The organism is Streptomyces sp. NPDC007971 (assembly GCF_042958635.1).
In the GTDB taxonomy this organism is placed as follows: domain Bacteria; phylum Actinomycetota; class Actinomycetes; order Streptomycetales; family Streptomycetaceae; genus Streptomyces.
In genome coordinates this window covers 1-55,833 of the sequence record NZ_JBIBJK010000024.1, presented here as the reverse complement: position 1 = coordinate 55,833, position 55,833 = coordinate 1, and the positions used below count along the sequence as shown (strand labels likewise).

Genomic DNA, 55,833 nt, shown 5'->3' with positions numbered 1-55,833 from the left:
CAGTCCCTCGGCGGTCTTCCTTGCTCCCCCACGCTCGAATCCGCTCGCGAGGGCGGTACCCCCATCGCTCATGATCGCTCCCTTGCCCTTGCGCTCCTGATTCCTATGTATCACCGTAGGAATGAGTGGGGGAGGGCGCAAGAGGGGGCCGGGTCCTCCCTCCCCGGCAGGGCGGGAACCAGACTCCAGGGGGATCCGGGCGCCGCAGCGGTGTTCTAGTCTCCCCGGCATGTCGTGGACGCGCAGAACTCTCACCGCGCTCGCGGTCTGCGCCCTGCTGCCGCTCGGAGCGGCGGGCTGCGGGACCGGCGGCGCGCACGGGAACGGCACCTCCGTCTCGCCCTCGCCGGTGGGCAAGGTCCTCGACGACACCGACGACACCGGCCGCCACCTGAGGGAGGTCGGCAAGAAGAACGCGCCCGACGTCGGCGTGGAGGTGACCCCGGACCCGGCCGGCGGCTGGGACGTCCTGCTGACGCTGCACCACTTCCGTTTCTCGCCGGCGGCCGGGAAACCGAGGGCGCTGCCCGCGCGCGGGCTCGTCTGCCTCCTCGTCGACGGCCGGCCGGTGACCCGGCTGCGGGCGCGCGGGTACCACCTGGCCGACCGCCTCGTCCCGCACGGCACCCACCACGTCACCGCCCGCCTCTACGCCGACGACGGCACCGTGTGGGCCGTGCACGGCAAGGCCGTCGAGAGCACCGCCGACGTCACCGCCTCCGGCGCGGACCCGGACGCGTCCGCACCCCCCTCCGGGCCGACAGGGCAGGGCGCGGAGCCGGCCGGCCCCTCGGTGGGCACCACGACCGTCACCGTCGGCCCATGAGTGCACCGGCCACCCGTCCTCGTACTGTGGGGCGAGGTTCACCGGATTCCGGCGGAAAGGCATCATGAAGCCCGTGCCCCACGCGACATCGCTGCGCCGTGCGCCCGTCCAGCGGCGCAGCGCCGAACGGCTGACCAGGATCCTCGACGCCTGCGCCGACCTCCTCGACGAGGTCGGCTACGACGCCCTGAGCACCCGGGCGGTCGCCCTGCGCGCCGAGGTCCCCATCGGCTCGGTCTACCGCTTCTTCGGCAACAAGCGGCAGATGTGCGACGCCCTCGCCCAGCGCAACCTGGAGCGGTACACCGAACGCGTCAGGGAGCGGCTGAACCGGGCGCGCGGCGCGGACCCCTCCGGCTCGGGGGCGGCCGGGAGCGGGAGGGACTGGCGGGCCGCGATGGACGCCGTGCTGGACGAGTACCTGAGCATGAAGCGCACCGCGCCCGGCTTCTCCCTGGTGGACTTCGGGAACCAGATCCCGGTCGGCGCCCGGCAGTCCGGCCCCAACACCCGGGTCGCCGATCGCCTCACCGGCCTGCTCTCCGGCTATCTCGGCCGCACCCCCGACGAGGACCTGGCCCGGGTCTTCCTCGTCGCCGTGGAGAGCGCGGACACCCTGGTGCAGCTGGCCTTCCGGGTCGACCCCCGGGGGGACGAGGCGATCATCCGGGAGACGCGGGAGCTGCTGCGGGCATACCTGGGGCGCGTCCTCGACTGACCTGTGCGGAGGGCTTCGGAAGCCCGCAGAGGGCTCCCCTCCATGCCTACCGGTCGGTATGCTCGGTCGAAGCCCGCCTGTGTCTGCCAGGCACCGCCGCCGACCCTCGGGGAGGACCCGTGTCCCGCACCGCTCTGCGCATCTGCCCCCTGTGCGAGGCCACCTGCGGGCTGACCCTCACCCTGGAGGGCACCCGCGTCACCGGCGCCCGCGGCGACCGCGAGGACGTCTTCAGCAAGGGCTTCATCTGCCCCAAGGGCGCCTCCTTCGGTGCCGTCGACGGCGATCCCGACCGGTTGCGCACCCCGCTCGTCCGCGAGAACGGCGCCCTGCGCGAGGCCACCTGGGAGGAGGCCTTCGACGCCGTCGCCGCGGGCCTGCGCCCGGTCGTGGAGCGCTCGGGCCCCGACGCCGTCGGCGTCGTCCTCGGCAACCCCAACGTGCACACCGTGGCCGGCGGCCTCTACCCGCCCGTGCTGCTCGGCGCGCTGCGCACCCGCAGCGTGTTCACCGCCTCCACGGTCGACCAGATGCCCAAGCACGTCTCCAGCGGGCTGCTCTTCGGCGACGCCAACGCCATTCCGGTGCCGGACCTCGACCGCACCGGCCATCTGCTGCTCATCGGCGCCAACCCCCTGGAGTCCAACGGGAGTCTGTGCACCGCCCCCGACTTCCCCGGCAGGCTCAAGGCCCTCAAGGCCCGCGGCGGCCGGCTCACCGTCGTGGACCCGCGCCGCACCCGGACCGCGAAGCTCGCCGACCGCCACCTGGCGATCCGCCCCGGCACCGATGCCCTGCTGCTCGCCGCGATGGTCACCGTGCTGTTCGAGGAGGGCCTGACCGACCTCAAGGACCTCGCCCCGCACGTCCAGGGTGTCCAGGAAGTGCGCGAGGCCCTGCGGGAGTTCACCCCCGAGGCCGTCGCCGGGGCCTGTGACGTCGACGCGCCCCTCATCCGCACCCTCGCCCGGGACCTCGCCGCCGCCCCCACCGCCGCCGTCTACGCCCGCATCGGCAGCTGTACCGTCCCGCACGGCACCCTGGCGAGCTGGCTGGTCGACGTCCTCAACGTCCTCACCGGCAACCTGGACCGGCCGGGCGGCGCCCTGTTCCCGCAGGCCGCCACCGACAGGACGCCCCGCCCGGCTGGTCCCGGCCGCGGCTTCGCGCTCGGCCGCTGGCGCTCCCGGGTCGGACAACACCCGGAGGCCAAGGGAGAGTTGCCGCTCTCCGTGCTCGCCGAGGAGATCGACACCGCGACCGAGGAGGGCGAGCCGATCCGCGCGCTGGTCGTGGTCGCGGCCAACCCGGTGCTGTCCGCCCCCGACGGCGACCGCCTCGACAAGGCCCTGGGCGCGCTGGACTTCATGGTCAGCGTCGACCCCTACCTCAACGAGACGTCCCGCCACGCCGACGTCGTGCTGCCCCCGCCCCCGCCCTCGCAGAGCCCGCACCACGACTTCGCCTTCAACACCCTGGCCGTCCGCAACCAGGTCCGCTACAGCCGTCCCGCCGTTCCCCTCGAACCCGGCCTCATGGCCGAGACCGAGATCCTCGCCCGGCTGATCCTGGCCGCCACCGGCATGCACGGCTCCGACCCGGCCGCCGTGGACGCGATGGTGATCGACCAGACCCTGGCCAAGGCCGTCCAGGAGCCCCACTCCCCGGTGCACGGCCGTGACCCGGAGGAGCTCGCCGGCCGGCTCACCGGGGACACCGGCCCCGAGCGCCGGCTCGACCTCATGCTGCGCCTCGGCCCCTACGGCGACGGCTTCGGCGTCCGGCCCGACGGGCTGACCCTCCAGCGGCTGCTCGCCCACCCGCACGGCATCGACCTCGGCCCGCTGCGCTCCCGCCTGCCGCAGCCGCTGAAGACCGTGAGCGGCAAGGTCGAGCTGCTGCCCGGGCCGATCGCCGGTGACCTGCCCCGGCTGCGCGAGGCACTGCACGAGCGCCCGGCCGGGCTCGTCCTGGTCGGCCGCCGCCATCTGCGCTCCAACAACAGCTGGATGCACAACGTGCCCGCCCTCACCGGCGGTTCCAACCGCTGCACCCTGCACCTGAACCCCGAGGATGCCGAACGCCTCGGGGTACGCGACGGACAGCCGGTGCGTGTGAAGGGCGCCGGGGGAGAGGTGACCGCGCCCGCCGAGGTCACCGACGGCGTCCGCCCGGGGGTGGTGAGCCTTCCGCACGGCTGGGGCCACGACCGCCCCGGCACCCGGCTGAGCCACGCCGCCACCGACCCCGGCGTCAACGTCAATCAGCTCCTCGACGGCAGCCTGCTCGACCCGCTCTCCGGCAACGCGGTCCTCAACGGGATCCCCGTCGAGGTCGCCGCACTGCCCGAGGTGTCCGAAAAGCTCGCTCCTGTGACCTGAGCAAGGCTGTGACCTGGAGTTTTGCGCTTATTGCTCGCGCGTCAACGTCTTGTTAACGCCGTTTGAACGGACCTAACGTCATCGCACCGCCGGCCCCTGGTGGGATGTTCAAGGGCGAACGTTAGGTATCCACTCATGCTGACCCTCCTCGGCTTCGCCATGATCGCGACCTTCCTGGTCCTGATCATGCTGAAGAAGATGTCGCCGATCGCGGCGCTCGTGCTGATCCCCGCGCTGTTCTGCGTGGCCGTCGGAAAGGGCGCCAGGCTCGGCGACTACGTCCTCGACGGTGTCACCGGCCTCGCCCCCACGGCGGCGATGCTCATGTTCGCGATCGTCTACTTCGGTGTGATGATCGACGTCGGCCTCTTCGACCCGGTCGTCCGGGCGATCCTGAGGTTCTGCAGGGCCGACCCGCTGCGCATCGTCGTGGGCACCGCCGTCCTCGCCGCGATCGTCTCGCTCGACGGCGACGGCTCGACCACCTTCATGATCACCGTCTCGGCGATGTACCCGCTGTACAAGCGCCTGAAGATGAGCATGGTCGTGATGACCGGTGTGGCCGCGATGGCCAACGGCGTGATGAACACGCTCCCTTGGGGCGGTCCCACCGCCCGGGCCGCGACCGCGCTGAAGCTCGATGCCAGTGACATCTTCGTGCCGATGATCCCCGCGCTCGCCGCGGGCCTGCTGTTCGTCCTCGTCCTCGCCTACGTGCTCGGCCGCCGGGAGCGCAGGCGGCTCGGCGTGCTGACGCTGGACGAGGTGCTGTCCAAGGAGCCCGCCGGGCAGGAGACGGTCCTGGCCGGCGCGGGCACCGGCGGGGGCGGGAAGGCCACTGCCGGGAAGACCACCGGCGTGAGCACCACCGGCGTGAGCACCACCGGCGGTTCCGGCGGCGGTGCGGATCCGGCCGGAGGGCCCGCGGACGAGGGCTTCCAGGGGCTCGACCCGCACCGGGCCACGCTGCGCCCGAGGCTCTACTGGTTCAACGCACTGCTCACCGTCGCCCTGGTGACCGCCATGATCATGGAGTGGCTGCCGATCCCGGTGCTGTTCCTGCTCGGCGCCGCGCTCGCGCTGACCGTCAACTTCCCGCACATGCCCGACCAGAGGGCACGCCTGGCCGCGCACGCCGAGAACGTCCTCAACGTCTCCGGCATGGTCTTCGCCGCCGCCGTCTTCACCGGCGTCCTGCAGGGCACCGGCATGGTCGACCACATGGCGAAGTGGCTGGTGGGCAACATCCCCGACGGCATGGGCCCGCACATGGCCCTCGTCACCGGCGTGCTGAGCATCCCGCTCACGTACTTCATGTCCAACGACGGCTTCTACTTCGGCATCCTGCCGGTGCTCGCCGAGGCGGGCCAGGCGCACGGGGTGTCCTCGCTGGAGATCGCCCGCGCCTCGCTCGTCGGCCAGCCGCTGCACATGTCCAGCCCGCTCGTCCCGGCCGTGTACGTCCTCGTCGGCATGGCCAGGGTGGAGTTCGGCGACCACACCAGGTTCGTGGTGAAGTGGGCCGCCCTGACCTCCCTGGTCGTGCTCGGCGCGGGGATCCTCTTCGGCATCGTCTGATCGCCCGGGGGCTGCTGCCGTCGGGGTGGCGCTCGCGGTCGCCGGGCGGCGGGGCGCTGCCCGAGGGGGCCGGACGGGTGACGCGGGAGAGGCGGACGGGGTCGGCGTTGGGCCGCACGAGCGATATCTGACGGCGCGTCCGGCGTTGGTACCACGGGCCGTGGAGTGCATGGGTGAGAGTCCCCAACGAAAGGTCGATTTGTATGAAAATCGTCTAACCGGAGGAGTCTGCATGCCCACCCTGACACTTCCACGAACCTTCTCCCGTGCGGGTGCCACCGTCGGCCTCACCGCGCTCGTCGCGGCGGGCGCGACATGGGTGGCGGCACCCCCGGCGGCTGCCCAAGGGGAAAACGGAGACATCAGGATCCACCGCGCCGGCGTGCCCTTCGGTGTCTCCAAGGACGACCCGGTGGCCTGCAAGTTCTACCTGGACGCCGTCAACTTCGACATCCTGCCCAACATCGCCTACATCATCCAGGCGCAGCCCCCGCTGCCCACCACCGCCACCATCACCGGCATCATCCAGCTCACCGGCGGCGCCGGACACACCGACGTGCTGGGCCTGGCCGACGGGCAGTACAAGCTCACCTGGGTCACGGGGGGCGCCCCCAGGGAGAAGCTCTTCCGCATCAACTGCCACGACGGCAAGCAGGACGGGGCGCAGGGCCCCGGGCAGATCGAGGACCACCAGCAGGGCAACCAGCACGACGACCAGCACGGGGACCAGCGCGACGACCAGCGCGACGACCAGCGCAACGAGTCGGGCTGGGGGCAGGGCGGCGACCGGGGCGACGGCCCGAAGGGCGGAGTGCACGCGGGCGGCGGCGGCATGGTCGACACCACCGCCGGGTTCTCGCCGGTGGCCGCCGCCGCGGCGGTCGGGCTCGTCTCGGTCTGCTGCGCCGTGTACGTCCGGCTGATCCGCCGGCGGCCCCATGGCGCCGCGTAGGCGCAGACGCAGGCCGTGGCACCGGACCCGCGCCTACCGGCTCGTCCGGTCGGCCCTGCTGATCACCGTCCTGGTGACGGTGGGTGTGAGGTGCGGGGGAGACGACGGGCCGGCCGACCCGGCCCGGGCGGGCCTTCAGGGGCCCGGCCGGGCGGGCCAGGGCCCCCCGCCGCGTCCGCTGCCCCGGTCCCGGCCGACGTCCCTGCGCATCCCGTCCCTGGGGGTCGACGCGCCCGTGACCGGCGTGGGGCTCGACCGGGACCGGCAGCTGGAGACACCGCCGATCGACCGGGCGAAGCTGGTCGGCTGGTACCGGGGCGGACCCACGCCGGGGGAGTCCGGCACCGCCGTCGCCGTCGGCCACCGCGACACCAGCACCGGACCCGCCGTCTTCGCCGCGCTCGCCCAGGTGAAGCCGGGGAAACTGATCGAGGCCAGGCGCGCCGACGGCCGCAGCGCCGTCTACACCGTGGACCGGGTGAAGGTCTACGACAAGGTCGGCTTCCCCGACGAAGAGGTGTACGGGGCCACGGGGCGCCCGGAGTTGCGCGTGCTGACCTGCGGCGGCCTGTTCAGCCGGCGCACCGGCTACACGAGCAACGTGGTGGTCTTCGCCCACCTGACCGCGACGAAGTGACCGCAGCGCGCGCGTGCACTCTCTTCCCCGGCCGGGCACATTCCGTTAACTTCCGTGACTCACAGGCTCCGTGAGACCGCACGGGACCTTCGGACCCACGGAGCGGCGGTGCTCCGGACAGCCCCCGGGGGCAGCAGTCATGACACGCGCCATCACTCTGCACGACGTGAGCAAGTCCTACACACGGGGCACCCGCGTGGTGGAGCGGCTCTCGCTGGACATCGCGCCCGGCGAGTTCCTGGTGCTGCTCGGCCCCTCCGGCTGCGGGAAGTCGACCGTGCTCCGCATGATCGCGGGACTGGAGGACATCGACGAGGGCGCACTGCTCCTCGACGGGGAGTACGCCAACGACTGGCAGCCCGCCGAACGGCGCCTCGCGATGGTCTTCCAGAACTTCGCCCTCTATCCCAGGATGACCAGCCGCGACAACATCGGCTTTCCGCTGCGCATCGAGGCCCCGGGCGCCGACCCCGGTCCGCGCGTGGACGCGACCGCCCGCATGCTCGGCATCGAGGACCTGCTCGACCGCTTCCCCGGCCAGCTCTCCGGCGGCGAACGCCAGCGGGTCGCGATGGGCCGGGCCATCGCCCGCCACCCCTCCGCCTTCCTGATGGACGAGCCGCTGTCCAACCTCGACGCCAAGCTCCGCAACCGCCTGCGGGCCGAAATATCCCGGCTCATCCGCGAGTTGGGCGTCACCACGGTGTACGTCACCCACGACCAGGCCGAGGCCATGTCGCTGGGCGACCGGGTCGCCGTGCTGCGCGGCGGGGCGCTCCAGCAGGTGGGCCGCCCGCGCGAGGTGTACGCGCTGCCCCGCAACGTCTTCGTCGCCGCCTTCATCGGCACCCCGCGCATCAACCTGCTGCGCGGCCTGGTCCGCGCCCCGCTGGACGGCGCGATGACGATCAGCCTCGGCAAGCAGTACCTTCGGCTGCCCGAACCCCTCTGCCCCGACCACCGGCTGCTGCGCGTGCAGCAGGGGCGCGAGGTCATCGTCGGACTGCGCTCGGAGGCGGTGCGCATCGCCAGGCGCAGCGCCGCCCGGCCCGGCGAGGTGCCGCTCACCGGGCTGGTGGAGCACATGGAGTTCCAGGGGCACGAGACGCTCGTCCACTTCGACACCGGCTCCCGCCCCGCCGTCGTACCGGAGCTGGAGGCGCCCCGTCCGGCCGCCCGGCCCGGGCGGCGCCGCCGGCAGGCCCCGGGCGTGCTGGACCGCCTGCGGGAGCGGGCCGGATCGCTGCGCGCCGGGCCGGTGGTGGTCCTCGACCGTCCCCCGGAGCGGGAAGGGGGCGCCGACCCCGTGCCCCCGGAGGGCCGCCTGCCCGGAGACCTGGTCGTGCGCACCACGCCCGACATCGCGCTGCGCCACGGCATGCAGGTCCCGCTCCTCGTCGACCTCGCCCATCTCTTCGTCTTCGACCAGCACGGCGACCGCATCTGCCCCTCTCCGGCGCGGCTGCCCGACCTGGAGGAGTGAACCGCCGCCGGCCTGGCGATGATGGCCCGGTACGTCTGGTGCACGAGTGTCTCTGGCGCGCGAAAACTAACGCCGCTAGTTTGTGTGCCGGACGACGGAGACCCGCCGGGAGGAAGCACCATGAAGGCACACGACGGCCTGTACATCGACGGCGCCTGGCGCCCCGCCGAGAGCCAGGACGTGATCGACGTCGTGAACCCGGCCGACGAGCAGGTCATCGGCCGGGTCCCGGCCGGCGGGGCCCTCGACGTCGACACCGCCGTACGCGCCGCGCGCGCCGCCCTCGCGGGCTGGGCCGCCACGCCGCCGGCCGTGCGGGCCGCCCGCCTCGCCGCCCTGCGGGACGTCCTGGTGGCCCGCAAGGACGAGATCGCCGAAACGGTCACCGCCGAACTGGGCGCCCCGCTGCAGTTCTCGCAGACCGTGCACGCGGGCGTGCCCATCGCCGTCGCGGGCTCGTACGCCGAACTGGCCGCCACCCACCCCTTCGAGGAGAGGGTCGGCAACTCGACCGTCCTGCACGAGCCGGTCGGCGTCGTCGGCGCGATCACCCCCTGGAACTACCCGCTCCACCAGATCGTCGCGAAGGTCGCCCCGGCGCTCGCCGCGGGCTGCACCATCGTCCTCAAGCCCGCCGAGGACACCCCGCTCACCGCCCAGCTCTTCGCCGAGGCGGTCCACGAGGCGGGCGTCCCGGCCGGTGTGTTCAACCTCGTCACCGGCCTCGGCCCGGTCGCCGGGCAGGCGCTGGCCGAACACCCGGGCGTGGACCTGGTCTCCTTCACCGGCTCCACGGCGGTCGGCCGCCAGATCGGCGCGGTGGCCGGCGCGGCCGTCAAGAAGGTGGCGCTGGAGCTGGGCGGCAAGTCCGCCAACGTCGTCCTGCCGGGCGCCGACCTCGCCAAGGCGGTCGGCGTCGGCGTCGCCAACGTCATGTCCAACTCCGGTCAGACGTGCAGCGCCTGGACCCGCATGCTGGTCCACCGCGACCGGTACGAGGAGGCCGTCGAACTGGCCGCCGCGGCCGCCGCCAAGTACGGCGACCGCATCGGCCCCGTCGTCAGCGCCAAGCAGCGCGGCCGGGTGCGCGGCTACATCGAGAAGGGCGTCGCCGAGGGCGCCCGCCTGGTCGCCGGCGGCCCCGAATCCCCCCGGGAGCAGGGCTACTTCGTCAGCCCGACCGTCTTCGCCGACGTCACCCCGGAGATGACGATCGCCCAGGAGGAGATCTTCGGGCCGGTCCTCACCATCCTGCGCTACGAGGACGAGGAGGACGCCCTGCGCATCGCCAACGGCACGGTGTACGGCCTCGCGGGCGCCGTCTGGGCCGCCGACGCGGCCGAGGCCGTCGCCTTCGCCCGCCGCATGGACACCGGCCAGGTCGACATCAACGGCGGCCGGTTCAACCCCCTCGCCCCCTTCGGCGGCTACAAGCAGTCCGGGGTCGGCCGGGAACTCGGCAGCCACGGGCTCGCCGAGTACCTCCAGACCAAGTCCCTCCAGTTCTAAGGAAGTCCGCGAGTCATGGCCGTACGAGCCGCCGTTCTGCCCGCCATCGGCGCACCCCTGGAGATCACCGGTATCGAGCTGCCGGACCCGGGCCCCGGACAGGTCCGCGTCCGCCTCGCCGCCGCCGGTGTCTGCCACTCCGATCTGTCCCTGTCCGACGGCACCATGCGGGTGCCGGTCCCGGCGGTCCTCGGCCACGAGGGCGCCGGCACGGTCGTCGCCGTGGGCGAGGGAGTCACCCAGGTCTCCGCCGGCGACCGGGTGGTCCTCAACTGGGCCCCTTCCTGCGGCACCTGCCACGCCTGCGCCCTCGGCGAGGTCTGGCTGTGCGCCAACGCGCTCAACGGTGCCGCCGACGTCTACGCCCGCACCACCGACGGCACCGACCTGCACCCCGGCCTCAACGTCGCCGCGTTCGCCGAGGAGACGGTGGTCTCCGCCTCCTGTGTGCTGCCCCTCCCGGAGGGCATCCCGCTCACCGAGGCCGCGCTCCTCGGCTGCGCCGTGCTCACCGGCTACGGCGCCGTCCACCACTCGGCACGGGTCCGGGCGGGCGAGACGGTCGCGGTGTTCGGCGTCGGCGGAGTGGGCCTGGCCACCCTCCAGTCGGCCCGCATCGCGGGCGCGTCCCGCATCGTCGCGGTCGACGTGTCCCCCGAGAAGGAGGAACTGGCCCGGGCGGCCGGCGCCACCGACTACGTCCTCGCCTCCGACACCACCGCGCGCGAGATCCGCGCCCTGACCGGCAAGCAGGGCGTCGACGTCTCCGTGGAGTGCGTGGGCCGCGCGGTCAGCATCCGCGCCGCCTGGGAGTCCACCCGCCGCGGCGGCCGCACGACGGTCGTCGGCATCGGCGGCAAGGACCAGGAGGTCACCTTCAACGCCCTGGAGATCTTCCACTGGGGCCGCACCCTGTCCGGCTGCGTCTACGGCAACACCGACCCGGCCCGCGATCTGCCGGTGCTCGCCGAGCACGTACGGCAGGGCCGGCTGGACCTCTCGGCACTGGTCACCGAACGCATCGCGCTGGAGGGCATCCCGGCGGCCTTCGAGAACATGCTCGCGGGCAAGGGCGGCCGGGCCCTCGTGGTGTTCTGAGGCTCAGCCGACCTTCTCGGGTCGCGGCTGTCCGGCCGCGACCCGCCGCGACCGCCCGCGCGCCCGGGACCGTGACACCGCCACGCCCGCGAGGCACAGCGCCCCGCCGCCCAGCGTCAGCGGCCCCGGCACCTCCCCGAGCGCCAGCCACGACATCAGCACGACCAGCGCGGGAACGGCGTACGTCGTCGCGCCCATCCGGCTGGCGGTGGTCCGGGAGAGCGCGTAGGCCCAGGTGGTGAAGGCCAGTGCGGTCGGGAAGACGCCGAGGTACACCATGTCGAGGGTGGCCGTGACCGGCGCCCGGGCCGCCTCGCCCACCAGCTGCCCGGCGAACGGCAGGCAGACCACCGCTCCGGCGGCACACCCGAACGTCGTCACCTGCAGGGCGCTCGCCCGCCCGAGCGCGGGCTTCTGCGCGACCACCCCGAAGGCGTACCCCACGGCCGCGAACAGACACAGCCCCACACCGAGCACCGAGGACCCGCCTCCGGCCGACATCGACAGGCCCACGGTCACCGCACCGGCGAACGACACGGCCATCCCCGCCAGCAGCCGGGGCGGCATCGGATCGCCGAGCAACCGGGCGCCCAGCAGGGCTATCAGCAGCGGGCCGACGTTCACGACGAGGGCCGCGGTGCCCGCGTCCACCTGCTGCTCGCCCCAGTTCAGGGCGACCATGTAGAACCCGAACCACAGCACCCCGGACAGGCCGATGCCCCGCCACGCGGACCTCGGCGGCCACCCCTCGCGCCGTACGACGCACACGACCCCGAGGACCACCGTCCCCGCGAGCAGACGCCCGAGCGCCAGCGCGCCGGGGGAGTAGTCGGCTCCCGCACTACGGACCGCCACGAAGGCGGAGGCCCACAGCACGACGGTGACGACCGCCGCGGCAGCGGCGAGCAGCTGAGGGTGTGGCCTGGTGTTCATCATGCTCCAGAGGCTAGGCAGCGGCTGGGAAGCGGGCTGGCGGAAAACGGACGGGGCGACCGGTTGGCCGGTGCCGTCGCCGGTCGAGGCGGGGCGAGCGCCCCGAAGGGGCGCGGGGAACTGCGGGACCGGCCACGAAGGGCCCGCACTCGGCACGTCGCGGAACCGCCCGCCCCCCTGGCCGGACTCAGCACAACTGCGCCGCCCCGATGCCGAGCAGATCCGACAGCGCCCGCGACCCCGACGGCGTCACCTTCACCGCCCGCTCGGAACCGATCCGCACGCACCATCCGGCATCCAGGGCGTACCGGCACAGCGCCGCCCCCGCCGCCCCCGCCAGATGGGGCCGCCGCTCGGTCCAGTCGAGGCAGGCACGGGCCAGCGGGCGGCGCCCCCGGCGGTCGAGGGGAATGCCCACCGCGCCGAACCACTCAAGGCCCGCGTCCGTGAGCGCGAACCCGGTGTCCTGCCGGAGCAGACCCCGCTCGGTGAACGCGTCGGTGACCGCGGTTCCGAGCCGGCCGGCGAGATGGTCGTAGCAGGTACGGCCGCGGGCCATGGCGGACCCGGCGCTCGCCTCCCGCAGAGTCCGTGCCGGCCGCCGCAGCGCCGCCGCGGGCACCTGCGCGGCGAGTTCCTCGACGAGCTGCGCCACCCGCGCGTCGGCCAGCCGCACATACCGGTGCCTGCCCTGCCGCTCCTCCGCGAGCAGCCCGCCGGCCACCAGCTTGCCCAGGTGCTCGCTCAGCGTGGACGCGGCGACCCCGGCATGCCGGGCCAGCTCACCCGCCGTCCAGGCCCGCCCGTCCAGCAGGGCCAGCAGGCACGTGGCCCGGGTCTCGTCGGCGACCAGCGAGGCGAGCGAGGCGAGGCCGGCGGCCTGGGGGTCCTTCGCGGTCCTGGGGTCCTTCGTGGTCATGCACCCAGCATGGGGCACCGGCACTTCGGCCTCGGCCGAAGTGTCCTCACACGCTCTGCCGCGCCTGCTCGTACTGCTGCGCCAGTCCGTCCAGCAGCGCCGCGAGCCCCGCCTCGAAGGCCCGCTCGTCGATCTTCTCCTGCTGCTCGGCGAGCAGGTGGGCCTGGCCGAGGTGGGGATAGTCGGCGGGGTCGTACGCGCTCGCGTCGTCCACGAAGCCCCCGGCGAAGGAGCCGAGCGCGGAGCCCATGATGAAGTACCGCATCAGCGCGCCGATGGAGGTCGCCTGGGCCGGCGGCCAGCCCGCGCGGACCATCGCGCCGTAGACGGCGTCGGCGAGGCGGAGTGCGGCGGGGCGGCGCCCCGGACCCCGGGCGAGGACCGGGACGATGTTGGGGTGGTCGCGCAGGGCCGCCCGGTAGGAGACGGCCCAGTCGTGCAGTGCGGTCCGCCAGTTGCGCCCGTCCTCGAACATCGACAGGTCCACCAGCGCGCTCACCGAGTCCGCGACCGCCTCCAGGATCTCGTCCTTGGTGCTGAAGTGGTTGTAGAGCGAGGGACCGCTCACCCCCAGTTCGGAGGCGAGCCGCCGGGTGGAGACGGCCGCCAGGCCCTCCGCGTCCACGAGTTCCCGGGCCGTCTCGACGATCCGGTCGGTGCTGAGGAGGGGCTTGCGCGGTCGGGCCATGGCGCACATAGTAGGGCTGTTCCCTGGAAACTAGCAGTGCTAATTTAAATGTATAGTTTTCAAGATTCCGTCTGTTGGGGTGATCACGTGGTGAACCTGGAGCTGAGCGAGGAGCAGGCCGCCGTACGGCAGCTCGCCCGGGACTTCGTGGAGCGCGAGATCGCTCCGCACGTGGTCGCCTGGGACCGGGCCGAGGAGGTCGACCGGGCGATCGTGAAGAAGCTCGGCGACGTGGGCTTCCTCGGCCTGACCCTCGACGAGGAGTACGGCGGCTCGGGTGGTGATCACCTGGCGTACTGCCTGGTCACCGAGGAGCTGGGCCGGGGCGACTCCTCGGTCCGCGGCATCGTCTCCGTCTCGTTGGGCCTGGTCGCCAAGTCGATCGCCGCATGGGGGAGCGAGGAGCAGAAGCGGCGCTGGCTGCCGGGGCTGACCGCCGGCGAGTACGTCGGCTGCTTCGGCCTCACCGAACCCGGCACCGGTTCCGACGCGGGCAACCTCACCACGCGCGCGGTGCGCGAGGGCGGGGGAGACTACGTCCTCAACGGCACCAAGATGTTCATCACCAACGGCACCTGGGCCGATGTCGTCCTCCTCTTCGCCCGCTCCACCGACGCCCCCGGCCACCAGGGCGTCTCCGCCTTCCTCGTCCCCGCCGACGCGCCCGGGCTGACCCGCCGCACCATCCACGGCAAGCTCGGCCTGCGCGGCCAGGCCACCGCCGAGCTGGTGCTGCAGGACGTCCGGGTGCCCGCCTCGGCGATGATCGGGGAGGAGGGCAAGGGCTTCTCGGTCGCCATGTCGGCGTTGGCCAAGGGGCGGATGTCGGTGGCCGCGGGCTGCGTCGGCCTGGCCCAGGCGGCGCTCGACGCCGCCGTGCGGTACGCGGGAGAGCGTGAGCAGTTCGGCAAGCCCATCGCCCGCCATCAGCTGGTGCAGGAGCTGATCAGCGACATCGCCGTCGACGTGGACGCGGCCCGGCTGCTCACCTGGCGGGTGGCCGACCTGATCGACCGCGGCCGGCCGTTCGCCGTCGAGTCCTCCAAGGCCAAGCTGTTCGCCTCCGAGGCCGCCGTGCGCGCCGCCAACAACGCCCTGCAGGTCTTCGGCGGCTACGGCTACATCGACGAGTACCCGGTCGGCAAACTCCTGCGCGACGCCCGTGTGATGACCCTCTACGAGGGCACCAGCCAGATCCAGAAGCTGCTCATAGGGCGGGCGCTGACCGGGGTCTCCGCCTTCTGAGTACCCGTCTGAGTATCCCGGCGGATGTGGCGTGCGCCACGTCCGCCGATGCTGGCTGCCATGAGTGACGCACCGGTCAAGCAGCAGAGCACGGCCGCCTTCTACGGTCAGGCCGTCGCATCCTTCTCGGTCGCCATGGCGGCCACCGCCATCGGCATCCTCCGCCTGGCAGCCGACGCCTGGGTGCGGGGCTTCCTGGCGATCGCCGTCCTGTACCTCGTCACCTCGGCCTTCACCCTCGCCAAGGTGATCCGGGACCGTCAGGAGGCCGGGCAGATCGTCAGCCGGGTCGATCAGGCCCGTCTGGACAGGCTGCTCGCCGAGCACGATCCCTTCGAGAAGCTCTGAGGTGCTGTGAGAAGCTCATGGAGCCTGCGGGCGGCACACTAAGCGAGCGCTCACTTTCGGCGGTATGGTGTTACCTCCTGTCACCGAAAGGGGCGAGCGAGCGATGAGTACGGCGCAGGAAACGGCCGGCGGCGAGGTCGAGCCGTGGGAAGAGGTCACCCCTGACGCGGCCCGGCGGCTCCTCATCGCCGCCGTGGAGGCATTCGCGGAGCGCGGCTACCACGCGACGACGACACGCGACATCGCGGGTCGCGCCGGCATGAGCCCGGCCGCTCTCTACATCCACTACAAGACCAAGGAAGAGCTGCTCCACCGGATCAGCCGGATCGGCCACGACAGGGCCCTGGACATCCTGCGGACGGCGGCCGGGCGGGAGGGCAGTGCCGCGGAGCGGCTGGCCGACGCCGTCAGCTCCTTCGTCCGCTGGCACGCCGGGCGGCGCACCACCGCCCGGGTCGTGCAGTACGAACTCGACGCACTCGGCCCCGAGGCCCGCGCCGAGATCGTCGCACTGCGCCGCCAGGTCGACGCCGAGGTGCGCGGGATCATCGAGGACGGCGTGGCCTCGGGCGAGTTCGACGTGCTTGACGTGCAGGGCACCACGCTCGCCGTGCTGTCGCTGTGCATCGACGTGGCCCGCTGGTTCACCGTGGACGGGCCGCGCACCCCCGAGGAGGTCGGCGCACTCTACGCCGACCTCGTGCTGCGGATGGTGGGCGCCCGCTAGGGCGCCTCGGGCTCAGAGGTAGTAGCGGGAGACCGACTCCGCCACGCAGACCGGCTTGTCGCCGCCCTCGCGCTCGACGCTGAAGGCGACGGTCACCTGGACGCCGCCCTTGACGTCCTCGACGCCGGTGATCGTCGCGGTGGCGCGCAGCCGCGAGCCGACCGGTACCGGAGCGGGGAAACGGACCTTGTTCGTCCCGTAGTTGACGCCCATCGTCACGCCCTCGACCCTGATCAGCTGCGGCCCGAAGAGTGGCAGCAGCGAGAGGGTCAGGTAGCCGTGGGCGATGGTGGTCCCGAACGGTCCCGTGGCGGCCCGCTCCGGATCCACGTGGATCCACTGGTGGTCACCGGTGGCCTCCGCGAACAGATCGATCCGCTTCTGGTCGATCTCCAGCCAGTCCGTGTGGCCCAGCTGCTCGCCCACGGCGGCCTTCAGCTCGTCGGGGGAGGTGAAGGTCCTCGGTTCTGCCATGTTCCCGGCCTCTCGCTCGCGTGTCTAAGCAACTGCTTAGCATGCTCGGGTGAGGGGCGCCTGTCAACGGACCGCGGCCTGCGCCGGGTCGGTAGTCTCTGAGGAGTGCCCCAGATTCCCGAGAAGATCCACGAGCTGACCGTCGGACAGCTGTCCGCGCGCAGCGGTGCGGCCGTCTCCGCCCTGCACTTCTACGAGTCCAAGGGCCTGATCACCAGCCGCCGCACCTCGGGCAACCAGCGGCGCTACACCCGTGACACCCTGCGCCGGGTCGCCTTCGTCCGCGCCGCCCAGCGGGTCGGCATCCCCCTGGCCACGATCCGCGAGGCCCTCGCGCAGCTGCCCGAGGAGCGTACGCCGACGCGCGACGACTGGGCCCGTCTGTCCGAGGCGTGGCGCTCCGAACTGGACGAACGCATCAAGCAGCTGAACCGTCTGCGGGATCACCTCACCGACTGCATCGGCTGCGGGTGCCTGTCCCTGAGCACGTGCGTGCTGTCCAACCCGGACGATGTGTTCGGCGAGCGGAGGGCGGGGTCGCGCCTGATGCCCGAGGGGCGCTGAGCGCGGGGTCGGCCGCCGCGGTCGGGGGCGTTGTGGGTGCGGCCCGTCTGCGTCTGCGGGCGCGCTGTGGCTGTTTGCGCAGTTCCCTGCGCCCCTAGGGGGTTGCGGCACTGGTCGGCTGTGTGGCCATGTAGTTCCCCGAGCCCCTTCGGGGGGTGTAGTCCTCGTCGGTTGTGTGGCTACGCAGTTTCCCGCGGGGCCAGGGAGTTGCAGCCCCCGTCGGCTTTGTGGCCGGCGGAGGCTGCGGGCAGTCGTGGTGCCTACTCGTACTCCGTGCCGCCCTTGCGCGTCAGGTACGCCGGGCTGACCGCCTTGGCGATCGCCCGGCCCCCGGTCACCGGGCTGTACCGTTCCTCGGCGGGCCGTATCACCACGCCCTCCCGCAGATGCAGCTCCCGCCCGGACACGGTCTCCCGCCCGCTCGCGACCTCCAGCACCCGCTCGATGTCGTACGGGCCCGAGAACAGCCTGGGCACCAGGGGCAGTTCTCCTTCCAGCACCTCTGCCGCGTCCAGCCACCGCACGGCCCCGTCGATCTCCGCCGACACGTCGAACGCCGCGTACCCGAGCGTCTCCCGGCGGCCGTCGGCCCCGTACGTCAGGTCCTGCACCCCGGCGCCGAACACCTCCCCGAAGATGCCGACCCGGCGTGCCCCCAGCCGCTCGCAGAGCCTCGCCGCGGCCTCGGCGACGCCGTGTCCCCGTATCGCCCGCCAGTAGAGGTTGCGCGGGTCCTCCTTCAGGGCCAGGGACTTCGCCCCGAAGCCCTTGGAGGACACGTACACCCGGTCCTCGTCGGCGAGATAGGTCAGCAGGCACGCCGAGCCGTGCAGCTTCTCCGTCAGGACGACCGGCTCGCCCGGCGTGAAGATGTCCGGGTAGCGCTGGATGTTCTCGATGTCGACCCACGGCAGCAGGCCGGGAGCGGACTCCACCTCTCCGTTCATGGTCGGAGGGATCGGCGGCACCCACTTGGTGATGCCCAGCCGCTCGGCGAAGTCGGTCCCCTCGGCCGCCGCCCGCACCAGATCGACGTCCGTGAGCGCCTTCGGCCGGCACACGATGCCCTGGGACAGCTCGCCGCGCAGCCGCACCGCCTTGACCCGGTTGGCCTCGCCGCCCGCCAGCCGCCCGGTCAGTCCCAGCTCCTCGATCAGCCCGGACGGAAGCACGGACTGCTCGGGGATGTAGAGGGCGGCCTCGCCGGTGCGGTAGGCGCCCTTGGCGACGACGGCCCGGTACAGGCCGACCTGGGCCAGTTCGAGCGCATCGGCATTCGGATGCTCGTGGACGGTCAGCACTTCGGCGGTGACGCGCAGCGTCGACATCTGGGGACTCCTCGGTTCCTCAGTCCGTTTTCATCGGCACCCACTCTCCGCACGGGAAACGGCTGGAGCGACCGGATTTGACCCTGCTAGGGTCGCGCTCTTCGGCCGGCGGGCGAGCGCTGATGACCGACAGCCCGGCGCGAGGTCCCGGACGGGACCGAACTCCCCTGCCTGCGGCCGTACTTGACGCCGTCCACGCGGCCGCCGGCGCCGTCCTCGACGGACCCGCCGGCCCCGCACAGAACGGCTGCGCGCCCCGGGGGGCGGACCCGGCGATGCGGGCGCGGCCGGTCGGGCTGCCCTACGAGGGACGCTGGAGCGACCCGTACTGGACCAGCCCCTCGGTCACCAACTGGGCGTTGGACAGCGCCCGTTCGCCGTCGGGCAGGAGAAGCGTGTCCGCCAGTCCCGTGCGGGTGGCCAGGCCCAGTCGTCCGGCGAGCCGCAGCACCGGCCAGGCACCGCCCTCCTCGCCGTGCAGCAGGACCGGACGGCCGTGTGCGTCACCGAGGGCGGCCAGCAGGGCGTGCGCCGTGGTCCGCGCGGTCGCCGGGTCGGGGTCGGTCACCTCCGCCAGCACCCGCAGCACCCGCGGTCCGAGCGGCGAGGCCGCGAACCGGGCCGCTCCGTCCGTGCCCGACCGGATGCCGGCCTCCACGCCGATGCCCATGGTGAGGAGCTGCTCGGCGACCTTCTCGGCGCCCGGCTCGTGCCAGTCGACCGAGGCGAAGTCGGGCAGCACCGACCAGGAACGGACGCGTTCGAACCGGATCTCGGGGTCGGGTGCGGCCCAGGCCCCCGTCGTCACGCCGACCGGCACACGCACCCGTTCGCGCAGCGCGCCGAGGGTCGGCCCGACCACACGCGGGGACAGACTGCCGCGCCCGCACGGCGTCCTGGGACGGACGTGGACCTCAGTGGCCCCGGCCGCGACGGCCTCGGCCGCGGACCGCGCCAACTCCTGCGGGGACAACGGCACCGCCGCACCGTCGGCGGCCGAGCGGCGCCCGTTGAGACAGACCTGAACCATGTTTCGATGGTGCCCGCAGGCACCGGCAACGGACCCACCCGTGCGAGCCGTGCCCGACGGCCGCTCGCGGCAAGGGGTGCGGCATCCCCCGGCGCACCCCCCGGTTCCACCCCCCACCTCGCTGGTCAGGCCGACATCAGCAGCATCCCCCGCCTGGCGTGGGCCAGGGCCTGGGACGTGAGCACGGGACGGGGCACGAGGATCCCGCAGTCCGTGCAGACCGGACCGGACGAAGGCTCGTGGTCCAGGCCGTACTTCCACACAAGGCGCTCGCCGCCGCACACCGGGCAGGACGAGCCCGGTTCACGGTTCAGCGCGGCTATGAGCCGGCGCAGCACCTCGGCCAGGGGCGCGTCGGGGTGGACCCGCGGGTCGTCGCACCAGGCGACGCCGAACCCGCCCCAGGTCAGCCGGTGCCAGTCGTCCACGCTGCCCGGCCGGCGCAGCCCGCCGTGCTTCTCCTTCTTGCGGCGCTCGGCGAACTCGGCCTCATAGCCGAGCCAGACCGCCCGCGCCGCCTCCAGCTCCTCCAGCGCGGCCACGAGCCGCACCGGGTCGGGGGACCGGTCCTCCGGACCGAACCCGGCCCGGGAGCACAGATGGTCCCAGGTCGCGCGGTGCCCGTAGGGAGCGAACCGCTCCAGGCACTTGCGCAGTGAGTAGCGTCGCAGTGCCAGATCGCACCGCGGATCGCGCACCTGTCTCGCCAGACTTCGGAATCCGGCCATCGCCCTGCACCTCCGTCGCACCTGCGCCTGTACTTCGGTCACTTCGGCGTCGCCGTACGTGTTCCTCGCGACGCCGCCGAGTAGACGTATCGACACACGATTCGGCTCCATCCGATTTCCGATGCCCTCCCATAAGGCGCCCCGGGTTGACCGCCGGGCATCGACTCCAATGACTCCAAAAGTTGACGCATGTTCATCTTCAATCCCGGGGATACCGGCGGTAACGTCCGGCCCACCCCCGTCGGGAGGAGCTGCCATGCCACGGCGCGCCCCACGCAACGTGCTGTTCGACAAACTGAGAACTCCCCGCAAGCGCACTGGGTTCCTGAAAGCCGCATCCGTCTGTGTCCTGATCGCCGGCCTGCTCTCCCCGCTGACCCAGGCAGCGGCGGCGGAACATGCCACGGCCTCGAACGACTACTGCGGCGGCCAGTGTTCCGACATCCTGCCGCCCGGCGAGAACGGCAATGCCACCCTCGCCCAGATCCTGCTCAACCAGGCCTTCGGCACCCAGCCCGCACACGCCGAGGACCAGCTCGGCCCCTATGCCAACCTGGCCACCGGCTACTCGGGCCTCACCGATACGAAGATCAACACCTTCTTCAACGACGCGTCGTTCGGGGTCCCCTCCGACCAGGTGGCCTCCACCGAGAAGCCGGCCGGCCGCAGTGACGTCACCATCGTCCGGGACAAGAAGGCCGGTGTGCCGCACATCACAGGCACCACCCGCTACGGCACCGAGTTCGGCGCGGGATACGCGGCCGCCGAGGACCGGCTGTGGCTGATGGACGTCTTCCGGCACGTGGGCCGCGGCCAGCTGACCGGCTTCGCCGGCGGCGCGCCCTCCAACCAGGGCCTGGAGCAGGAGTTCTACCGCAACGCCCCGTACACCGAGGCCGACCTGCAGGCGCAGATCGACAACGCCGTGTCGAAGAACGGCGCGCGCGGCCAGCAGGCGATCGCCGACGTGAACGCCTACCTCGACGGCGTCAACTCCTACATCGACGCCTCCGACAGCGGCCGCTACTTCCCCGGTGAGTACGACCTCACCGGTCACAAGGACGCGATCACCAACGCCGGCACCATCGACCACTTCAAGGTCACCGACCTCGTTGCGCTGGCCTCGGTCATCGGCTCGCTGTTCGGCTCCGGCGGGGGCGGCGAGGTCAACAACGCCCTCTCCCTGATGGCCGCCCAGTCCAAGTACGGCGTGGAGCAGGGCACCAAGGTCTGGGAGTCCTTCCGCGAGCGCAACGACGCCGAGGCCGCCCTCACCGTCCACAACGGCGAGAGCTTCCCGTACGCCTCCAGGCCCGACGATCCCAAGGGCGAGGCCCTGCCCGACCCCGGCTCGGTGACCCAGGAGCCGCTGGTCTACGACCGCACCGGCAGCGCCGCCACCGCGAAGGCCAAGAACACCTCGACGTCGGCCGCGAAGAGCACGCTCAGCTCCGCCAGACGCGGGATGTCCAACGCCCTCGTGGTCAGCGGCAAGTACACCGCCAGCGGTCACCCCATCGCCGTCTTCGGGCCGCAGACCGGCTACTTCGCCCCGCAGCTGCTCATGCTCCAGGAGATCCAGGGGCCCGGCATCAGCGCCCGGGGCGCCTCCTTCGCCGGTCTGAGCATGTACGTCGAGCTCGGCCGCGGCCAGGACTACTCCTGGAGTGCGACCACCTCCGGCCAGGACATCATCGACACCTATGCCGTCGAGCTGTGCCAGGACGACTACCACTACCTGTACCACGGCACCTGCACGGCCATGGACAAGGTCGAGCAGAAGAACGCCTGGAAGCCGACCCTGGCCGACGGCACGGCGGCGGGGTCGTACACGATGCGTGTGTGGCGGACGAAGTACGGGCCGGTCGAGTACCGGGCCACCGTCGGCGGCAAGAAGGTCGCCTACACCAGCCTGCGCTCCTCCTATCTGCACGAAGCCGACTCGATCATCGGCTTCCAGATGCTGAACGACCCCGACTACGTCAAGGGCCCCAAGGACTTCCAGAGCGCGGCCCAGCACATCAACTACACCTTCAACTGGTTCTACGCCGACTCGCAGCACACCGCTTACTACAACAGCGGTGACAACCCGGTGCGGGCCTTTGGCGTCGACGCCGAGTTCCCGGTGTGGGGGCAGCCCGCGTACGAGTGGCGGAACTGGGACCCGGCCACCAACACGGCCGACTACACCCCGGCCTCCGCCCACCCCAACTCGGTCGACCAGGACTACTACATCTCCTGGAACAACAAGCAGGCCAAGGACTACACGACCGCGTCGTGGGGCGACGGATCGGTGCACCGCGGCAACCTGCTGGAGGACCGGGTGAAGAAGCTGGTCACGGCCGGCGGGGTGACCCGGACCAAGCTGGTGCAGGCCATGGCGGACGCGGCCCTCGCGGACCTGCGCGCCGAGGACGTGCTGCCGAAGCTGCTGAAGGTGATCAACTCCTCCGCGGTGACCGACCCGACGGCCGCCGACGCCGTGAACAAGCTCCAGGCGTGGGTGAGCGCGGGTGCCAGGCGCACGGAGACCTCGGCGGGTTCGAAGACGTACGCGAACGCCGACGCGATCCGCATCCTGGACGGCTGGTGGCCGCTGCTGGTGAAGGGCGAGTTCGAACCCGGCCTGGGCAGTGACCTGTACACCGCGTTCACCGGCAACCTGCCCGTGGACGAGGCGCCGTCCGCCGGACACGGCCCGACCGGCTCGCACGCCGGAAGCTCCTTCCAGTACGGCTGGTGGAGCTATGTCGACAAGGACATCCGGGCGGTGCTCGGGGAGTCCGTGCAGGGCGGACTCGCCCAGAAGTACTGCGGCGACGGCAGCCTCGGCGCCTGCCGGGACATGCTGATCAGCACCCTGAAGCAGGCCGCCGGCCTGACCGCCGCCCAGGTCTACCCGGGCGACGACCTGTGCTCCGCCGGCGACCAGTGGTGTGCCGACTCGATCAACCAGCGCACCCTGGGCGGCATCAAGCACGGCAAGATCAGCTGGCAGAACCGGCCGACCTTCCAGCAGGTCGTGGAGTACACCTCGCATCGCTGAGGAACCGTACGAGGAACCGCTGAGGAACCGCATGAGGACCGTATGAGGGACCGCTGAGGAACCGTACGAGGACCGCATGAGGGGCCGCTGAGGGATCGAGGAACCGCTGAGGCGCTGCCGACGCGTTCCTGGAGCACTGCCGGGGCGCCGCCGAGGCGCCCGTGGGACGGCGCCGGCGGCGGGTCAGGTGATACGGCCCGCCGCCAGCACCACCCGTGCCAGCTCGGGGTGCAGGATGTCGCTGTGCGCCCCGGCCGGCGGGCCCCCGCGCCGCACGACCGCGGCCGCGTCGACGTTCACACAGCCCGAGGCGGGCAGCGCCCCGTTCAGCGCCGCGGCGAGGTCCAGCGCGGCGGTGCCCGCAACCGCCTGCACCCCGTCATGGCCCATGGCGCCCCACTCGGCGCCCAGCACCGCCGCGAGGTCGAGGCCCAGCAACGAGCTGCTGTCGCCCGCGAGACGCGAGGCGAGCGGGTAGAAGGTTCCCAGTGCCGCGTCGAAGTGCGAGTGACAGCACACCAGCGGGCCGTCGATGAGGTGCTGCCGGTCCTTGAGCGCGCCCGCGGTGTCCCGGTCCTGGGGCAGCCGGGTCGCGAACGCGTAGTGCGAGAACGCCCCTTGGAGCAGCGTCACGGACTTCACCGTGCGTACCCCCGCGGGCAGCCCGCGCAGCGCGAACGACACCAGCCGGCCGCCGAAGCTGTGTCCGACCAGATGCACCCGCACACCGGACGCCGCACGGGCCAACTGCCCGACGACGGGCCCCAGTCCGTGCTCGCCGACCGTCCCGGCCCGCCGCTTCATCGCGTAGTACGCCGCCTGCCGCAGCAGTTCCTTGGCGCCCTCCCAGGGGTTCGGCAGGGTGAAACCCTCGGGTGCCCCGGGCGAGGTGAGCCCGCCCAGGGCCGCGGCGAACTCCGCGCAGGCGGCCGCGGTGTCCGCGCCGAACACCGAGGGCTCGCCCGGCTGCGAGGTGTCCGCCGCGGACGGCTGCGGCACCCCGGCCAGCTGCCGGGCCAGCCGCCCGAACTCCGCAAGCCCCTCGTCGCCGCCCGGCCGTTCGTCCAGCAGCCCGGCCAGCCGGCCGACCGCGGCGGCCTGGTCGGGGAAGGCCGCGAGCAGAGCCCGGCGGGTGTCCTCGTCCAGTGCCGGGCCCGGTGCCGCCGTGGCCGTCACGGACCTGGGGAAGTCCGGGATCGGCTCGTCGCAGAACCGCATCGACGGCCAGATCACGCCCACGTACCCGATCCGCGCCTTCGGGGCGAGCTTCGGGACAGGGGCGAAGAAGTGCCGGTACAGCGCGGTCGCGCCCGAACGGTCGTTGTTCCAGCCGTGCGCGAAGACGATCAGGTCACGGACACCGTGGTCCGTGACCTGCTCCAGCAGCCGGTCGCGTTCGGGGCCGTCCACGTCCCCGTCCGCGTCGAAGGTCAGCTCCCAGTAGGGAGTCACACTCATTCCAGGCTCCGCCATGTCAGGCTCCCTCGTCCCCCCGAAACGATGCGATATGGGCGCATCGTCCTGCGACGGGGCGGAGTTGGCCATACACGGCGGGTCACTTGTAGAGCAGATATTTCCTTCGGACGCTCCGGAACGCCGTCAGCTCCTCCTGCCAGGCGCCGGCCACCTCGTCGGTGTCCGCGCCCGCGTCGATCATCGTCCGCACCCGGGCCGAGCCGGTGAGCTTGTCGATCCAGTCGTCGGGGCGCCAGGCGAAGCCGCTCCAGGCCTTCCTGGCGGTCACCAGCAGGGCGATCCCGGTGCGGACGGGGTCGTAGGAGGTGCGGTCGTGCACATGGACCTGCACGCCTCCCACGGTCTTGCCCGCGAACTTGGAGAAGGTGGGCGCGAAGTACGCCTCCCGGAACCGCACGCCCGGCAGCCCGAGTTCGTTGACCGCGGCGGCCCACCGGCCGTCGATCCCGTCGGCGCCGAGCAGCTCGAAGGGCCGGGTCGTGCCGCGCCCCTCGGAGAGGTTGGTGCCCTCGAACAGGCAGGTGCCCGAGTACACCAGCGCGGTGTCCGGGGTCGGCATGTTCGGGCTCGGCGGCACCCAGGGCAGGCTCCAGGCGTCGTAGAACCGCGTACGGCTCCAGCCGGTCATCAGGACGGTCTCCAGCGGGACGGGCGCGCTCAGGAACTCCCCGTTGAACAGCCGGGCCAGCTCGGCCACGGTCATGCCGTGCGCCTGCGCGATCGGCTGCCGGCCGACGAAGGTGGCGAACTCCTTGTGCAGGACGGGGCCCTGGGCCGAGCGTCCGGTGACCGGATTCGGACGGTCGAGGACGACGAACCGCTTGCCCGCGAGCCCGGCCGCCTCCATGCAGTCGTACAGCGTCCAGATGTACGTGTAGAAGCGCGCGCCCACGTCCTGGATGTCGAAGACGACCGTGTCGACGCCGGAGGCGGTGAAGATGTCGGCGAGGGGGCGGCCGCTCTTCAGGTAGGTGTCGTAGACCGGCAGGCCGGTCGCCGGGTCGTCGTAGCGGCCCTCGGAGCCGCCCGCCTGGGCCGTGCCGCGGAAGCCGTGCTCGGGACCGAAGACGGCGGTCAGCCTCACCCGGTGGTCGGCGTGCATGACGTCGACGATGTGGCGGGTGTCCCGGGTGATGCCCGTCGGATTGGTGACGATGCCGACCCTGCGGCCGGCGAGGAGGGCGTAACCGTCGGCCGACAGGCGCTCGAAGCCGGTCCTCAGCCCGCCGTCGGCCGTGGTCGCCGGTGTGCCGAGCGAGGCGGTGGCCGTGGCCGCCGCGAGTAAGGCCCTTCTGGACAGGTGCATGGCGTGACCTCCGTGGGTGGGAAGGTGCAGACCGAGTCTGGCCGGTCCCGCACCTCCCCGCGCCCCCTGAGTTGGGCCGGATGCTCTTTCCTTCCTACATACCGACTGGTTAGTCTGGGCCGCCGGAGTCGATGTGTGCCGCGCGAAGTCGTGTCGAAGGAGACCGATGGTGGAAGCCGTTCAGGATGCGGGAGTGGTCGTCACCGGAGCGGGTGGCGGGATCGGGGCCGCGCTGGCCCGCAGGTTCGCCGCCGAGGGTGCCCGCGTGGTGGTGAACGACCTCGACGCCGGCAAGGCCGAGGCGGTGGCGCGGGAGATAGGCGGGACCGCCGTGCCCGGTGACGCCTCGGCGATCGTCGGCGACGCCCGTGACGCGCTCGGCGGGACCGTGGACGTCTTCTGCGCCAACGCCGGCGTCGCCTTCGAGGACACGGCGGCCGGCGGGAGCCTCGACGAGAACTCCTGGGCACTGTCCTGGGACGTCAACGTGATGGCGCACGTCCGCGCGGCCCACGCGCTGCTGCCGCAGTGGCTGGAGCGCGGGCGCGGCCGGTTCGTCTCCACGGTCTCGGCCGCCGGACTCCTCACCATGATCGGCGCCCCCTCCTACAGCGTCACCAAGCACGGCGCACTGGCCTTCGCGGAGTGGCTGTCCCTCACCTACCGCCACCGGGGCCTCAAGGTCCACGCCATCTGCCCCCAGGGCGTCCGCACCGACATGCTGGCCGCCACCGGCCGCGCGGGCGACCTGGTCCTGCAGCCCACCGCGATCGAGCCGGAGGCGGTCGCCGACGCCCTCTTCCGCGGCATCGAGGAGGACCGCTTCCTGATCCTGCCGCACCCCGAGGTCGCCGAGTACTATCAGGCGCGGGCCGCCACCCCCGACCGCTGGCTGGCCGGCATGAGCCACATCCAGCAGAAGTGGGAGGCCGCCCGGTGAGCGCCTCCCGCTACGCGGCCCGGCCCTGGCTCGCCCTGCTCAGCGAGGCCCAGCGCGAGCCGGTCCGGCCCGCCGACTCCCTCGTGCACGCCCTGCGCCACGCCGTCGCCGAGGCCCCCGACCGCACCTTCCTCGCCTACTTCGACGCCCGTCTGAGCTACCGCGAGGTCGACGAGCTGTCCGACGCGGTGGCCGCCCACCTCGCCGGGCGCGGACTGGAGCGCGGGGACCGGGTCGCCGTCCTGCTCCAGAACTCCCCGCACTTCGTGCTGGCCGTCCTCGGCGCCTGGAAGGCGGGCGCGACCGTCGTGCCCGTCAACCCCATGTACAAGTCGGCCGAGGTCGGCCACGTCCTGCGGGACGGCGAGGTCGCCGCGCTGATCTGCTCCGACCGCGCCTGGGAGGCGTACCTGCGGGAGACAGCCGCCGACTCGCCGGTGCGGATCGTGCTCACCGGGTGCGAGCTGGACTTCCAGACGCGTGACGACGCCCGCGTGCTCGGCTTCGAGCGGCTGCCCCAGGCACCCGACGCCGACGACCTGGCCACCGTCGCCCGGCAGGGCGGCACGGCACCCGGGGGCCGCACCCCGGGCCCCGGGGACGTCGCCCTGATCAGCTACACCTCGGGGACCAGCGGCACCCCGAAGGGCGCCACCAACACGCACGGCAACATCATGCACAACGCCGAGCGCCAGCGGACGGGGCTCGGCCTGCCCGAGGGGCCCGTCTACTACGCGCTCGCCCCGCTGTTCCACATCACCGGCATGGTCTGCCAGTTCGGCGCCTGCCTGAACAGCACGGGCACCCTGGTGCTCGGATACCGCTTCGAGCCCGGTGTAGTCCTGGAGGCGTTCGCCGAGCACCGCCCGCACTACACGGTCGGCCCCTCCACCGCCTATCTGGCCCTCGCCGCCCACCCCGGCGTCACCCGCGAGCACTTCGCCTCCTTCGTGAACCTCTCCTCGGGCGGCGCCCCCGTGCCGCCCGCCCTGGTGGAGAGGTTCCGCGAGCGCTTCGGGCCGTACATCCGCGTCGGCTACGGCCTCACCGAGTGCAGCGGCCCGTGCGCCGCCGTCCCGCCCGGCCTGGAGGCGCCCGTCGACCCGGTCTCCGGGACGCTGGCGGTCGGCGTGCCCGGCGCGGACACCGTCGTGCGCATCGTGGACGAGCGGGGCGAGGAGGTCCCCTTCGGCGAGCAGGGCGAGATCGTCGTCCGGGGGCCCCAGGTGGTCCCCGGCTACCGGCGGCGCCCCGAGGCCACCGCGGAGACCTTCCCGGACGGCGAGCTGCGCACCGGTGACATCGGCTTCATGGACGCACAGGGCTGGCTGTACGTCGTGGACCGCAAGAAGGACATGATCAACGCGTCCGGGTTCAAGGTGTGGCCGCGCGAGGTCGAGGACGTCCTCTACACCCATCCGGCGGTGCGCGAGGCGGCCGTCGTGGGCGTGCCGGACGGCTACCGGGGGGAGACCGTCCGGGCCTACGTCAGCCTGCGTCCGGGCGTGCAGGCGGACCCGGATGAACTTGCGATGTACTGCAAGGAGAGACTGGCCGCCTACAAATATCCGCGCCAGGTGGAGATCCTGCCCGACTTGCCCAAGACGGCGAGTGGGAAGATCCTCCGTCGGGAGCTGCGTTCCCAGGCGCAGGGCAGTGGCAGCGACAGTCGGTAGTACGACGGAAAGGCAGGTGGCGGCAGTGCCCAGGACGACGGACGGAGACGGCACGCCCGTCCCGCAGCGGCTGCTGAACGCTGCCACCCGCCTCTTCGCCGAGCAGGGCTACGACCGCACCTCGGTGCAGGAGATCGTGGAGGCGGCCGGCGTCACCAAGGGTGCGCTCTACCACTACTTCGGCTCCAAGGACGACCTTCTGCACGAGGTGTACGCGCGGGTGCTCCGCGTCCAGCAGGAGCGGTTGGACGCGTTCGCGGACGCGGACGAGCCGGTGGAGAAGCGGGTGCGGGACGCGGCGGCGGACGTCGTGGTCACGACGATCGAGAACCTCGACGACGCGATGATCTTCTTCCGCTCAATGCACCACCTGAGCCCGGAGAAGAACAAGCAGGTGCGCGCGGAGCGCAGGCGCTACCACGAACGCTTCCGTGCGCTCATCGAGGAGGGCCAGCGCGAGGGCGTCTTCTCCATGGCGACCCCCGCCGACCTGGTCGTGGACTACCACTTCGGCTCGGTCCACCACCTGTCGACCTGGTACCGCCCCGGCGGCCCGCTCACCCCCCAGCAGGTCGCCGACCACCTGGCCGACCTGCTGCTGCGGGCCCTGCGCCCGTAGCCCCGCGGGCATGTCGGAAGTTTCCGTCGTACAGGTACGCCCCGCGGTCACACCGGCAAGCCCCGCTGTACCGGTAGGCCCGCGGACACGCCGGTACGCCGCGTTGTACCGATGGACCCCGTGGACACACGGAAAGGGGCGGTCGCCCGTGGCGACCGCCCCTTTCCGTGTGTCTGCTAGAGGTACTTCTTCAACTCCCGCCGCGCCAGCGAGCGCTGGTGCACCTCGTCCGGGCCGTCGGCGATCATCAGGGTGCGCGCCCCCGCATACAGCTCGGCCAGCGGGAAGTCCTGGCTCACACCGCCCGCGCCGTACAGCTGGATGGCGCGGTCGAGGATCCCCACCACCGCGCGGGGCGTGGCGATCTTGATGGACTGGATCTCGGTGTGCGCGCCCCGGTTGCCGACGGTGTCCATCAGCCAGGCCGTCTTCAGCACCAGCAGCCGCAGCTGCTCGACCGTCACCCGGGCGTCGGCGATCCAGTTGTGGACCACGCCCTGCTGGGCCAGCGCCTTGCCGAACGCCGTACGGGACACGGCCCGCCGGCACATCAGCTCGATCGCCCGCTCGGCCATGCCGATCAGCCGCATGCAGTGGTGGATCCGGCCGGGGCCGAGCCGCGCCTGGGCGATGGCGAAGCCGCCGCCCTCTTCGCCGATCAGGTGGGTGACGGGCACGCGCGCGTGGTCGAAGACCACCTCGGCGTGGCCGCCGTGGGAGTGGTCCTCGTAGCCGAAGACCTGCATCGCGCGCTTCACGGTGACGCCCGGGGTGTCCCGCGGCACCAGGATCATCGACTGCTGACGGCGGATGTCCGGGCCGTCCGGGTCGGTCTTGCCCATCACGATGAAGATCTTGCAGTCGGGGTTCATCGCCCCGGAGATGTACCACTTGCGGCCGGTGACGACGTACTCGTCGCCGTCGCGCTCGATGTGCGTGGTGATGTTGGTGGCGTCGGAGGAGGCGACCTCCGGCTCGGTCATCGCGAACGCCGAGCGGATCTCACCGGCCAGCAGCGGCTCCAGCCACTGCTTCTTCTGCCGCTCGTCGCCGAACTGGGCGAGCACCTCCATGTTGCCGGTGTCCGGCGCCGCGCAGTTGAGGGCCGTCGGCGCGAGGTGCGGGGAGCGGCCGGTGATCTCGGCGAGCGGCGCGTACTGGAGGTTCGTCAGCCCGGCGCCGTACTCGGCGTCGGGGAGGAACAGATTCCACAGACCCTGCCTGCGGGCCTGTGCCTTCAGCTCCTCGACCACGGCCGGGGTGTCCCAGGGGGAGGCCAGCGCTGCCCGCTGCTCCTCGGCCACCGCCTCGGCCGGATAGACGTACTCGTCCATGAAGGCGAGCAGCCTGCCGCGCAGCTCCTCCGTACGCGCGTCGAACGCGAAGTCCATGTCCGGTCAGCCTTCCTGAAGAGTGGTCAGTCCGTGGTCGATGAAGACGGGCACGAGGTCGCCGATCCGGTCGAAGCCGCGCCCGACCGTCTGGCCGAGCGTGTACCGGTAGTGGATGCCCTCCAGGATCACGGCGAGCTTGAACCAGGCGAAGGCCGTGTACCAGGAGATGGCGCAGACGTCGCGTCCCGAGCGTGCGGCGTACCGCTCGATCAGCTCCTGCGGGGACGGGTGCCCCGGAGCCTCGGCGGTGGTGGACACGGGCGACTGGGCCATGCCGAGCGGCTGGGAGTACATCACCAGCAGGCCCAGGTCGGTCAGCGGGTCGCCGAGGGTCGACATCTCCCAGTCCAGGATCGCGTTGATCCGGTCGTCCGGGCCGATCAGCACGTTGTCGAGACGGTAGTCGCCGTGCACCACGGCGGGCGCGGGGGAGACGGGCAGGGCACGCCCGAGGGCCGCGTGCAGCTCGTCGATGCCGGCCAGGTCGCGGTTGCGGGAGGCGTCCAGCTGCTTGCCCCAGCGGCGCAGCTGCCGGTCCAGGAAGCCCTCCGGGCGGCCGAAGTCCGCGAGGCCCACCTCGGCCGGGTCCACCGCGTGCAGTTCGACCAGCGTGTCCACCAGGGACAGCACCGCGTTGCGGGTGCGCTCCGGGCCCAGCGGGGCGAGCTGGTCCGCCGTGCGGTACGGGGTGCCCTCGACGAACTCCATGACGTAGAACGGCGCTCCGAGCACCTCCTCGTCCTCGCACAGCAGGACCGGACGGGGGACCGGCACCCGGGTCGGGTGCAGCGCGCTGATCACCCGGTGCTCGCGCTTCATGTCGTGGGCGGTGGCCAGCACATGGCCGAGCGGCGGCCGCCGGACCACCCACCGGGCGGTGCCGTCGGTCACCGCGTAGGTGAGGTTCGACCGTCCGCCCTCGATCAGCCGCCCGGTCAGGGGGCCGGCCGTCAGACCGGGCCGCTCGCGGTCGAGCAGGCCGCGCAGCCGGTCGAGATCGAGTCCGGGCGGGTGGTCGGCGCTCATACATCACTCCTGAGAACGGGTGAACAGCAACGCGACTCATGATGCCGACCGGTCGGTATGCCGTCCAGTGGATCCGCTCAAGGTGGCGGGAAACGTGACCGGAGCCACGATAGGCCGACGGCTCCCCGGTGCACTGTCCCGGGGAGCCGTCGGCCCCGACCTCCGGCCGACAGGATCAGTGGCCGTCCCATCGGCCCCGGCTTCCGGCCGGCGCGGTCAGTGGTCGTCCCAGTGGCCCTCGTGCTCGGCGTGCCGGTGTCCGTCGTGGAGGTAGTCGACGTGGTCGCCGTGCTGCACGCGCGCGTGCCCGCACTCCTCGTGGTGCACGTGCTCGTGGTCCGCGTGCGGGGTGTGACCGGTCGGCTCGCACTCGTCCCAGTGGTCGCCGTGCTCACGGTGCAGGTGTCCGTCGTGCAGGTAGTCGAGGTGATCGCCGTGGCGCACCGCCGTGTGCCCGCAGTCCGGGCCGTGGCGGTGCGTGCCGTGCGCGGTGTGCTCCTGGTGGAGGGTGGTCATGGTGCTCACCTTCGGGTGGTACGGGGGCATGACGTCGGCAAGGCTGCCACGCGAAAGGCTTATATCCGGGCATTACGATCGTGTGGCGTGCGAGTGCCCCGGACGGCCCCCAGGCCGTCCCTGGATCATCCCTGGGCCATGAGGCCATCCCTGGACCATGAGGCTGTCCCTGGACCGTCCCTGGACCATGAGGCCGTCCCTAGACCACGAGCACGGCTGCGCACACCGCCATCGCCACCGCGCACAGCACCGCCGCCGTCGCGTGCCGGGGCGCCAGCGCGGCCGGGCGGGGGCCCGACGCCAGGGTGCGGATACGGTCGTGGGCCACCCACAGGAACCCCAGCCAGAGCGCACAGCACAGCGCGCACACCGCGAGCCCGGCGGCCGAGACCCCGGCGTGCAGTGCGGTCCGCACGGCGAGTACGGCCGCCACGGTGCTGGACAGCGTCGTACGCCGCCAGGCCAGGCGGGTCCGCTCCGGCTGCAGCCCCGGATCCCGCCCCTGCGTGCTCACCCCTCCCATCCCACCAGCACCACCACGACCATCGCGACGGCCACCACCGCGACCACCAGGCCCAGCAGCGCCGGGAACCGGGAGGCCGGCAGGTCCTCGCCCCGGCGCATCGCCCGCTCGCAGCGCACCCAGTGGTTCACCGCGCGCAGCGAGCACAGCACACCGGCGCCGAGCAGCGCGAGCGCGAGGCCGACCCGCCACGCCCAGCGCAGGTCCGGCAGGAACTGGTCCACCGCGAAACCCCCGCCGATCAGCGCGAGCGCGGTCCGCAACCAGGCCAGAAACGTGCGCTCGTTCGCCAGCGAGAACCGGTAGTCGGGGGTGCTGCCCTCTTCCCGTACCTGCTCCGGCGCGAACCACAGCCGGACGGTCCGTACGAATTCGATCACGCCGAGGACCCTACCGGGGCCTCAGCGGGCGGCCCGGAACGCCCTCAGCCGCTCGTACGCAGCGAGCCCGTCCGGCACCCACTCCCACGCGCCGAGCCGCCGCTCGACCTCGTCCTCGGCCAGGAAGTCGTGCCACTGGACCTCCTCCTTCTGGGGGTGCACCTCAAGTTCGCAGCGCACCTCGTACACCGCCGACCACCAGCTCTTCCCGGCCCCGTCGTCGTACAGGAACTTGAAGAGGAACTCCGGCCGGGGCAGGCCGGTGACCCCCAGCTCCTCCTCGGCCTCCCGCAGCGCCGCCTCGTCGTAGGACTCGCCCGCCCCCACGACTCCGCCGACGAACATGTCGTAGAGGGAGGGGAACACCAGCTTGGTGGCGGTGCGGCGGTGGACGAAGAGACGCCCGGCCGCGTCCCGGGCCTGGATGAAGACGCACCGGTGCCGCAGGCCCCGGGCGTACGCCTCGCCGCGCCGGACCCGGTCGACTACCCGGTCGTGCTCGTCGACGATGTCGAGGATCTCCTCAGCAGGGTTCATGCCCGTATCCAAGCAGGTGCCCGACGGGCGGTTCAGCGGGGCTGGAGGTCGCGGGCGGGCTCCGCGCGTCCCGTGCCGCGCGGCATCGCCGGGTGCAGCCCGAGCAGCACGATCCCCGCGACGATCGCCGCGAGCCCGGCCGCCTCCCAGGCCAGCGCGCCGGTGTCGGTGCGCAGCCGGTCGCCGAGGAAGCCCACCCCGCACAGGATCCCGGCGAGCGGCTGGGCCGCGGTCAGCGCGGGCAGCGACATGCGCAGGGGAGCCGTCTCGAAGGCGCTCTGGACCAGCACGAGACCGGTGACGCCGAGCGCCAGTACGCCGTACGGCTGCCAGCCGGTCAGCAGTTGCGTGAGGCCGCCGGCGGCGAAGCGCGTTCCGCTCACCCGGGTCAGTGCGTCCTGGACGCCGTACAGGAGTCCCGCGGCGGTGGCCAGCAGGACCGGGCCCCAGCTCAGCCGGGACCGCTTTGCGTACGTCGTGAGGACCATGGCCGCGCCCAGCGTCGCACCGATGATCAGCCAGTGCCGCAGCGGGTCGGTGACGGCGTGGCCGGCGCGTGGTTCGCCCGCCACGATGAATGTGGTCACGCCCCCGGCGAGCAGGGCGAGGCCCGTCCAGCCCTGGCGGCCCAGGGGCTGCTTGGTCTGGTGGCGGGACAGGCCGAGCGCGAACAGCAGGTTCGTCGCGAGCAGCGGCTCGACCAGCGAGATCTCACCCTTGCCGAGGGCGATCGCACCGAGGGCCATGCCGGCCACCATCAGGGCGATGCCGCCCAGCCACCGCGGCACCCGCATCAGGTCCAGCAGCAGCCGGAAGGACAGGAAGTCGCCGAGCGGTGCCTTCTGGGCGGCGTTCTGCTGGAGCACGAACCCGAAGCCCACGCAACAGGCGGCACTCACGGCGAGAAGGAGAACCGGAACGGACACGCTGCGTACCTCGATCATCGGCCGGACCACGGACGCGTGAGGGCCGACTCTAGCGTTCCCGGGGCCGCATTGCCCCGGACAGTGCCCGGAACCGGGCAGGTTGGCCGGTCACGCCGCGCGGCCGGTCGCAAGGGCGACCGTGGGCGGCATGACCGTGCGGCCATGGTGTGCCGCATGTCCGGCCTGCGCCATGGCGTACGCCACAGAAATCCGCCCTTGCGTCGCCTCCGCGGGACCGCAACCAGGTCACCCGTGTCTCAAGTGCCCCTTGCGGCAGGGAGGTTGAAGCCGACAACACCCCGGTTCCGCTTGACGCAAACCTTGGCGGGGGGTTTGCTGTGCGTGATCGGTCGATGGCAGCCCGAGAAACAGGAAGTCCTGCGGTGCCCCCACCCCTGCCCCTGCTCGGCACTCGCCGCGCCCCCACGGACCAGTCCGGCGAGTCCGCCCCGGACGACTCCGGCGCGTTATCCGATGCCCTTGCCCAAGCCGGTGCCCTTGCCCAGGCCGGTGCCCTTGCCCAGGCCGGTGCCCTTGCCCAGGCCGGCGCCCTCGCTCCGCCCGGCACTGTCGCCCAGGCCGGCGCCGTCGCTCCGCCCGGTGCCCTCGCCCAGGCCGGTGTATCCGCCCCGGCCGGTGCCCTCGACGACGCTCACGACGACGCCCTCGACGACGCCGAACTGCGCACCGCACGCGCCGCGTTGGCCCAGGGCCGCTGGCAGGCCGCCCGCTCGCTCCTGCTGCACACCGGCGACGACTGGGACCGCCGCGGCCACCGTGTCACCGTGCTCGCCGCACAGCCGTACGCCGCCGCCTGGGCCCGGGAGTGGCAGCTCGCCGAGCCGGGCTCCGCCGACGCAGCCACCCTGTTCGCCCTGACCCTGGTCCACCGCGCCCTCGGCGGCAAGGAGGAGGCCGGCCGGGCCCGCGAGGCCTGCTCCGCCGCCGCCGCGTTCGCCCCCGCCGACCCCACCCCCCTGCTCGGCCGGCTCCTGCTGGCGCGCACCATGGGCCCGGAGAGCGAGCTGCTGCGCACCTTCGCCGAACTGCGCGACCGCCACCCCGAGCACCACCACGCCCACCATCTGCTGGTCGCCCGTCTCGCCGAGCGGCCCCAGGGCGGCCGGGCCGAGTCCCACGAGGTGTACGACCTCGCCGAGCGGGCCGCCGCCGAGGCCCCCGCCGACTCACCGCTGGCCGTCCTGCCGGTGGTCGCGTACGCCGAGCGCTACCGCGTCCTGGCCGCCACCGGCCTCGCCCCTGCGGACCCGGCCGCGTCCGGGCACTGGTCGGGCCCCCGCGCCCGGCGGATCCTGCGGGCGTGCTTCGACTGGTGGCTGGAGTGGGAGCACGACGACCACCCCCGCCGCCACGTGGACCTCAACCACCTGGCCTTCGCCATGTCCTGCGCAGGCCGGCCGGCCGAGGCGGCCGCCCTGTTCCAGCGCATCGGCCGCCACGCCACCCGGGCCCCCTGGTCCTATGCGCACCGCGACGGGTGGCAGTCCTTCCGCACCGCCCGGCACCGCGCACTCGGCAGGACGTCCGAAGAAGCGTCCCCATCCGGACCGTAGGCCCCCGCGAGCCGCTCCCGGCCGGCCCACCGGTGTTCGCGAGCCGCTCCCGGCCGGCCCACCGGTGTTCGCGCGCCGCTCCCGACCGGGCCGCACGCGCTCCCGAGCCGTTCCCGTCCGGGCCGTGGGTGAGAAGTGATTACGGAAGTCTGACCGCAGGCCGTACACCCTGGCCCCACGAGGCCCGAAGTGCTCGAATGAATGCGTGAACACTGAACCATCCGAGGGGCCCGACGCGCAGGGCAGGCCGATCGGACGCCGTGTCTTCCTCGGCACCCTCGGCCTGGGCGCCCTCGGTGTGGCCGGCGCACCCGTGCTGCAACGCGGACTGGAAGGCATCCTCGGCAGCCTTTCCGGCAACGACCCGACCGGCCTGACCGGCCTGCTGCCCAACGGCGGCGGCTTCCGCTACTACTCGGTCGCCGCGTCCGTCCCGCACAAGGGGCCCGCGGACTACCGGCTGACCATCGACGGCCTGGTCGACCACCCGCGCACCTACACCCTCGCCGACCTGCGCACCCTGCCGCAGACCCGGCTGGTCAAGGACGTCCAGTGCGTCACCGGCTGGCGGGTCCCGGGCACCCCCTTCGAGGGTGTGCGGCTCTCCCGCTTGCTGGACGAGGCCGGCGTGCGGCCGACCGCCAAGGCCATCCGCTTCACCTGCTTCGACGGCACCTACAGCGAGAGCCTCACCCTCGACCAGGCCCGCCGCCCGGACATCCTGGTCGCCCTGCGCATGCAGGACAGGAACATCGGCCACGACCACGGCGGACCCGTCCGCCTCTACGTCGCCCCCATGTACTTCTACAAATCCGCCAAGTGGCTCTCCGGCATCACCGTCACCGACCACGTACGGCCCGGCTACTGGGAGAACCTCGGCTACGACGTCGACGCCTGGGTCGGCCGCTCGAACGGACGCACCGATGACCCTACGAGCTGAGACCCCGGCACCGCCGGACGCCCGGATCCGCCGCTTCAGCCACGCCGAACGGTGGGTGCACCGCACGACGGCCGTGCTGATGGGCGTGTGCGTGGCCACCGCCGCCTGTCTCTACATCCCGGAGCTGGCCGTGCTCGTCGGCCGCCGTGCGCTGGTCGTCCGCATCCACGAGTGCGCGGGACTCGCCCTGCCCGTCCCCGTCCTGCTGGGCCTTGCCTCCCGCGCCTTCCGCACCGACCTGCGCTTCCTCAACCGCTTCGGCCCGCACGACCGCACCTGGCTGCGTGCCGCGCTGGTCCGGGACAAGCGCCCCTCGTCGCGTCCGGCGGGCAAGTTCAACGCCGGCCAGAAGATCTACGCCGCCTGGATCGCCGGTGCCACCCTGGTCATGCTCGCCACCGGCCTGATGATGTGGTTCACCCACCTCACCCCGCTGATGTGGCGCACCTCGGCGACCTTCGTCCACGACTGGCTGGCCCTGACGATCGGCGTGGTCCTGGCCGGCCACATCGGCATGGCCCTGGGGGACCCGGAGGCCCGGCGGGGACTGCGGACGGGGTCGGTGAGCAGTCAGTGGGCGAAACGGGAACACCCGTTGTGGCGTCCCTAGACTTGAGGAGTGGCCCGGCCCAATGAGGAGGTCGAGGCGCTCCTGCGGGAGTACGCGGACCTCGTTGCGATCACGGGAGGCGACGCCTTCAAGGCGCGCGCCTACGAGAAGGCCGCGCGTGCCATCGGCGGTCATCCGGCCGACATCTCCCGGCTGGACGCGGACGGCCTCAGGGAGATCCCGAACGTGGGCAGGTCGATCGCCGAGAAGGTGATCGAGTACCTGCGCACCGGCACCATGGCGGTGGTCGAGGAGCGCCGGGAGAAGATCCCCGCCGGGGTCCGCGAACTGATCACGATCCCCACGCTCGGCCCGAAGAAGGCGCTGCGGCTCTACGAGGACCTGCACATCTCCTCGGTGGACGAACTGGCCGCGGCCATCGAGGCGGACGCGCTGGCCGATCTGAAGGGGTTCGGCGAGAAGACGCAGGAGAACATCGCGCACGGGATCGAGCTGCTGCGGCAGTCGGGCGGCCGGATCCCGGTCCACCTGGCCCTCGGCACGGCCGAGGAGATCGTCGCCGAGCTGTCCGCGGTGACCGGCTGCAAGCGCTGCACCTACGCCGGATCGCTCAGGCGCATGCGGGAGACCATCGGCGACATCGACATCCTCGTCGCGGCGACCCGGTCGGCGCCCTTCATGGACGCCCTCGTCGCGCTGCCGGCGACCGCGGAGGTGATCGCGCACGGCGAGAAGAAGACGTCGGTCCGCACCCGCAAGGGCGTCCAGGTCGACCTGCGGGTGCTGCCGCCCGCGTCCTGGGGCGCCGGACTGCAGTACTTCACCGGGTCCAAGGGGCACAACATCCGCACCCGTACCATCGCCGTCCACCTGGGACTCAAGCTCTCGGAGTACGGGCTGTTCGACGCGGACAGCGGCACCTCGCTCGCCTCCCGCACGGAGGAGGAGGTCTACGACCGCCTCGGCCTGCCCTGGATCCCGCCCACGCTCAGGGAGGACCGCGGGGAGATCGACGCCGCGCTGCGCGGCGAGCTGCCCGACGTGCTGACCGAGCGGGACATCCGCGGTGACCTGCACACCCACACGGACCTCACCGACGGCCTCGCACCGCTGGAGACCATGGTGGAGGCCGCGGCCGAACGCGGCTACGCCTACTACGCGGTCACCGACCACGCGCCCGACCTGTCCATGCAGCGCATGACCGACGAGAAGATCCTCGCCCAGCGCGAGCGGGTGCGGGAACTGGACGGCACCCGGCACCGGATGCGGCTGCTGCACGGCACCGAACTCAACATCGGTCCCGACGGCGAGGTGGACTGGCCCGGGGAGTTCCTGGCCGGTTTCGATCTGTGCGTGGCCTCCCTCCACTCGCACTTCGACCAGGACCGCCGGTCGATGACCCGGCGCCTCGTGAGGGCCTGCGAGAACCCGTACGTGAACATCATCGGCCACCCCACCACCCGGCTGATCGGCAGACGGCCCGGCGTCGACGCCGACTGGGACGCGGTGTTCGCCGCGTGCGCCCGCACCGGCACCGCGCTGGAGGTCAACGCCCAGCCCGACCGTCTGGACCTGCGCGACGAGGACATCGCGCGGGCCCGGCGGCACGGGGTGAGGTTCGCGGTGAACACCGATGCCCACTCGGTCCTCCACCTCGCCCACCTGCGCTACGGCGTCGCCACCGCCCAGCGCGGCTGGCTCACCGAGGAGGACGTGATCAACACCTGGCCGCTGACCCGCCTGCGCCGCTTCCTGCACGGGAGCGGACGGACCTGAACTCCCCACCCGCCACAGGGGTTTTGCCTGGCTCCCTCCCGCCACAGGGCCACGCCCGCTCCCTCTCACCGCAGGGGCCACGCCCGCTCCCTCTCACCGCAGGGGCCGCGCCCGCTCCCTCTCATCGCAGGGGCCGCGCCATGAGGGTGCCGTCGTCCCCGTGCTCGACCCGGGTCGCGAGGGCGCGGCTGCACCGGTCGAGAGTGGCGCACAGCCACGCGGCGTCCCGGGCCGACGCGTGCTCCAGACGCATCCGCCGCGCCTGCAGGGGCACCATCCTCAGGGCGGTCAGCCGCCCGGTGCCGGACTCCAGCGAGGCCAGGTACAGCAGCCTGAGGTCGTCCCGGTAGTGCTCGTAGCCGCCTATGCCCTCGTAGTCGTCGACGAGGTCGCCGCAGCCGTACAGGACGAGCCGGTCCCGGTACACCTCCACCGGACGCGGGTGGTGCGAGGAGTGGCCGTGGACGACGTCCACGCCCGCGTCGATGAGCGCGTGCGCGAAGCGGACCTCGGCGCGGGACACTCCGTACCCCCAGTTCGAGCCCCAGTGCACGGAGGCGACCACGATGTCGTCCGGCCGCCCGGTCCGCCGCAGCCGCTCGGTGAAGTCGGCCGCCGTCCGCGCGGTCGGCGCGGCGAACAGGGCCACCCCGGACCCCTCGGCGGTGGCGGCCCAGCTGCGCGGGATGCCGCTGGAGAGCATCCCGAAGGAGAAGACCAGCAGGCGCCCGCCCGCCCGCAGCGGAACCGTCGCCGGCCGCCACGCCGCGGCCGCGTCCCGGCCCGCCCCCGCCGTGCGCAGCCCGGCCGCCGCCAGGCACTCCAGCGTCTCCGAGAGGCCGGGCGGCCCGAAGTCGAGGACGTGGTTGTTGGCCAGGGCACAGACGTCCGGGCGCGCCACGGCGAGAGCGGGCACGTTGTCCGGGTGCATCCGGTAGTGGACGCCCTTGCCCGGCGCGAAGTCCCCGTCCCGGGTGACGGCGGTCTCCAGATTGAGCACCCGCACGTCGGGCGCGGCCCGCTCCAGCACCGGCAGCGCCTCGCCCCAGGGCCACGTGTGGCCGGCCGGCCGCGGCACCGGTCCGTTCACCCCCTCCGCCAGGGCGACGTAGTCGCGGGCGTCGTGCACATAGTCCTCGCGCAGGACGGGGTCACCCGGGTGCGGCAGGATCTGGTCGACGCCCCGGCCGAGCATGACGTCACCGGCGAGGAACAGGGTGACGGCCCCCTCGCGCATGATCCGCGCCTACACGTGTGCGGGCGCCATGTGGTCCGTGAACCAGTCGCGGGCCAGCTCGGTCACCTGCTCCAGCGTGCCGGGCTCCTCGAACAGATGCGTGGCGCCGGGGACGACGTCGAGCCGGTTCTCGCAGTGCAGTCGTGCCTGTGCCTCCCGGTTGAGGGCGAGGACCTGCGGGTCGGCGCCGCCCACGACCAGCAGCGTGGGCGCCGTCACCTCGGGCAGGCGCACTCCGGCGAGGTCGGGCCGGCCGCCGCGCGAGACGACCGCGGCGGGGCGCGTCGACGGTTCGGCGGCGGCCCACAGGGCGGCGGCCGCGCCGGTGCTCGCGCCGAAGTAGCCGATGGCGAGCCCCTCGGTGTCGGGTTCCTCGCGCAGCCAGTCGGTGGCCCCGGCCAGCCGCTCCGCCAGCAGCCCGATGTCGAACACCTTGCGCCGGTCGCGCTCCTCGGCCTCGGTGAGCAGGTCGAAGAGCAGGGTGCCGAGGCCGGCCCGGTTCAGTCCCTGGGCCACGAACCGGTTGCGCGGGCTGTGCCGGCTGCTGCCGCTGCCGTGGGCGAAGACGATGACCCCGGTCGCGCCCGCCGGCAGGGTGAGCTGTCCGCGCAGCCGTACCGCACCGGCGGCCACCTCCGCCTCGCGGTCCTCGGAGCCGGTGCCGAAGCGCTCGTGGCGCCGGTCCGCCTCCCGCAGACAGGCCGTCACCTCCTCGTCGTCGACCTGGGTGAAGTCGCCGTAGAACTGGCCGATCGCGAAGAAGTCCGCCGGGGTGTCGAGGCAGACCAGGTCGTCCGCGTCCCCGCCGACGCGCCGGGCGACGCCCCGGGGCGCCACGGGGACCGCGAGGACGATGCGTGCCGCGCCCCGGGCCCGGGCGATCCGGCAGGCGGCCCGTGCGGTGGAGCCGGTGGCCACCCCGTCGTCGACCACCACGGCGGTCCGGCCCGCGACGCCGACGGGAGCGTGCTCACCCCGGTAGCGGGCGGCCCGCCGGGCGAGCACCTCGCGCTCGTGCGCCTCGACCCGGTCCAGGTCCGCCTGTCCGGCGCCGGTGAGGCGCAGCACCTCCTGGTTGATCACCCGCACGCCGTCCTCGCCGATCGCGCCCATCCCCAGCTCCGGCTGGGCCGGTACGCCGAGCTTCCGCACCAGGCAGACGTCCAGCGGCGCGTCGAGCGCCGCGGCCACCTCCGCGGCGACCGGCACCCCGCCCCGGGGCAGCCCCAGCACCACGACGTCCTGGCCCCGGAGGTACTCCAGGCGGGCACCCAGTCGCCGTCCCGCTTCGTTCCGGTCGGTGAAGAGCACGGCACCGCTCCGTCATTCCCGGGGCAGCCACAGCGGCGCGGGATTCTCCTCCTCGTCCGCTCCGACCGCCTTCATGTCGCCCGCGGCCGCGCGCAGCAGCCGCCGGCCCATCGCTATCAGTGCGCGTCCGGCGGCGAGTTCGTCGCCTATCTCCGGCACCACGGGGTCGTAGGGGTTCCGGCGGGCCTCCGCGTGGCCCTCCAGGACGTTGTCACCGGTGTCCAGGACGATCCGGGCCGTGGTGTCCGGGTCGTGTTCGGACAGGTAGAGGTTCAGCCGCCATTCCTTCACGGACGGAGGACGGTTGATCAGGGGTCCAGTCATCGTCCGTTTCTCCTCACTGCTTCTCCTCACTGCGCTGCGAGGCCACAGGACGCGCCGAGGCGTCACCTCTTCCACTGTGCACCGCACCGGCGCGCCGGCGCCTCCCCGGGACCAGGGAGAATGTCGGACATGACCACGCGCACCTGCCCCTGCGGCCGTCCCGAGTCCTACGACGCGTGCTGCGGCCGCTATCACGCGGGTGCCGCCGCGCCGAGTGCCGAGGCCCTCATGCGGTCGCGGTACAGCGCGTTCGTGAAGGGGGACGCGGGGTACCTCCTGCGGACCTGGCACCCGCGGACCCGACCCGTGCGGCTGGACCTGGGGATGAAGTGGACGGGCCTGGAGGTCCTCGGCACCACCGACGGTTCGGCCTTCCACATCACCGGCACGGTGACCTACCGCGCCTCCTACCGCGGCGGCTCGCTGCACGAGCGCAGCCGGTTCGAGCGGGTGGACGGCGCCTGGGTGTACGTCGACGGGGACTTCCTCGAATAGCCGCCGCAGGCCGTGCAGGCCGCGAAGGCAGTGCCGGCCGCCGCCGGAGCAGTGCGGCCACGGCGCCCACCGCTCACTCCCCGGACCGCGCGGCCCCGGCCGGCCCCCGAGCCGTGCGGCTACGGCGCCAGGATGTCCAGTTCGTGGAGGGCGCCCACGGTGATCTGCCGGGTCAGCTCCTCGGCGCGGGTGCCGTCGCCGGCCCGGACCGCCTCGGCGACCCTGACGTGCAGGGTGACGGCCGCCGGGTCGGGGTCCTCGAACATCACCTCGTGATGGGTCCGGCCCGCCAGCACCTCGGCCACGACGTCGCCGAGGCGGGCGAACATCTCGTTGCCCGAGGCGGTGAGGACGACCCGGTGGAAGGCGATGTCGTGGACCAGGTACTCCTCCAGCCGGTGGCCGCGTGAGGTGGCCACCATGCCGAGTGCGCACTCGGTGAGCTCGGCGCACTGCTCGGCGGTGGCCTGCTTCGCGGCCAGGCCCGCCGCCACCGGCTCGACCGCCGAGCGCAGCACGGTCAGCGAGCGCAGCTGGTGCGGGCGGTCGGCGCCCGCCAGGCGCCAGCGGATGACCTGCGGGTCGTAGACGTTCCACGCGGCCTTGGGCAGGACCGTCACGCCCACCCGGCGGCGGGACTCGACCAGGTACATGGACTCCAGCACCCGCACCGCCTCGCGCATCACGGAGCGTGACACCTCGAAGTGCTGGGCGAGTTCGTCCGTGCGCAGGACACTGCCCGGCGGGTACTCGCCCGCTGTGATCGCGGGGCCGAGAGTGTCCAGTACGCGGCCGTGCAGCCCCCGGCCCGGTGTGCTCATGCACTCAGCGTACGGCTTGGATCACAGGCTCAAAAAGTCAGACTTATATGTCACACACTCTTGAATTCATCGTACCTAATGGGTTTCAGTGTGGCCGACGCCGGATGTCGGCGTCGGATGTCGAGGAAGACACAGCGAGGCATTGATGCGTACCCCCCACGTCGTCGTGGTGATGGGCGTCGCCGGGACGGGCAAGACCACGATCGGTCCGCTGCTCGCCGCCCGGCTGGGCGTCCCCTACGCCGAGGGCGACGACTTCCACCCGGAGGCCAACATCGCCAAGATGTCGGCCGGGATCCCGCTCCAGGACACCGACCGGTGGCCGTGGCTCGACGCCATCGGTCACTGGGCCGCGGGGCGGGCCGGGCTGGGCGGGGTGGTCAGCAGCTCGGCGCTGAAGCGGTCGTACCGCGACCGGCTCAGGGCCGTGGCTCCCGGGATCGTCTTCGTGCACCTGACGGGTGACCGCAGGCTCATCGAGGACCGGATGTCCCACCGCCGGGGCCACTTCATGCCCACCGCGCTGCTGGACTCCCAGTTCGCCACGCTGCAGCCACTGGAACCCGACGAGGCCGGAGTGGCCGTGGAGGTCAGCGGCAGCCCCGAGGAGATCGCCGACCGTGCCGTGAGGGCACTGGACGCGCTTCCCGACACCCTCCAGTAGCACCCCCACCCGCTCATCCCCGTACCTGCAAGGGAACCCCCGTGACCAGACTCAGCGTCGAGATGCTGGCAGCGGACACCGTCCAGCCGATCACCTCGGCCGGTCATGCCCGGCTGGGCATCGCCGTCCTGGCGGGCATCGCCGTCATCGTCCTCCTCATCACCAGGTTCAAGCTGCACGCCTTCCTGGCCCTGACCGTCGGCTCGCTGGCGCTCGGGGCGGTCGCCGGCGCGCCGCTCGACAAGGTGATCACCAGCTTCACCACCGGCCTGGGCAGCACGGTCGCCGGCGTGGGGGTCCTGATCGCGCTCGGGGCGATCCTGGGCAAACTGCTGGCCGACTCCGGGGGCGCGGACCAGATCGTGGACACGATCCTCGCCAGGGCGTCAGGGCGCGCGATGCCGTGGGCGATGGTGCTGATCGCCTCCGTGATCGGCCTGCCGCTCTTCTTCGAGGTCGGCATCGTGCTGCTGATCCCGGTCGTGCTGATGGTCGCCCGGCGCGGCAACTACTCCCTCATGCGCATCGGCATCCCGGCACTGGCCGGCCTGTCCGTGATGCACGGCCTGATCCCGCCGCACCCCGGCCCGCTGGTCGCGATCGACGCGCTGCACGCCAACCTGGGCGTGACCTTGGCGTTCGGCATCCTCGTCGCCATACCGACGGTGATCGTCGCCGGTCCGCTGTTCTCCAGGGTCGCGGCCCGCTGGGTGGACGTGCCCGCCCCCGACCGGATGCTGCCGCAGCGCGCCTCCGGGGAGCTGGAGCGCCGTCCGGGCTTCGCCGCGACGCTCGCCACCGTGCTGCTGCCCGTGGCGCTGATGCTGGCCAAGGCCCTGGTGGACATCGTCGTCGACGACCCCGCGAACCGGACCCAGCGCGTCTTCGACGTCGTCGGCTCCCCGCTGATCGCGCTGCTCGCCGCCGTTCTCGTCGGGTTCTTCACGCTCGGGCGGGCCGCCGGATTCAGCAGGGAACGGCTCCAGCAGACCGTCGACAAGGGCCTCATGCCGATCGCCGGCATCCTGCTGATCGTGGGAGCGGGCGGCGGCTTCAAGCAGACGCTGATCGACTGCGGCGTGGGTCAGATGATCCTGGACATGTCCAGGAACTGGTCGATCCCGGCACTGCTGCTGGGCTGGCTGATCGCGGTGGTGATCCGGCTGGCGACCGGTTCGGCGACGGTGGCGACGGTCTCGGCGGCCGGCCTGGTCGCGCCGCTCGCGGCCGACATGTCGACCACCCACACCGCCCTGCTGGTCCTGGCCGTCGGCGCCGGCTCGCTGTTCTTCAGCTTCGTCAACGACGCCGGCTTCTGGCTGGTGAAGGAGTACTTCGGGCTGAGCGTCGGACAGACCGTCAAGACCTGGTCGGTGATGGAGACGATCATCTCGGTGGTCGCCGGCGGCCTGGTCCTGCTGCTGTCCCTGGTCGTCTAGGCACCATCCGCGCGCGCGACACGGCTCACCGGGGGGCGCCAGGGCGCCCAGGGGGCGGGCGGGCCGGACAGGGGGCTACGGCGTGTGCCGCACCCCCCTGGGCGCGCCGAGCGTCGGCAGCGGCGGCAGCTTCCCCCGGTACAGCCACGCCTCGAACAGCTCGTCCAGCGGCTCGTCCGCGAACCGGGCCACGTGCTCGGTGAACGCCGCCGTCGTCACCGACCCGTTGCGGTGCAGCCGCACCCAGCTGCGCAGCATCAGGAAGAACGCGTCGTCGCCCAGCGCGCAGCGCACCGCATGCAGGGCCAGACCGCCCCGCTGGTAGAGCCGGTCGTCGAACATCAGCCTGCGGCCCGGATCCGCCAGCCGCAGGTCCTGCGGCAGGGTGGACAGCAACCGGTGCGCCGCGGCGGCCAGTTGCTGCGTGCTGCGGCCGCCCGAGCGCTCGGACCACAGCCACTCCGCGTACTTGGCGAAGCCCTCGTTCAGCCAGATCTGCCGCCAGTCGGCGATGGACACGCAGTTGCCGAACCACTGGTGCGCCAGCTCGTGCGCCACCAGCCGCTCCGAACCCCGGGCGCCGTCCACGTGGTTGGAGCCGAACAGCGACAACCCCTGTGCCTCGACCGGCACATCGAGTTCCTCCTCGGTCACCGCGACCGCGTACTCGTCGAACGGGTACGGCCCGAACAGCTCCTGGAACAGCTCCATCATGGCCGGCTGCCGCGCGAAGTCACGGGAGAACTCGGGGAGCAGCTGCGCCGGGATGTGCCCGTGCTGCGGCACGCCGCCCGGTCCCGGGTCGCCCAGCAGCACCGTCTGGAACTTGCCGATCGCCAGACCGACCAGATAACTGGACGTGGGCGCGGACTGCTCGTACACCCAGGTGGTCGTCGAGGCCTTCGTCGTACGGGTCAGCAGCCGCCCGCCCGAGACCACCGCATAGGCGGACGGCGTGGTGACCGAGAGCAGGTAGGACGCCTTGTCGGCGGGCCGGTCGTTGCACGGGTACCAGGACGGCGCCCCGATCGGCTGGCTCGCCACCAGCGCCCCGTCCGCCAGCTCCTCCCAGCCGAGCTCGCCCCAGGGGCTGGGCACCGGCCTCGGGTTGCCGGACCAGTGCACCTCGACGGTGAAGGCGGCCCCGGCCCGCACGGGCTTGGCTGGGCGGACGCGCAGCCGTCCGCCCCGGTGCGTGTAGTGCGGCTGCCGGCCGTCCACCCGCACCCGGCCGATCTTGAAGTCGGCCAGGTTGAGCTGGAATTCGGCGAGCGGTGCCCGGCCGGCGATCGCGTTGATCCGTACGCTGCCCGCCAGCCGGTTCGGGCCCGGGCGGTAGTCCAGCGTGAGCTCGTAGCGGTGCACCCGGTAGCGGGAATCACCGTTGTCCGGGAAGTACGGGTCCGGACCGACCGACTGCTGAACTGCCACTGCTGTGTCTGCTCCCTGCGCTGTGCCACCACTCCGTTCCGGTACACCGCTCGCCGGCCCCGAAAGAGCCGCGCTCACCGACGCCATGCCTCGATCGGGTTGCCCAGCCAGCGGGTGTCGTCCGGGACGGACTCCCCGGCCATGACGAGCGACGCGGGACCCAGGGTCGTACGGGCCCCGATCGTGCTGCCGGGCAGCACGATCCCGCCAGGGCCCAGGGTGGCGCCCTCACGGAGGACCACAGTATCCGTCCGCAAGATCCGGTCGTGGAAGAGGTGAGTCTGCAGCACGCAGCCACGGTTGACGGTGGCGGCGTCCTCCAGGGTCACCAGGTCCGTCTCCGGCAGCCAGTAGCTCTCCACCCACACCCCCTTGCCCACGCGCGCGCCGAGCCCGCGCAGCCAGGCCGTCATCACCGGAGTCCCGGGCACGCCTCCGGCCAGCCACGGCACGGCCAGCACCTCGACGAACGTGTCCGCCAGCTCGTTGCGCCACACGAAGGAGCTCCACAGCGGATGCTCCCCGGCCCGGTGCCGCCCCACGAGCAGCCACTTCGCGACGACGCAGACGACCGCCGCCAGGGCACCCGCGGCCAGCAGCACCAAACCGGAAAGGGCCCAGGCCCACGTGCCCAGCGCGCACAGCGCCGTCACCGTCAGCGCGGCCAGCGCCGCGGAACACAGCACGGGCACGATCCGGCACAGCTCCACCAGCGCGCGCGCCCACAGCAGCCGGGCGGGCGGCTCGTAGGTACGGCTCTGATCCCCGCCGGCGGCACTTCGCGGCAGCTTCACCGGCGGCAGCCCCAGATACGACGTGCCCTTCTTCGCCTTCTTCGGCGTCGCCGACAGCACGCCGACCAGGCCGCCGTCCGGCACACTCCGCCCCGGCGCGGTCATCCCGGAGTTCCCGAGGAAGGCCCGCCGCCCGATCTCCGCACGCCCGATCCGTACCCAGCCGCCACCCAGCTCGTACGGCGCCGTCAGCGTGTCGTCCGCCAGGAAGGCACCGTCGCCGACGGTGGTCAGGCTCGGCAGCGCGAGGACGGTCGACACCTCGGCGCCCCGCCCGATCCGCATGCCCAGCAGCCGCAGCCACACCGGCGTGACCAGCCCGGCGTACAGCGGGAACAGCGTCTGACGGGACCGGTCCATCAGCTGCGTCACGGTCCACGCCTGCCAGCCGACCCGGCTGTGGGTCGGATGCGTGCCCTCGCGCAGCTTCACGCTGAACAGCCGCACGGAGACCAGGATCAGCAGCGCGTACGCCAGCCCGTAGGCCAGCGTCGCGGGGACCAGCGCGAGCGCGACCCCGCGCAGGGCCTCGCCGAGAAGGGCTCCGGGCGCCACGAAGGCCCGGACGACCAGCAGGGCGGCCAGGCCCGACAGCAGCGGCAGGGCGCCCAGCCCGACGCCCGCCACGCCGTACATCACCCGCCAGTACGTGCCCCGCTGCGGTCGCTCCTTGGGCCAGTTGCGCTTGGCCTTGCCGAGCTTGACCGCGGGCGCGCCCGCCCACCGCTGACCGGTGGGCACCTGCCCGGTCACCGCGGAACCCGGCGCCACCTCGGCCCGCTTGCCGACCCGCGCGCCCGGGAACAGCACGCTGCGCGTGCCGACGACGGCGTGCGCACCGACCTTGACCGGCCCGACCTCCAGACGGTCACCGTCCAGCCAGTATCCGGACAGGTCCACCTCGGACTCCACGGCGGCCCCGCGCCCCAGCCGCAGCATGCCGGTGACCGGCGGCAGCGAGTGCAGGTCCACCTCCGGCCCCACCTTGGCGCCCAGCGCCCGGGCGTACCGCTCCAGCCACGAACCGGTCAGCGAGGTGGCCCCGCTGAACTCGGCCAGCCGCTCCGCGGTCCACAGCCGCAGATGCACGCTCCCGCCGCGCGGGTAGCGCCCCGGCTCCAGGCGCCGCAGCAGCAGCCGCGCCCCGCCCGCCGCGAGCGCGATCCGCCCGGGCGGGCTGAACAGCAGCAGGGCTCCGGCTGCCGGCACCCACGACGGGGCGGTCGGCAGCCAGGCGTACCCGGGCAGCAGGTTCCCGACCGCGGCCAGGACCAGCGACCAGCGCAGCCCCAGCAGCGTGACCAGCGGGACGAGCAGCAGCAGCTGGACGGCCTGGGCACGCAGCGGGACCGGGGCCACCGTCCGCCGCGAGCCGTCGTCCTGCGCCGAGGCCTCAAGACGCCGGGCCAGCTTGCGCAGCGTGGGCTGCTGGTAGATGTCGAGGACGGCGGCGCTCGGATAGCGGGTGCGCAGCCGGGTGGTGAGCTGGGCGGCGGCCAGACTGCTGCCGCCGATCGCGAAGAAGTCGTCGGTGGCGGCGGTCACCGGGATGCCCAGCACGTGCGCCCACTGCTCGGCGAGCCAGGCCTCGGTGCCGTACAGGTCGGCCTTGGGGGCCTCCACGCCCTTCAGGGGCCAGGGCAGGGCATTGCGGTCCACCTTCCCGGACGTCCGGGTCGGCAGCTCGGCGACGGGCGCGAGCAGCGGCACGAGCGCGGCGGGCAGCTCGGCGCGCAGCTTCTGCACGGCGGCCGTGTGGTCCCAGCCCTCCTGGGTGACCACGTAACCGACGAGCAGCTGATTGCCGCTGCGGGCGGTGCGCACCGCGGCGGCGGCCCCCGCCACACCGGGCAGCGCCTGCAGTGCGGCGTCCACCTCGCCGAGCTCGATCCGCCGGCCGCCGAGCTTGATCTGCTCGTCGGCCCGTCCCAGGAAGATCAGCCCTTCGGGCTCGGCCCTGACCAGGTCACCGCTGCGATAGGCACGCTCCCAGCCCAGTGCCTGCAGCGGCGCGTACTTCTCCGCGTCCTTCTCGGCGTCGAGGTAGCGCGCGAGCCCGACCCCGCCGATCACCAGCTGCCCGCTGCCGCCCAGGGGCACGGGCTCACCGGCCTCGTCGACGACGGCCAGCTCCCAGCCGTTCAGCGGAAGCCCGATCCGCACCGGCTCCTCACCCGTCAGGAGCGAGGCACAGGCCACGACGGTGGCCTCGGTCGGCCCGTAGGTGTTCCACACCTCGCGCCCCTCGGTGACCAGCCGCTGCGCCAGCTCGGGCGGGCAGGCCTCGCCGCCGAAGATCAGCAGCCGTACGTCGTTGAGGGTCTCGGGCTCCCACAGCGCGGCCAGCGTCGGCACGGTCGACACGACGGTGATCTCCTGCTCGACCAGCCAGGGCCCGAGGTCGGCACCGCTTCTGACCTGCGACCGGGGCACCGGCACCAGACAGGCGCCGTACCGCCAGGCCAGCCACATCTCCTCGCAGGAGGCGTCGAAGGCGACGGACAGCCCCGCCATGACCCGGTCGCCGGGCCCGATCGGCTCCTCGGTGAGGAAGAGGGCCGCCTCCGCGTCCACGAACGCGGCGGCGCTGCGGTGCGTGACGGCCACGCCCTTGGGCTTGCCGGTGGACCCGGAGGTGAAGATGATCCAGGCGTCGTGCCCGGCACCGGGCCGGGCGGCGGGGGAGCCGGCGGTGCCCTGGACGGTGACGGTGTGCCCGGCCCCGACGACGGCCCGCACCTTTGCCTCGCCGAACACCAGCTCGGCCCGCTCGTCGGGGTCCTCGGCGTCGACGGGCACATAGGCGGCACCGGCGGCGAGCACGGCGAGAATCGCGATGTACAGCTCATTGGTCCCGGAGGGAACCCGCACACCGACCCGGTCCCCGAGTCCGACCCCGTGACCGGCGAGCCGCTGCCGCAGCCGCTCCACCTCCACGGCCAGCGCACGGTAGGTGAGGCGGCGGGTGCCGTCGTCCAGGGCCGGCTCGTCCGGATACGACCGCACGGACGCGTCGAAGACGTCGACCAGCGTGCGCGGCGAAGCGGCAGGTCCCGCGGAGAAGCGTGCCCGGTCGCCGAACTGCGTGCGGATCTCTTCGTCGAGCAGGCCGAGAGCGCTGCTCTCGTCTATGGCTGCCATCGGTCCTCGCGTCTCGATCCCGGAAGCCTCCGGGGCGCTGGCGGGCCCGCAGGTCTGCCTGGGGTTGTCCGGCTCCAGCTCGGTAACAAGCCGGATATTTTAGTACGACGCTAGGCGCGGCCTCTTCGTCCAGCCACTCGGGAGGGCCGCCGGGGTGACGGCCGGTGCAGCGGACCGAGGGCGCTGACCTGCTGGTTTTCCAACCGGACGAGAGATGCCCCACACGCAGTGCGAGGGGACGGACACTCAGGGCAATTCACTCGGGCGCCGGCTGCCGCCCGTCCTGCTGCTGTCGGCCCCGCGCCCCGTCGCCCGAGCCGTTGCGCCCGTAGGGGCGGGCTCCCCGAGGGCGGGCCGCGGTCCCTCGGCGGATCGGCGACCCCGCCCCACAGGACCGGCCGGACCCGCGTGCGGGCGTCGGGCGGGCGCGTGCGGGCGTCGGGCGGGCGGGAGTTGGCCGGGGCGTGCCGGACGCCGGGGGCGCAACCGGCCCTGTCCGCCGCCCGGTTCCCGCTCCCGGTGGTGGGCTCGTACCGGCCCGGGTCCGTCCGGACGGCGCGGCCTCGGCGGCGTGCGGGGCAGGGGGACGTCCCAGGACATGCAGAAGGCCCCTGAAGATCAGGGGCCTTCGCTGGTGTCCGAGGGGGGACTTGAACCCCCACGCCCGATAAAGGGCACTAGCACCTCAAGCTAGCGCGTCTGCCATTCCGCCACCCGGACAAGGTGTCTGTCGTGCGGGGTTTCCCTCGCGGCGACGAAGGAAACATTACCAGGCTTTCGGGGGTGGCGATCACACCCCGTCCCCATGACCCGGTCGGCGTGAACGGCGTGTGACGGGCCGGGACCGGCCTTGGGTCCGGGCCGGGCCGGAGGCAGGATGAGGAGGACCACCAGCAGCGACAGCGGGAGGAAGCAGCGTGAGCGAGACGGAGACCGCCAGGGGCGTCACCGGTGAGGACGAGGTCGTCGACCTCTGCCGCGAGCTGATCCGGTTCGACACCAGCAACTACGGAGACCATTCCGGCCCGGGCGAGCGCAAGGCAGCCGAGTACGTCGCCGAGAAGCTCGCGGAGGTCGGGCTGGAGCCGAAGATCTTCGAGTCGCACCCGGGGCGCGCGTCCACCGTCGCCCGGATCGCGGGGGAGGACCCGTCCAGGCCCGCGCTGCTGATCCACGGCCACCTGGACGTCGTACCGGCCAACGCGGACGACTGGACCCACCACCCGTTCTCCGGCGAGGTCGCCGACGGGTGCGTGTGGGGCCGCGGGGCCGTCGACATGAAGGACATGGACGCCATGACCCTGGCGGTCGTGCGGGACCGGCTGCGCAGCGGGCGGCGCCCGCCGCGGGACGTCGTCGTCGCCTTCCTCGCCGACGAGGAGGCGGGCGGCACGTACGGAGCCCGGCACCTGGTCGACCACCACCCCGACCTGTTCGAGGGTGTCACCGAGGCGATCAGCGAGGTGGGCGGGTTCTCGTTCACGGTGAACGAGCAGCGGCGGCTGTACCTGATCGAGACAGCCCAGAAGGGCATGCACTGGATGAAGCTGACCGTGGCCGGCACCGCCGGACACGGGTCGATGATCCACCGGGACAACGCCATCACCGAGCTGTCGGAGGCCGTGGCCCGGGTCGGGCGGCACAAGTTCCCGGTGCGGGTCACCAAGACCACCCGGGCCTTCCTCGACGAGCTGGGCGACGCGCTCGGCACCGAGCTGGACCCGGAGGACATGGAGGCCACCCTGGCCAAGCTCGGCGGGATCGCGAAGCTGATCGGCGCGTCCCTGTCCAACACCGCCAACCCCACCCAGCTGAACGCCGGTTACAAGGTCAACGTCATCCCCGGCGAGGCCACCGCACACATCGACGGACGGTTCCTGCCGGGTCACGAGGAGGAGTTCCTCGCCGACCTCGACCGGCTGCTCGGGCCCAACATCCGCCGCGAGGACGTGCACGCCGACAAGGCGATCGAGACCACCTTCGACGGGGCGCTCGTCGAGGCCATGCAGTCCTCGCTGCTGGCCGAGGACCCGACCGCCAAGGCGATCCCCTTCACGCTCTCCGCCGGGACCGACGCCAAGTCCTTCGACGACCTCGGCATCCGCGGCTTCGGCTTCGTGCCGCTCAAGCTGCCGCCGGAGCTGGACTTCGCCGGCATGTTCCACGGCGTGGACGAGCGGGTGCCGGTGGACGGGCTGAAGTTCGGTGTGCGGGTCCTCGACCGCTTCATCGACGCGTCGTGAGGTTCTGGGCCCAGGAATTCGGGCGCCCGTACGAGATCTACTGAGAAGAGTGAATGCGACCATAAGCTCGTAGCTCGATTACTCCCTCCTCGTTACAGGTAATGCGATCTGCAACACAGGGATCGCATTGTCAACAAGGAGGAATAATGATCAAGAAGATCGTCGCTGCCGCGGTTGCCACCAGTGGTCTGGTTCTCGCCGGCGCGGGCATGGCTGCCGCCGACTCCGGTGCCCAGGGTGCCGCCGTGCACTCCCCGGGCGTCGTTTCCGGCAACGTCGTCCAGGTGCCCGTGCACGTCCCGGTGAACGTCTGTGGCAACACGATCAGCGTGATCGGGCTCCTGAACCCTGCCTTCGGCAACACCTGCATCAACAAGTGACGTCGACTCCCTGAGGGGGGGCGTCCTTTTCGAACCGTCGGCCCTGGAGCGCGCGCCATGCGCTCCGAGGCCGACCGGTCTTTTTCCGCGGAAGTCCTTTTCGCGGAAACGTACAGAGAACCGAAGGCAGGGGAAATCCAGAAATGCGACAGGGCACCCGCAAGGGCCTGATGACGGTGGCGGCGGCCACCGGTGTGATCGCCGCCGCGAGCGGCTACGCCCAGGCCGCCTCCGGCGCGGCCGGCTCCGCGGCCGGTTCGCCCGGCGTGCTGTCGGGCAACACGGTGCAGGCGCCGGTGCACGTGCCGGTGAACGTCTGCGGCAACACCGTGAACGTCGTCGGGCTCCTCAACCCGTCGGTGGGCAACACATGCGCCAACGACGGCGGCAGCGGCTCGGGGGGTCACGGAGGCAGCGGCGGCCACGGCGGCTCCGGCGGCTCGCACGCGGGCGGCGGTACGAGCGGTTCGCCGGGTGTCGGCTCCGGCAACACGGTGCAGGCGCCGATCGACGTTCCGGTCAACGTCTGCGGCAACAGCGTGAACGTGATCGGCGTCGGCAACGCCGTCAAGGGCAACGACTGCGCCAACGGCGGCGGACACCACGGCCGGCCGCCGGGCGGCGGGCACGAGAACCCGCCCGGGCATCCCGGCCACCCCGGACATCCCGGCCACCCGGGTCACCCCGGACATCCCGGCCACCCGGGCCAGCCGGGGCACCCCGGTCAGCCGGGTCACCCGGGGCATCCCGGCCACCCGGGGCAGCCAGGGCATCCGGGTACGCCGGGCAAGCCCGGAACGCCGGGAACGCCTGGTCACCCGGGTACTCCGCCCGCAGGCGGGGGGCACACGCCCTCCGGCGGGTCCCAGGTCACGTACCCGGGCGGGGGCTCCGGCCAGTCGCCGACCAACGACCAGCTCGCTCACACCGGCAGTGACCTGCCGCTGGGCCTCACGCTGCCCGCAGGCGCCGGCACGCTGCTCGCGGGTGCGCTGCTGTACCGCAAGGCGCGGGCCTCGGCGTAACGCGACAGGCCGTGAAAAACGGAGCGGGCCCCGCCGCCGCGGCGGGGCCCGCTCCGTTCATGCGTCCCGCCTCACCAGGTGGCCCGCACCTGGCGGATGATCCGCCGGCGCAACCGCACCCTGCGACTGCCGTCGCGCATCAGGCTCAGTCGGTCCAACTCCCAGTGTCCGTACTCGGCATGGTCCGTCAGCAGACGTGTGGCCTCCTTGCGGGAGACCCCGCGAGGTACATACACGTCGACAAATTCGTATTCCGGCATCGCATCTATTGTGCGGGCTGGTGCCCGGTACGGATAGCGTCTGCACTATGTCTGATGCTGTGCAGCCCACCGCTGCCGAGGTACGCGCCGCCGCCGAGGCGATCAAGACCGCGCTCGATCGCCATCTGGCCGCGGTCGAACGCAGGTCGGGGGAGGACGACCCGGACGTCTACGAGGCGTTCAACCAGCTGGCCGCGGCCGCCGAGGCGTACGACGAGTTGCTCTACGACCGCTACGACGAGGTCACACCCTTCGAGATTCCCGGTGCGGACGACTCGCTTCCGCCGTACGCGGGCCCCGAGGAACCCAATGCGGTCAGCGTGCTGATCCGCCGCGACTACGCCGTGGCGGAACCCCAGCGGCTCCTGGCGCAGGCCCAGCGGGTCGAGGCGGTGGAGTACGAGGACGGCGGCGGTGCGGGCGAGGACGCCGCCACCACGGTCCACGGCGCGCTGGGCATCCTGTTCGGCGAGTTCGAACCGGACGAGATCGCTTCCCGGCACAAGGAGTTCGGCCTGGAAGAGGGCGACTCCACGCTCTGGGTCACCGCCGCGGACGAGCCGGCCGAGCCCGGTGAGTGGCTGGAGGCCCCCTTCGAGCAGGCCGACCCGCAGCGGGTGGTGTGCCGGTTCGACGTCAGCGCGGTGTTCGACGACGACGCATCCGACGACCTCGACCAGCAGGACGACCTCGAGTACGACGGGGACGACGACGAGGAACTGGAGCCGCTGGACGCCGAGCGGTAGGGGCGCGCGGCGGCGGGGGGGGGGGGGGGGGGCCCGCCCCCCCCCCCCGGGGGGGGGGGGCGCCCCCCCGCCCCCCCCCCGGGCCCCCCCCCCCCCCCCCCCCCCGGGGCGGGGGGGGCGGGCCCCCCCC

The 55,833-nt window shown here is 72.5% G+C and carries 53 protein-coding genes and 1 tRNA gene (1 of these 54 only partly in view); 28 read left to right on the top strand and 26 right to left on the bottom strand.

Annotation, left to right across the window (positions count from 1 at the left end):
- A protein-coding gene (gene hmgA / locus ACFZCP_RS37685) for a homogentisate 1,2-dioxygenase (protein ID WP_391438212.1) crosses the window boundary here: on the bottom strand, positions 1-72 show its beginning. Its footprint begins 1,314 nt before the window's first position; only the first 72 of its 1,386 coding nucleotides appear in the window; its start codon is at positions 70-72; the stop codon falls past the left edge of the window.
- A gap of 157 nt (positions 73-229) precedes the next feature.
- Here hmgA and ACFZCP_RS37680 point away from each other — a divergent pair, with 157 nt between their 5' ends.
- The 9 genes from ACFZCP_RS37680 (at position 230) to ACFZCP_RS37640 (ending at position 11,182) form a co-directional block, all read left to right on the top strand.
- Complete coding sequence (locus ACFZCP_RS37680) at positions 230-826, top strand: hypothetical protein (RefSeq protein WP_391438211.1); 597 nt, start codon at positions 230-232, stop codon at positions 824-826.
- A 64-nt stretch (positions 827-890) separates the two neighbouring features.
- Entirely contained in the window at positions 891-1,544 is a 654-nt protein-coding gene (locus tag ACFZCP_RS37675) for a TetR family transcriptional regulator (RefSeq protein WP_391438210.1), read from the top strand.
- Between the two features lie 119 nt (positions 1,545-1,663).
- Positions 1,664-3,925 (top strand): molybdopterin-dependent oxidoreductase, encoded by a 2,262-nt coding sequence (locus ACFZCP_RS37670; protein ID WP_391438209.1) that lies wholly within the window; start codon positions 1,664-1,666, stop codon positions 3,923-3,925.
- Between the two features lie 135 nt (positions 3,926-4,060).
- Positions 4,061-5,503: a citrate:proton symporter gene (locus tag ACFZCP_RS37665; RefSeq protein WP_391438208.1), complete on the top strand. Its 1,443-nt coding sequence runs from the start codon at positions 4,061-4,063 to the stop codon at positions 5,501-5,503.
- Between the two features lie 232 nt (positions 5,504-5,735).
- Complete coding sequence (locus ACFZCP_RS37660; protein WP_391438207.1) at positions 5,736-6,455, top strand: hypothetical protein; 720 nt, start codon at positions 5,736-5,738, stop codon at positions 6,453-6,455.
- Positions 6,442-7,092: a class F sortase gene (locus ACFZCP_RS37655; protein ID WP_391438206.1), complete on the top strand. Its 651-nt coding sequence runs from the start codon at positions 6,442-6,444 to the stop codon at positions 7,090-7,092. Before ACFZCP_RS37660 ends, ACFZCP_RS37655 begins: the two co-directional genes overlap by 14 nt.
- Positions 7,093-7,231: 139 nt before the next feature.
- Positions 7,232-8,575, top strand: a complete 1,344-nt coding sequence (locus ACFZCP_RS37650; RefSeq protein ID WP_391438205.1) for an ATP-binding cassette domain-containing protein — start codon at positions 7,232-7,234, stop codon at positions 8,573-8,575.
- 120 nt (positions 8,576-8,695) lie between these two features.
- Entirely contained in the window at positions 8,696-10,084 is a 1,389-nt protein-coding gene (locus ACFZCP_RS37645; protein WP_391438204.1) for an aldehyde dehydrogenase family protein, read from the top strand.
- A gap of 15 nt (positions 10,085-10,099) precedes the next feature.
- The gene (locus ACFZCP_RS37640) at positions 10,100-11,182 is read left to right on the top strand and encodes a zinc-binding dehydrogenase (protein ID WP_391438203.1); all 1,083 of its coding nucleotides are present in this window, start codon (positions 10,100-10,102) and stop codon (positions 11,180-11,182) included.
- Between the two features lie 3 nt (positions 11,183-11,185).
- On the opposite strand, the gene ACFZCP_RS37635 is transcribed toward ACFZCP_RS37640, so the two are convergent.
- The 3 genes from ACFZCP_RS37635 to ACFZCP_RS37625 form a co-directional block, all read right to left on the bottom strand.
- Positions 11,186-12,118 (bottom strand): EamA family transporter, encoded by a 933-nt coding sequence (locus tag ACFZCP_RS37635; protein ID WP_391438202.1) that lies wholly within the window; start codon positions 12,116-12,118, stop codon positions 11,186-11,188.
- A 184-nt stretch (positions 12,119-12,302) separates the two neighbouring features.
- A complete protein-coding gene (locus ACFZCP_RS37630; protein WP_391438201.1) occupies positions 12,303-13,034 on the bottom strand; it encodes a helix-turn-helix domain-containing protein in 732 nt (243 codons plus the stop codon).
- 46 nt (positions 13,035-13,080) lie between these two features.
- Positions 13,081-13,722, bottom strand: a complete 642-nt coding sequence (locus ACFZCP_RS37625; RefSeq protein WP_391438200.1) for a TetR/AcrR family transcriptional regulator C-terminal domain-containing protein — start codon at positions 13,720-13,722, stop codon at positions 13,081-13,083.
- A 90-nt stretch (positions 13,723-13,812) separates the two neighbouring features.
- On the opposite strand from ACFZCP_RS37625, the gene ACFZCP_RS37620 reads away from it, so the two are divergent.
- The 3 genes from ACFZCP_RS37620 (at position 13,813) to ACFZCP_RS37610 (ending at position 16,042) form a co-directional block, all read left to right on the top strand.
- Positions 13,813-14,967, top strand: coding sequence for an acyl-CoA dehydrogenase family protein (locus tag ACFZCP_RS37620; protein WP_391438354.1), 1,155 nt, complete (start codon positions 13,813-13,815; stop codon positions 14,965-14,967).
- Between the two features lie 60 nt (positions 14,968-15,027).
- Positions 15,028-15,315, top strand: a complete 288-nt coding sequence (locus tag ACFZCP_RS37615; protein ID WP_362695944.1) for a YiaA/YiaB family inner membrane protein — start codon at positions 15,028-15,030, stop codon at positions 15,313-15,315.
- Positions 15,316-15,418: 103 nt separating this feature from the next.
- A complete protein-coding gene (locus tag ACFZCP_RS37610; RefSeq protein ID WP_362695942.1) occupies positions 15,419-16,042 on the top strand; it encodes a TetR/AcrR family transcriptional regulator in 624 nt (207 codons plus the stop codon).
- A gap of 12 nt (positions 16,043-16,054) precedes the next feature.
- Here the strand turns inward: ACFZCP_RS37610 and ACFZCP_RS37605 are convergent, their stop codons facing one another.
- A complete protein-coding gene (locus ACFZCP_RS37605; RefSeq protein WP_391438199.1) occupies positions 16,055-16,516 on the bottom strand; it encodes a MaoC/PaaZ C-terminal domain-containing protein in 462 nt (153 codons plus the stop codon).
- Positions 16,517-16,621: 105 nt separating this feature from the next.
- Here ACFZCP_RS37605 and soxR point away from each other — a divergent pair, with 105 nt between their 5' ends.
- Positions 16,622-17,080, top strand: coding sequence for a redox-sensitive transcriptional activator SoxR (gene soxR / locus ACFZCP_RS37600; RefSeq protein WP_362695938.1), 459 nt, complete (start codon positions 16,622-16,624; stop codon positions 17,078-17,080).
- A 260-nt stretch (positions 17,081-17,340) separates the two neighbouring features.
- Here soxR and ACFZCP_RS37595 read toward each other — a convergent pair whose 3' ends face one another.
- The 3 genes from ACFZCP_RS37595 to ACFZCP_RS37585 form a co-directional block, all read right to left on the bottom strand.
- Positions 17,341-18,408, bottom strand: a complete 1,068-nt coding sequence (locus ACFZCP_RS37595; RefSeq protein ID WP_391438198.1) for an RNA ligase (ATP) — start codon at positions 18,406-18,408, stop codon at positions 17,341-17,343.
- A gap of 301 nt (positions 18,409-18,709) precedes the next feature.
- Entirely contained in the window at positions 18,710-19,438 is a 729-nt protein-coding gene (locus tag ACFZCP_RS37590) for a 3-keto-5-aminohexanoate cleavage protein (protein WP_391438197.1), read from the bottom strand.
- Positions 19,439-19,563: 125 nt separating this feature from the next.
- Positions 19,564-20,166 carry a hypothetical protein gene (locus tag ACFZCP_RS37585; RefSeq protein ID WP_391438196.1) on the bottom strand — a complete coding sequence of 201 codons (603 nt, stop codon included), beginning with the start codon at positions 20,164-20,166 and terminating at the stop codon, positions 19,564-19,566.
- A gap of 256 nt (positions 20,167-20,422) precedes the next feature.
- Between ACFZCP_RS37585 and ACFZCP_RS37580 the strand changes: the two genes are divergently transcribed.
- Positions 20,423-23,212 carry a penicillin acylase family protein gene (locus tag ACFZCP_RS37580; protein ID WP_391438195.1) on the top strand — a complete coding sequence of 930 codons (2,790 nt, stop codon included), beginning with the start codon at positions 20,423-20,425 and terminating at the stop codon, positions 23,210-23,212.
- 183 nt (positions 23,213-23,395) lie between these two features.
- Here ACFZCP_RS37580 and ACFZCP_RS37575 read toward each other — a convergent pair whose 3' ends face one another.
- Positions 23,396-24,685 (bottom strand): serine-threonine protein kinase, encoded by a 1,290-nt coding sequence (locus ACFZCP_RS37575; RefSeq protein ID WP_391438194.1) that lies wholly within the window; start codon positions 24,683-24,685, stop codon positions 23,396-23,398.
- A gap of 82 nt (positions 24,686-24,767) precedes the next feature.
- On the bottom strand, positions 24,768-25,994 hold the full coding sequence (locus ACFZCP_RS37570) for an exo-beta-N-acetylmuramidase NamZ domain-containing protein (RefSeq protein ID WP_391438193.1): 1,227 nt from the start codon (positions 25,992-25,994) through the stop codon (positions 24,768-24,770).
- A gap of 166 nt (positions 25,995-26,160) precedes the next feature.
- Here ACFZCP_RS37570 and ACFZCP_RS37565 point away from each other — a divergent pair, with 166 nt between their 5' ends.
- The 3 genes from ACFZCP_RS37565 to ACFZCP_RS37555 are packed head-to-tail and all read left to right on the top strand — an operon-like array spanning position 26,161 to position 29,229.
- Positions 26,161-26,934: an SDR family NAD(P)-dependent oxidoreductase gene (locus ACFZCP_RS37565; protein ID WP_391438192.1), complete on the top strand. Its 774-nt coding sequence runs from the start codon at positions 26,161-26,163 to the stop codon at positions 26,932-26,934.
- A complete protein-coding gene (locus ACFZCP_RS37560; protein WP_391438191.1) occupies positions 26,931-28,610 on the top strand; it encodes an AMP-binding protein in 1,680 nt (559 codons plus the stop codon). The genes ACFZCP_RS37565 and ACFZCP_RS37560 overlap by 4 nt, the downstream gene beginning before the upstream one ends.
- 25 nt (positions 28,611-28,635) lie before the next feature.
- Positions 28,636-29,229: a TetR family transcriptional regulator gene (locus ACFZCP_RS37555; RefSeq protein WP_391438190.1), complete on the top strand. Its 594-nt coding sequence runs from the start codon at positions 28,636-28,638 to the stop codon at positions 29,227-29,229.
- A gap of 176 nt (positions 29,230-29,405) precedes the next feature.
- Here ACFZCP_RS37555 and ACFZCP_RS37550 read toward each other — a convergent pair whose 3' ends face one another.
- The 8 genes from ACFZCP_RS37550 to ACFZCP_RS37515 all read right to left on the bottom strand — a co-directional run bounded on the left by ACFZCP_RS37550 (position 29,406) and on the right by ACFZCP_RS37515 (position 35,307).
- Positions 29,406-30,620, bottom strand: coding sequence for an acyl-CoA dehydrogenase family protein (locus ACFZCP_RS37550; protein WP_362695918.1), 1,215 nt, complete (start codon positions 30,618-30,620; stop codon positions 29,406-29,408).
- Positions 30,621-30,626: 6 nt separating this feature from the next.
- Positions 30,627-31,649 carry a phosphotransferase gene (locus ACFZCP_RS37545; RefSeq protein WP_391438189.1) on the bottom strand — a complete coding sequence of 341 codons (1,023 nt, stop codon included), beginning with the start codon at positions 31,647-31,649 and terminating at the stop codon, positions 30,627-30,629.
- A gap of 216 nt (positions 31,650-31,865) precedes the next feature.
- Entirely contained in the window at positions 31,866-32,165 is a 300-nt protein-coding gene (locus tag ACFZCP_RS37540; protein WP_362695914.1) for a hypothetical protein, read from the bottom strand.
- A gap of 199 nt (positions 32,166-32,364) precedes the next feature.
- Positions 32,365-32,688 carry a DUF202 domain-containing protein gene (locus ACFZCP_RS37535; RefSeq protein WP_391438188.1) on the bottom strand — a complete coding sequence of 108 codons (324 nt, stop codon included), beginning with the start codon at positions 32,686-32,688 and terminating at the stop codon, positions 32,365-32,367.
- The gene (locus ACFZCP_RS37530; protein ID WP_391438187.1) at positions 32,676-33,068 is read right to left on the bottom strand and encodes a DUF202 domain-containing protein; all 393 of its coding nucleotides are present in this window, start codon (positions 33,066-33,068) and stop codon (positions 32,676-32,678) included. The genes ACFZCP_RS37535 and ACFZCP_RS37530 overlap by 13 nt, the downstream gene beginning before the upstream one ends.
- 21 nt (positions 33,069-33,089) lie before the next feature.
- The gene (locus tag ACFZCP_RS37525; protein WP_391438186.1) at positions 33,090-33,605 is read right to left on the bottom strand and encodes an NUDIX domain-containing protein; all 516 of its coding nucleotides are present in this window, start codon (positions 33,603-33,605) and stop codon (positions 33,090-33,092) included.
- 32 nt (positions 33,606-33,637) lie between these two features.
- Positions 33,638-34,549 (bottom strand): DMT family transporter, encoded by a 912-nt coding sequence (locus ACFZCP_RS37520; RefSeq protein ID WP_362695906.1) that lies wholly within the window; start codon positions 34,547-34,549, stop codon positions 33,638-33,640.
- A 449-nt stretch (positions 34,550-34,998) separates the two neighbouring features.
- Complete coding sequence (locus ACFZCP_RS37515; RefSeq protein ID WP_391438384.1) at positions 34,999-35,307, bottom strand: hypothetical protein; 309 nt, start codon at positions 35,305-35,307, stop codon at positions 34,999-35,001.
- On the opposite strand from ACFZCP_RS37515, the gene ACFZCP_RS37510 reads away from it, so the two are divergent.
- The 4 genes from ACFZCP_RS37510 (at position 35,212) to polX (ending at position 39,392) form a co-directional block, all read left to right on the top strand.
- Positions 35,212-36,105, top strand: a complete 894-nt coding sequence (locus tag ACFZCP_RS37510) for a hypothetical protein (RefSeq protein ID WP_391438351.1) — start codon at positions 35,212-35,214, stop codon at positions 36,103-36,105. The two genes, ACFZCP_RS37515 and ACFZCP_RS37510, sit on opposite strands and share 96 nt — an antisense overlap.
- A gap of 205 nt (positions 36,106-36,310) precedes the next feature.
- On the top strand, positions 36,311-37,045 hold the full coding sequence (locus tag ACFZCP_RS37505; RefSeq protein ID WP_391438185.1) for a molybdopterin-dependent oxidoreductase: 735 nt from the start codon (positions 36,311-36,313) through the stop codon (positions 37,043-37,045).
- Positions 37,029-37,655, top strand: a complete 627-nt coding sequence (locus ACFZCP_RS37500) for a cytochrome b/b6 domain-containing protein (RefSeq protein ID WP_362695900.1) — start codon at positions 37,029-37,031, stop codon at positions 37,653-37,655. The genes ACFZCP_RS37505 and ACFZCP_RS37500 overlap by 17 nt, the downstream gene beginning before the upstream one ends.
- Before the next feature lie 9 nt (positions 37,656-37,664).
- Complete coding sequence (gene polX / locus ACFZCP_RS37495; RefSeq protein ID WP_391438184.1) at positions 37,665-39,392, top strand: DNA polymerase/3'-5' exonuclease PolX; 1,728 nt, start codon at positions 37,665-37,667, stop codon at positions 39,390-39,392.
- A 121-nt stretch (positions 39,393-39,513) separates the two neighbouring features.
- Here polX and ACFZCP_RS37490 read toward each other — a convergent pair whose 3' ends face one another.
- From ACFZCP_RS37490 to ACFZCP_RS37480, 3 genes are read right to left on the bottom strand one after another with little or no spacing between them, the layout of a single operon-like run.
- Positions 39,514-40,629, bottom strand: coding sequence for a CapA family protein (locus ACFZCP_RS37490; RefSeq protein ID WP_391438183.1), 1,116 nt, complete (start codon positions 40,627-40,629; stop codon positions 39,514-39,516).
- 9 nt (positions 40,630-40,638) lie between these two features.
- A complete protein-coding gene (locus tag ACFZCP_RS37485) occupies positions 40,639-41,940 on the bottom strand; it encodes a phosphoribosyltransferase family protein (protein WP_391438182.1) in 1,302 nt (433 codons plus the stop codon).
- Between the two features lie 12 nt (positions 41,941-41,952).
- Entirely contained in the window at positions 41,953-42,264 is a 312-nt protein-coding gene (locus tag ACFZCP_RS37480; RefSeq protein WP_391438181.1) for a dsRBD fold-containing protein, read from the bottom strand.
- A 129-nt stretch (positions 42,265-42,393) separates the two neighbouring features.
- Between ACFZCP_RS37480 and ACFZCP_RS37475 the strand changes: the two genes are divergently transcribed.
- The gene (locus ACFZCP_RS37475; protein WP_391438180.1) at positions 42,394-42,759 is read left to right on the top strand and encodes a YchJ family metal-binding protein; all 366 of its coding nucleotides are present in this window, start codon (positions 42,394-42,396) and stop codon (positions 42,757-42,759) included.
- A 119-nt stretch (positions 42,760-42,878) separates the two neighbouring features.
- Here ACFZCP_RS37475 and ACFZCP_RS37470 read toward each other — a convergent pair whose 3' ends face one another.
- Entirely contained in the window at positions 42,879-43,580 is a 702-nt protein-coding gene (locus ACFZCP_RS37470) for an FCD domain-containing protein (protein ID WP_391438179.1), read from the bottom strand.
- 145 nt (positions 43,581-43,725) lie between these two features.
- Between ACFZCP_RS37470 and ACFZCP_RS37465 the strand changes: the two genes are divergently transcribed.
- The gene (locus ACFZCP_RS37465) at positions 43,726-44,244 is read left to right on the top strand and encodes a gluconokinase, GntK/IdnK-type (RefSeq protein WP_391438178.1); all 519 of its coding nucleotides are present in this window, start codon (positions 43,726-43,728) and stop codon (positions 44,242-44,244) included.
- A gap of 41 nt (positions 44,245-44,285) precedes the next feature.
- Positions 44,286-45,683, top strand: coding sequence for a gluconate:H+ symporter (locus ACFZCP_RS37460; RefSeq protein ID WP_391438177.1), 1,398 nt, complete (start codon positions 44,286-44,288; stop codon positions 45,681-45,683).
- A 75-nt stretch (positions 45,684-45,758) separates the two neighbouring features.
- Here ACFZCP_RS37460 and ACFZCP_RS37455 read toward each other — a convergent pair whose 3' ends face one another.
- From ACFZCP_RS37455 to ACFZCP_RS37445, 3 genes are all read right to left on the bottom strand, one after another.
- Positions 45,759-47,114, bottom strand: coding sequence for a M1 family aminopeptidase (locus ACFZCP_RS37455; protein WP_391438176.1), 1,356 nt, complete (start codon positions 47,112-47,114; stop codon positions 45,759-45,761).
- A gap of 74 nt (positions 47,115-47,188) precedes the next feature.
- Entirely contained in the window at positions 47,189-51,049 is a 3,861-nt protein-coding gene (locus tag ACFZCP_RS37450) for a Pls/PosA family non-ribosomal peptide synthetase (RefSeq protein ID WP_391438167.1), read from the bottom strand.
- Positions 51,050-51,681: 632 nt separating this feature from the next.
- Positions 51,682-51,769 (bottom strand) — tRNA-Leu (locus ACFZCP_RS37445).
- 197 nt (positions 51,770-51,966) lie between these two features.
- Between ACFZCP_RS37445 and ACFZCP_RS37440 the strand changes: the two genes are divergently transcribed.
- From ACFZCP_RS37440 to ACFZCP_RS37430, 3 genes are all read left to right on the top strand, one after another.
- A complete protein-coding gene (locus ACFZCP_RS37440; protein ID WP_391438162.1) occupies positions 51,967-53,292 on the top strand; it encodes a M20/M25/M40 family metallo-hydrolase in 1,326 nt (441 codons plus the stop codon).
- A 146-nt stretch (positions 53,293-53,438) separates the two neighbouring features.
- On the top strand, positions 53,439-53,672 hold the full coding sequence (chpH, locus tag ACFZCP_RS37435; RefSeq protein ID WP_391438157.1) for a chaplin ChpH: 234 nt from the start codon (positions 53,439-53,441) through the stop codon (positions 53,670-53,672).
- Between the two features lie 143 nt (positions 53,673-53,815).
- Positions 53,816-54,697, top strand: a complete 882-nt coding sequence (locus tag ACFZCP_RS37430; RefSeq protein ID WP_391438152.1) for a chaplin family protein — start codon at positions 53,816-53,818, stop codon at positions 54,695-54,697.
- A gap of 71 nt (positions 54,698-54,768) precedes the next feature.
- On the opposite strand, the gene ACFZCP_RS37425 is transcribed toward ACFZCP_RS37430, so the two are convergent.
- On the bottom strand, positions 54,769-54,957 hold the full coding sequence (locus ACFZCP_RS37425; protein WP_046732800.1) for a DUF5703 family protein: 189 nt from the start codon (positions 54,955-54,957) through the stop codon (positions 54,769-54,771).
- 47 nt (positions 54,958-55,004) lie between these two features.
- Here ACFZCP_RS37425 and ACFZCP_RS37420 point away from each other — a divergent pair, with 47 nt between their 5' ends.
- Positions 55,005-55,703 (top strand): hypothetical protein, encoded by a 699-nt coding sequence (locus tag ACFZCP_RS37420; protein ID WP_391438143.1) that lies wholly within the window; start codon positions 55,005-55,007, stop codon positions 55,701-55,703.
- Positions 55,704-55,833 lie beyond the last annotated feature (130 nt).

Excerpts from the sequence above, each read along its gene's own strand:
- ACFZCP_RS37655 (WP_391438206.1), top strand. The coding sequence starts at position 6,442 with ATGGCGCCGCGTAGGCGCAGACGCAGGCCGTGGCACCGGACCCGCGCC.
- ACFZCP_RS37645 (WP_391438204.1), top strand. The coding sequence starts at position 8,696 with ATGAAGGCACACGACGGCCTGTACATCGACGGCGCCTGGCGCCCCGCC.
- ACFZCP_RS37525 (WP_391438186.1), bottom strand. The coding sequence starts at position 33,605 with ATGAACCCTGCTGAGGAGATCCTCGACATCGTCGACGAGCACGACCGG.
- ACFZCP_RS37630 (WP_391438201.1), bottom strand. The coding sequence starts at position 13,034 with ATGACCACGAAGGACCCCAGGACCGCGAAGGACCCCCAGGCCGCCGGC.
- ACFZCP_RS37480 (WP_391438181.1), bottom strand. The coding sequence starts at position 42,264 with ATGACTGGACCCCTGATCAACCGTCCTCCGTCCGTGAAGGAATGGCGG.
- ACFZCP_RS37595 (WP_391438198.1), bottom strand. The coding sequence starts at position 18,408 with ATGTCGACGCTGCGCGTCACCGCCGAAGTGCTGACCGTCCACGAGCAT.
- ACFZCP_RS37540 (WP_362695914.1), bottom strand. The coding sequence starts at position 32,165 with ATGACCACCCTCCACCAGGAGCACACCGCGCACGGCACGCACCGCCAC.
- ACFZCP_RS37650 (WP_391438205.1), top strand. The coding sequence starts at position 7,232 with ATGACACGCGCCATCACTCTGCACGACGTGAGCAAGTCCTACACACGG.
- ACFZCP_RS37585 (WP_391438196.1), bottom strand. The coding sequence starts at position 20,166 with ATGGCCGGATTCCGAAGTCTGGCGAGACAGGTGCGCGATCCGCGGTGC.
- ACFZCP_RS37575 (WP_391438194.1), bottom strand. The coding sequence starts at position 24,685 with ATGGCGGAGCCTGGAATGAGTGTGACTCCCTACTGGGAGCTGACCTTC.
- ACFZCP_RS37450 (WP_391438167.1), bottom strand. The coding sequence starts at position 51,049 with ATGGCAGCCATAGACGAGAGCAGCGCTCTCGGCCTGCTCGACGAAGAG.
- ACFZCP_RS37665 (WP_391438208.1), top strand. The coding sequence starts at position 4,061 with ATGCTGACCCTCCTCGGCTTCGCCATGATCGCGACCTTCCTGGTCCTG.
- ACFZCP_RS37640 (WP_391438203.1), top strand. The coding sequence starts at position 10,100 with ATGGCCGTACGAGCCGCCGTTCTGCCCGCCATCGGCGCACCCCTGGAG.
- ACFZCP_RS37610 (WP_362695942.1), top strand. The coding sequence starts at position 15,419 with ATGAGTACGGCGCAGGAAACGGCCGGCGGCGAGGTCGAGCCGTGGGAA.
- ACFZCP_RS37660 (WP_391438207.1), top strand. The coding sequence starts at position 5,736 with ATGCCCACCCTGACACTTCCACGAACCTTCTCCCGTGCGGGTGCCACC.
- ACFZCP_RS37430 (WP_391438152.1), top strand. The coding sequence starts at position 53,816 with ATGCGACAGGGCACCCGCAAGGGCCTGATGACGGTGGCGGCGGCCACC.
- ACFZCP_RS37420 (WP_391438143.1), top strand. The coding sequence starts at position 55,005 with ATGTCTGATGCTGTGCAGCCCACCGCTGCCGAGGTACGCGCCGCCGCC.
- ACFZCP_RS37425 (WP_046732800.1), bottom strand. The coding sequence starts at position 54,957 with ATGCCGGAATACGAATTTGTCGACGTGTATGTACCTCGCGGGGTCTCC.
- ACFZCP_RS37475 (WP_391438180.1), top strand. The coding sequence starts at position 42,394 with ATGACCACGCGCACCTGCCCCTGCGGCCGTCCCGAGTCCTACGACGCG.
- ACFZCP_RS37490 (WP_391438183.1), bottom strand. The coding sequence starts at position 40,629 with ATGCGCGAGGGGGCCGTCACCCTGTTCCTCGCCGGTGACGTCATGCTC.
- ACFZCP_RS37580 (WP_391438195.1), top strand. The coding sequence starts at position 20,423 with ATGCCACGGCGCGCCCCACGCAACGTGCTGTTCGACAAACTGAGAACT.
- ACFZCP_RS37570 (WP_391438193.1), bottom strand. The coding sequence starts at position 25,994 with ATGCACCTGTCCAGAAGGGCCTTACTCGCGGCGGCCACGGCCACCGCC.
- ACFZCP_RS37680 (WP_391438211.1), top strand. The coding sequence starts at position 230 with ATGTCGTGGACGCGCAGAACTCTCACCGCGCTCGCGGTCTGCGCCCTG.
- ACFZCP_RS37615 (WP_362695944.1), top strand. The coding sequence starts at position 15,028 with ATGAGTGACGCACCGGTCAAGCAGCAGAGCACGGCCGCCTTCTACGGT.
- ACFZCP_RS37520 (WP_362695906.1), bottom strand. The coding sequence starts at position 34,549 with ATGATCGAGGTACGCAGCGTGTCCGTTCCGGTTCTCCTTCTCGCCGTG.
- ACFZCP_RS37550 (WP_362695918.1), bottom strand. The coding sequence starts at position 30,620 with ATGGACTTCGCGTTCGACGCGCGTACGGAGGAGCTGCGCGGCAGGCTG.
- ACFZCP_RS37470 (WP_391438179.1), bottom strand. The coding sequence starts at position 43,580 with ATGAGCACACCGGGCCGGGGGCTGCACGGCCGCGTACTGGACACTCTC.
- ACFZCP_RS37635 (WP_391438202.1), bottom strand. The coding sequence starts at position 12,118 with ATGATGAACACCAGGCCACACCCTCAGCTGCTCGCCGCTGCCGCGGCG.
- ACFZCP_RS37590 (WP_391438197.1), bottom strand. The coding sequence starts at position 19,438 with ATGGTTCAGGTCTGTCTCAACGGGCGCCGCTCGGCCGCCGACGGTGCG.
- ACFZCP_RS37565 (WP_391438192.1), top strand. The coding sequence starts at position 26,161 with ATGGTGGAAGCCGTTCAGGATGCGGGAGTGGTCGTCACCGGAGCGGGT.
- ACFZCP_RS37465 (WP_391438178.1), top strand. The coding sequence starts at position 43,726 with ATGCGTACCCCCCACGTCGTCGTGGTGATGGGCGTCGCCGGGACGGGC.
- ACFZCP_RS37545 (WP_391438189.1), bottom strand. The coding sequence starts at position 31,649 with ATGAGCGCCGACCACCCGCCCGGACTCGATCTCGACCGGCTGCGCGGC.
- ACFZCP_RS37535 (WP_391438188.1), bottom strand. The coding sequence starts at position 32,688 with ATGGGAGGGGTGAGCACGCAGGGGCGGGATCCGGGGCTGCAGCCGGAG.
- ACFZCP_RS37625 (WP_391438200.1), bottom strand. The coding sequence starts at position 13,722 with ATGGCCCGACCGCGCAAGCCCCTCCTCAGCACCGACCGGATCGTCGAG.
- chpH (WP_391438157.1), top strand. The coding sequence starts at position 53,439 with ATGATCAAGAAGATCGTCGCTGCCGCGGTTGCCACCAGTGGTCTGGTT.
- ACFZCP_RS37605 (WP_391438199.1), bottom strand. The coding sequence starts at position 16,516 with ATGGCAGAACCGAGGACCTTCACCTCCCCCGACGAGCTGAAGGCCGCC.
- ACFZCP_RS37675 (WP_391438210.1), top strand. The coding sequence starts at position 891 with ATGAAGCCCGTGCCCCACGCGACATCGCTGCGCCGTGCGCCCGTCCAG.
- ACFZCP_RS37500 (WP_362695900.1), top strand. The coding sequence starts at position 37,029 with ATGACCCTACGAGCTGAGACCCCGGCACCGCCGGACGCCCGGATCCGC.